The 57,215-nt window shown below is 56.3% G+C and carries 60 protein-coding genes (1 of these 60 cut by a window edge); 50 read left to right on the top strand and 10 right to left on the bottom strand.

Annotated elements, in window-relative coordinates; translation table 11 throughout:
* Positions 1-626 precede the first annotated feature (626 nt).
* The 45 genes from DW088_RS05350 to eno all read left to right on the top strand — a co-directional run bounded on the left by DW088_RS05350 (position 627) and on the right by eno (position 38,022).
* Complete coding sequence (locus DW088_RS05350) at positions 627-1,529, top strand: substrate-binding domain-containing protein (protein WP_118360023.1); 903 nt, start codon at positions 627-629, stop codon at positions 1,527-1,529.
* A 66-nt stretch (positions 1,530-1,595) separates the two neighbouring features.
* Entirely contained in the window at positions 1,596-2,462 is an 867-nt protein-coding gene (gene pstC / locus DW088_RS05345) for a phosphate ABC transporter permease subunit PstC (RefSeq protein ID WP_118284621.1), read from the top strand.
* On the top strand, positions 2,459-3,340 hold the full coding sequence (gene pstA, locus DW088_RS05340) for a phosphate ABC transporter permease PstA (RefSeq protein WP_118360022.1): 882 nt from the start codon (positions 2,459-2,461) through the stop codon (positions 3,338-3,340). The genes pstC and pstA overlap by 4 nt, the downstream gene beginning before the upstream one ends.
* Positions 3,341-3,353: 13 nt before the next feature.
* Positions 3,354-4,106, top strand: coding sequence for a phosphate ABC transporter ATP-binding protein PstB (gene pstB / locus DW088_RS05335; protein ID WP_118360021.1), 753 nt, complete (start codon positions 3,354-3,356; stop codon positions 4,104-4,106).
* Positions 4,106-4,774, top strand: coding sequence for a phosphate signaling complex protein PhoU (gene phoU / locus DW088_RS05330; protein WP_116704734.1), 669 nt, complete (start codon positions 4,106-4,108; stop codon positions 4,772-4,774). The genes pstB and phoU overlap by 1 nt, the downstream gene beginning before the upstream one ends.
* Positions 4,775-4,794: 20 nt before the next feature.
* Positions 4,795-5,478: a winged helix-turn-helix domain-containing protein gene (locus DW088_RS05325; RefSeq protein WP_118360020.1), complete on the top strand. Its 684-nt coding sequence runs from the start codon at positions 4,795-4,797 to the stop codon at positions 5,476-5,478.
* Positions 5,475-7,124 carry a sensor histidine kinase gene (locus DW088_RS05320; RefSeq protein ID WP_118360019.1) on the top strand — a complete coding sequence of 550 codons (1,650 nt, stop codon included), beginning with the start codon at positions 5,475-5,477 and terminating at the stop codon, positions 7,122-7,124. Before DW088_RS05325 ends, DW088_RS05320 begins: the two co-directional genes overlap by 4 nt.
* A gap of 1,164 nt (positions 7,125-8,288) precedes the next feature.
* The gene (gene rpsH / locus DW088_RS05315) at positions 8,289-8,687 is read left to right on the top strand and encodes a 30S ribosomal protein S8 (protein WP_110435396.1); all 399 of its coding nucleotides are present in this window, start codon (positions 8,289-8,291) and stop codon (positions 8,685-8,687) included.
* Between the two features lie 14 nt (positions 8,688-8,701).
* Complete coding sequence (gene rplF, locus DW088_RS05310) at positions 8,702-9,247, top strand: 50S ribosomal protein L6 (protein WP_117489841.1); 546 nt, start codon at positions 8,702-8,704, stop codon at positions 9,245-9,247.
* Positions 9,248-9,268: 21 nt separating this feature from the next.
* The gene (gene rplR, locus DW088_RS05305; RefSeq protein ID WP_110435394.1) at positions 9,269-9,628 is read left to right on the top strand and encodes a 50S ribosomal protein L18; all 360 of its coding nucleotides are present in this window, start codon (positions 9,269-9,271) and stop codon (positions 9,626-9,628) included.
* Positions 9,629-9,645: 17 nt separating this feature from the next.
* Positions 9,646-10,149, top strand: coding sequence for a 30S ribosomal protein S5 (rpsE, locus tag DW088_RS05300; protein ID WP_054326956.1), 504 nt, complete (start codon positions 9,646-9,648; stop codon positions 10,147-10,149).
* Between the two features lie 17 nt (positions 10,150-10,166).
* On the top strand, positions 10,167-10,349 hold the full coding sequence (gene rpmD, locus DW088_RS05295; protein ID WP_110435393.1) for a 50S ribosomal protein L30: 183 nt from the start codon (positions 10,167-10,169) through the stop codon (positions 10,347-10,349).
* A gap of 3 nt (positions 10,350-10,352) precedes the next feature.
* On the top strand, positions 10,353-10,793 hold the full coding sequence (gene rplO, locus DW088_RS05290; RefSeq protein WP_110435392.1) for a 50S ribosomal protein L15: 441 nt from the start codon (positions 10,353-10,355) through the stop codon (positions 10,791-10,793).
* Between the two features lies 1 nt (position 10,794).
* Positions 10,795-12,096 (top strand): preprotein translocase subunit SecY, encoded by a 1,302-nt coding sequence (gene secY, locus DW088_RS05285; RefSeq protein ID WP_118360018.1) that lies wholly within the window; start codon positions 10,795-10,797, stop codon positions 12,094-12,096.
* A 19-nt stretch (positions 12,097-12,115) separates the two neighbouring features.
* Positions 12,116-12,745: an adenylate kinase gene (locus DW088_RS05280; RefSeq protein ID WP_118360017.1), complete on the top strand. Its 630-nt coding sequence runs from the start codon at positions 12,116-12,118 to the stop codon at positions 12,743-12,745.
* Between the two features lies 1 nt (position 12,746).
* Positions 12,747-13,511 (top strand): type I methionyl aminopeptidase, encoded by a 765-nt coding sequence (gene map / locus DW088_RS05275; protein ID WP_110435389.1) that lies wholly within the window; start codon positions 12,747-12,749, stop codon positions 13,509-13,511.
* Positions 13,511-13,789, top strand: coding sequence for a KOW domain-containing RNA-binding protein (locus tag DW088_RS05270; protein WP_110435388.1), 279 nt, complete (start codon positions 13,511-13,513; stop codon positions 13,787-13,789). The genes map and DW088_RS05270 overlap by 1 nt, the downstream gene beginning before the upstream one ends.
* A 19-nt stretch (positions 13,790-13,808) precedes the next feature.
* Positions 13,809-14,027, top strand: a complete 219-nt coding sequence (gene infA / locus DW088_RS05265; RefSeq protein WP_110435387.1) for a translation initiation factor IF-1 — start codon at positions 13,809-13,811, stop codon at positions 14,025-14,027.
* A 103-nt stretch (positions 14,028-14,130) separates the two neighbouring features.
* Positions 14,131-14,244 carry a 50S ribosomal protein L36 gene (gene rpmJ / locus DW088_RS05260; protein ID WP_031472205.1) on the top strand — a complete coding sequence of 38 codons (114 nt, stop codon included), beginning with the start codon at positions 14,131-14,133 and terminating at the stop codon, positions 14,242-14,244.
* Positions 14,245-14,561: 317 nt separating this feature from the next.
* Entirely contained in the window at positions 14,562-14,930 is a 369-nt protein-coding gene (gene rpsM, locus DW088_RS05255; protein ID WP_031472203.1) for a 30S ribosomal protein S13, read from the top strand.
* 16 nt (positions 14,931-14,946) lie between these two features.
* On the top strand, positions 14,947-15,351 hold the full coding sequence (rpsK, locus tag DW088_RS05250; RefSeq protein ID WP_031472201.1) for a 30S ribosomal protein S11: 405 nt from the start codon (positions 14,947-14,949) through the stop codon (positions 15,349-15,351).
* An 18-nt stretch (positions 15,352-15,369) separates the two neighbouring features.
* Complete coding sequence (rpsD, locus tag DW088_RS05245) at positions 15,370-15,963, top strand: 30S ribosomal protein S4 (protein WP_110435386.1); 594 nt, start codon at positions 15,370-15,372, stop codon at positions 15,961-15,963.
* 84 nt (positions 15,964-16,047) lie between these two features.
* Positions 16,048-16,995: a DNA-directed RNA polymerase subunit alpha gene (locus DW088_RS05240; protein WP_110435385.1), complete on the top strand. Its 948-nt coding sequence runs from the start codon at positions 16,048-16,050 to the stop codon at positions 16,993-16,995.
* Between the two features lie 179 nt (positions 16,996-17,174).
* Positions 17,175-17,519 carry a 50S ribosomal protein L17 gene (gene rplQ / locus DW088_RS05235; RefSeq protein ID WP_110435384.1) on the top strand — a complete coding sequence of 115 codons (345 nt, stop codon included), beginning with the start codon at positions 17,175-17,177 and terminating at the stop codon, positions 17,517-17,519.
* Positions 17,520-17,704: 185 nt separating this feature from the next.
* Positions 17,705-18,088, top strand: coding sequence for a DUF2500 domain-containing protein (locus DW088_RS05230; RefSeq protein WP_442861173.1), 384 nt, complete (start codon positions 17,705-17,707; stop codon positions 18,086-18,088).
* Positions 18,089-18,239: 151 nt separating this feature from the next.
* On the top strand, positions 18,240-18,419 hold the full coding sequence (locus DW088_RS05225) for a hypothetical protein (RefSeq protein WP_118360016.1): 180 nt from the start codon (positions 18,240-18,242) through the stop codon (positions 18,417-18,419).
* 123 nt (positions 18,420-18,542) lie between these two features.
* Positions 18,543-19,244 carry a copper amine oxidase N-terminal domain-containing protein gene (locus tag DW088_RS05220; protein ID WP_118360015.1) on the top strand — a complete coding sequence of 234 codons (702 nt, stop codon included), beginning with the start codon at positions 18,543-18,545 and terminating at the stop codon, positions 19,242-19,244.
* A gap of 30 nt (positions 19,245-19,274) precedes the next feature.
* Positions 19,275-19,448: a hypothetical protein gene (locus DW088_RS15825; protein WP_158574615.1), complete on the top strand. Its 174-nt coding sequence runs from the start codon at positions 19,275-19,277 to the stop codon at positions 19,446-19,448.
* Between the two features lie 199 nt (positions 19,449-19,647).
* Positions 19,648-20,112 (top strand): ribosome maturation factor RimP, encoded by a 465-nt coding sequence (gene rimP, locus DW088_RS05215; protein ID WP_242988106.1) that lies wholly within the window; start codon positions 19,648-19,650, stop codon positions 20,110-20,112.
* A 21-nt stretch (positions 20,113-20,133) separates the two neighbouring features.
* Positions 20,134-21,198, top strand: coding sequence for a transcription termination factor NusA (gene nusA, locus DW088_RS05210; RefSeq protein WP_110435381.1), 1,065 nt, complete (start codon positions 20,134-20,136; stop codon positions 21,196-21,198).
* Between the two features lie 22 nt (positions 21,199-21,220).
* Positions 21,221-21,502: an RNase P modulator RnpM gene (rnpM, locus tag DW088_RS05205; protein ID WP_118360014.1), complete on the top strand. Its 282-nt coding sequence runs from the start codon at positions 21,221-21,223 to the stop codon at positions 21,500-21,502.
* Positions 21,492-22,358: a ribosomal L7Ae/L30e/S12e/Gadd45 family protein gene (locus DW088_RS05200; RefSeq protein ID WP_118360013.1), complete on the top strand. Its 867-nt coding sequence runs from the start codon at positions 21,492-21,494 to the stop codon at positions 22,356-22,358. The genes rnpM and DW088_RS05200 overlap by 11 nt, the downstream gene beginning before the upstream one ends.
* A gap of 210 nt (positions 22,359-22,568) precedes the next feature.
* On the top strand, positions 22,569-24,878 hold the full coding sequence (infB, locus tag DW088_RS05195; protein WP_117489859.1) for a translation initiation factor IF-2: 2,310 nt from the start codon (positions 22,569-22,571) through the stop codon (positions 24,876-24,878).
* 321 nt (positions 24,879-25,199) lie between these two features.
* A complete protein-coding gene (gene rbfA, locus DW088_RS05190) occupies positions 25,200-25,571 on the top strand; it encodes a 30S ribosome-binding factor RbfA (RefSeq protein ID WP_117555081.1) in 372 nt (123 codons plus the stop codon).
* Positions 25,568-26,527, top strand: coding sequence for a DHH family phosphoesterase (locus tag DW088_RS05185; protein ID WP_118360012.1), 960 nt, complete (start codon positions 25,568-25,570; stop codon positions 26,525-26,527). Before rbfA ends, DW088_RS05185 begins: the two co-directional genes overlap by 4 nt.
* Positions 26,514-27,431, top strand: a complete 918-nt coding sequence (gene truB, locus DW088_RS05180; protein WP_118360011.1) for a tRNA pseudouridine(55) synthase TruB — start codon at positions 26,514-26,516, stop codon at positions 27,429-27,431. Before DW088_RS05185 ends, truB begins: the two co-directional genes overlap by 14 nt.
* A gap of 152 nt (positions 27,432-27,583) precedes the next feature.
* Positions 27,584-28,489 (top strand): riboflavin biosynthesis protein RibF, encoded by a 906-nt coding sequence (gene ribF / locus DW088_RS05175; RefSeq protein WP_118360010.1) that lies wholly within the window; start codon positions 27,584-27,586, stop codon positions 28,487-28,489.
* A gap of 853 nt (positions 28,490-29,342) precedes the next feature.
* Positions 29,343-29,909 carry an RNA polymerase sigma factor gene (locus DW088_RS05170; RefSeq protein WP_118360009.1) on the top strand — a complete coding sequence of 189 codons (567 nt, stop codon included), beginning with the start codon at positions 29,343-29,345 and terminating at the stop codon, positions 29,907-29,909.
* A complete protein-coding gene (locus DW088_RS05165; protein WP_118360008.1) occupies positions 29,830-30,750 on the top strand; it encodes a hypothetical protein in 921 nt (306 codons plus the stop codon). Before DW088_RS05170 ends, DW088_RS05165 begins: the two co-directional genes overlap by 80 nt.
* Positions 30,751-30,927: 177 nt before the next feature.
* Positions 30,928-31,413 carry a tRNA (uridine(34)/cytosine(34)/5-carboxymethylaminomethyluridine(34)-2'-O)-methyltransferase TrmL gene (gene trmL, locus DW088_RS05160; protein WP_118284636.1) on the top strand — a complete coding sequence of 162 codons (486 nt, stop codon included), beginning with the start codon at positions 30,928-30,930 and terminating at the stop codon, positions 31,411-31,413.
* A gap of 11 nt (positions 31,414-31,424) precedes the next feature.
* Positions 31,425-32,303, top strand: a complete 879-nt coding sequence (locus DW088_RS05155) for a DegV family protein (RefSeq protein WP_118360007.1) — start codon at positions 31,425-31,427, stop codon at positions 32,301-32,303.
* 224 nt (positions 32,304-32,527) lie between these two features.
* Complete coding sequence (locus DW088_RS05150; protein WP_118360006.1) at positions 32,528-33,718, top strand: phosphoglycerate kinase; 1,191 nt, start codon at positions 32,528-32,530, stop codon at positions 33,716-33,718.
* Between the two features lie 112 nt (positions 33,719-33,830).
* On the top strand, positions 33,831-34,601 hold the full coding sequence (gene tpiA / locus DW088_RS05145) for a triose-phosphate isomerase (protein WP_110435367.1): 771 nt from the start codon (positions 33,831-33,833) through the stop codon (positions 34,599-34,601).
* Positions 34,602-34,717: 116 nt separating this feature from the next.
* Positions 34,718-36,451, top strand: a complete 1,734-nt coding sequence (gene gpmI, locus DW088_RS05140; protein WP_279217331.1) for a 2,3-bisphosphoglycerate-independent phosphoglycerate mutase — start codon at positions 34,718-34,720, stop codon at positions 36,449-36,451.
* Positions 36,452-36,702: 251 nt separating this feature from the next.
* Entirely contained in the window at positions 36,703-38,022 is a 1,320-nt protein-coding gene (eno, locus tag DW088_RS05135) for a phosphopyruvate hydratase (RefSeq protein WP_117489732.1), read from the top strand.
* 286 nt (positions 38,023-38,308) lie between these two features.
* Here the strand turns inward: eno and DW088_RS05130 are convergent, their stop codons facing one another.
* From DW088_RS05130 to DW088_RS05090, 9 genes are all read right to left on the bottom strand, one after another.
* On the bottom strand, positions 38,309-39,355 hold the full coding sequence (locus DW088_RS05130; protein ID WP_118360005.1) for a hypothetical protein: 1,047 nt from the start codon (positions 39,353-39,355) through the stop codon (positions 38,309-38,311).
* A gap of 16 nt (positions 39,356-39,371) precedes the next feature.
* Positions 39,372-41,192 carry a hypothetical protein gene (locus tag DW088_RS05125; RefSeq protein ID WP_118360004.1) on the bottom strand — a complete coding sequence of 607 codons (1,821 nt, stop codon included), beginning with the start codon at positions 41,190-41,192 and terminating at the stop codon, positions 39,372-39,374.
* The gene (locus DW088_RS05120; protein WP_118360003.1) at positions 41,192-41,560 is read right to left on the bottom strand and encodes a hypothetical protein; all 369 of its coding nucleotides are present in this window, start codon (positions 41,558-41,560) and stop codon (positions 41,192-41,194) included. Before DW088_RS05120 ends, DW088_RS05125 begins: the two co-directional genes overlap by 1 nt.
* A 112-nt stretch (positions 41,561-41,672) precedes the next feature.
* Entirely contained in the window at positions 41,673-42,704 is a 1,032-nt protein-coding gene (locus tag DW088_RS05115; protein WP_117751069.1) for an FN3 associated domain-containing protein, read from the bottom strand.
* 48 nt (positions 42,705-42,752) lie between these two features.
* Positions 42,753-43,244: a hypothetical protein gene (locus DW088_RS05110; RefSeq protein WP_118360002.1), complete on the bottom strand. Its 492-nt coding sequence runs from the start codon at positions 43,242-43,244 to the stop codon at positions 42,753-42,755.
* Entirely contained in the window at positions 43,219-44,778 is a 1,560-nt protein-coding gene (locus DW088_RS05105; RefSeq protein ID WP_118360000.1) for a hypothetical protein, read from the bottom strand. Before DW088_RS05105 ends, DW088_RS05110 begins: the two co-directional genes overlap by 26 nt.
* On the bottom strand, positions 44,768-44,959 hold the full coding sequence (locus tag DW088_RS05100) for a hypothetical protein (RefSeq protein ID WP_118359998.1): 192 nt from the start codon (positions 44,957-44,959) through the stop codon (positions 44,768-44,770). Before DW088_RS05100 ends, DW088_RS05105 begins: the two co-directional genes overlap by 11 nt.
* Positions 44,960-44,974: 15 nt before the next feature.
* The gene (locus tag DW088_RS05095; protein ID WP_118359996.1) at positions 44,975-46,249 is read right to left on the bottom strand and encodes a phage terminase large subunit; all 1,275 of its coding nucleotides are present in this window, start codon (positions 46,247-46,249) and stop codon (positions 44,975-44,977) included.
* A 20-nt stretch (positions 46,250-46,269) separates the two neighbouring features.
* A complete protein-coding gene (locus DW088_RS05090; RefSeq protein ID WP_118359994.1) occupies positions 46,270-46,482 on the bottom strand; it encodes a hypothetical protein in 213 nt (70 codons plus the stop codon).
* Between the two features lie 163 nt (positions 46,483-46,645).
* On the opposite strand from DW088_RS05090, the gene DW088_RS05085 reads away from it, so the two are divergent.
* The 5 genes from DW088_RS05085 to ppdK all read left to right on the top strand — a co-directional run bounded on the left by DW088_RS05085 (position 46,646) and on the right by ppdK (position 55,462).
* A complete protein-coding gene (locus DW088_RS05085) occupies positions 46,646-47,467 on the top strand; it encodes a Cof-type HAD-IIB family hydrolase (RefSeq protein ID WP_118359992.1) in 822 nt (273 codons plus the stop codon).
* A 150-nt stretch (positions 47,468-47,617) separates the two neighbouring features.
* Entirely contained in the window at positions 47,618-50,182 is a 2,565-nt protein-coding gene (locus tag DW088_RS05080; RefSeq protein ID WP_118359990.1) for a DNA translocase FtsK, read from the top strand.
* A gap of 90 nt (positions 50,183-50,272) precedes the next feature.
* A complete protein-coding gene (locus tag DW088_RS05075; protein WP_118359988.1) occupies positions 50,273-50,767 on the top strand; it encodes a flavin reductase family protein in 495 nt (164 codons plus the stop codon).
* 124 nt (positions 50,768-50,891) lie between these two features.
* Positions 50,892-52,526 carry a trypsin-like peptidase domain-containing protein gene (locus DW088_RS05070; RefSeq protein ID WP_158574614.1) on the top strand — a complete coding sequence of 545 codons (1,635 nt, stop codon included), beginning with the start codon at positions 50,892-50,894 and terminating at the stop codon, positions 52,524-52,526.
* Positions 52,527-52,828: 302 nt separating this feature from the next.
* Entirely contained in the window at positions 52,829-55,462 is a 2,634-nt protein-coding gene (gene ppdK / locus DW088_RS05065) for a pyruvate, phosphate dikinase (protein WP_118359984.1), read from the top strand.
* 159 nt (positions 55,463-55,621) lie between these two features.
* Here the strand turns inward: ppdK and DW088_RS05060 are convergent, their stop codons facing one another.
* Positions 55,622-57,215 carry the 3' portion of a 1-deoxy-D-xylulose-5-phosphate synthase gene (locus tag DW088_RS05060; RefSeq protein ID WP_118359982.1) on the bottom strand. 161 nt of this gene lie beyond the right edge of the window, so the window shows 1,594 of its 1,755 coding nt (coding positions 162-1,755); its start codon lies beyond the right edge, outside the window; the stop codon is at positions 55,622-55,624.

Raw genomic sequence — 57,215 nt, 5'->3', positions numbered from 1 at the left:
AGCACAGTGTGCTCCCATGCCGAAATCTATACGCAGTGCCGGATACCGTTCTGCTACACATACGGGCTACTCTGCGCAGGCGCGGCATGACCGTGCCGCGCAATTCGTGAGCGCGTTATAATAGACAGGGTCTGCGAGGATAAATTGTACCAAACGTCTAAATTCGCAGGTGCCGTGCGTTACAACGTGCCAAAGAGTTGCGCGGCACTGCTATGCCGCGCCTGCTTAGATGAAATCACATGTGTAGCAGTATGGTATCTGACCCTGCGAACAGGTTGAGAAAGACACGGAAGAAAAAATCCTCTGCCGTTCCCCTATTTCGCAGCGGTCACATGTCGGCAATCTGCGCCAGACTATTTAACAAGGGAAAGGTAGGAGTCCAAAGAGGAAGGAAAACCGCAGGTTGTCCTTCCTTTTTGCCCCCGCGGCGGGCGCCGTACTCTCCTGCGCTCCGCAGAGCGCAACTCCCGCTGAATCGCAGGCGAAAATCCGTATTTAACAAAGATTTTACCAGAAAAAACACACTTTACTTAAACTTAACGAACTCTCGCTTTTGCATTTTACAAAACTTCCGTAAGATAATCTTGTAACAAAAAACGAAGACGAATGTAAAAGGAGAACAAATTATGAAAAAGAGCATTTCCATGCTTCTGGCAGCACTGATGCTGACCGGTGCACTGAGCGGCTGCGGCGGCAGCTCCTCTTCCGATTCTTCGGATTCCCAGGCAAGCGGTAATGACAGCGGCGTATCCGGTGCGATCACCGTTATCTCCCGTGAGGATGGTTCCGGTACGCGCGGCGCGTTCATCGAACTGACTGGTGTAGAGGAGAAGAACGACGCAGGCGAGAAGATCGACAATACCACCGCGGATGCCGAGATCGCCAACAAGACCGATGTTGTACTGACCAGCGTAGCAGGCAACGAGAAGGCTATCGGCTACATTTCCCTCGGTGCGCTGAACGACACCGTAAAGGCTGTCAAGGTAGACGGCGCAGAAGCTACCGTAGATAACGTAAAGGCAGGCACCTACAAGCTGTCCCGTCCGTTCAATATTGCAACCAAGGGCGAGCCGACCGGCGTAGCCAAGGATTTCATCAACTTCATCCTCTCCAAGGAAGGTCAGGCTGTTGTAACCAATAACAAGTACATCGCTGTTGACGACAATGCAGCAGCCTTTACTTCCGACGGTTCCTCCGGTCAGATCGCAGTTGGCGGTTCCTCCTCGGTATCCCCGGTTATGGAGAAGCTGATCGAGGCGTACAAGGCTGTAAACCCGAACGCAAGCATCGACCTGCAGACCTCTGACTCCACCTCCGGCATGACCGGCACGATGGACGGCACCTTTGCCATCGGCATGGCATCCCGCGAGCTGAAGGACGACGAGGCTGCACAGCTGACCGGCACCGCCATCGCACTTGACGGCATCGCAGTAGTTGTAAACCCGGCAAACACCGTTGACGACCTGTCTATGGATCAGATCAAGGGTATCTATGTCGGCGACATCACCGACTGGAGCGACCTCGCGTAAGCGAATCCACAGACTGATAAAACAGGGCGAAGCGATTCGCCCTGTGCCTGTATAGGAGATAGATTTATGAAAAACCTTCGGGAAAACCTGATGCACATGGTATTTTTTCTCTGTGCGCTGACCTCCATCTTTGCGGTGGTGCTCATCTGTATTTTCCTGTTTGCGAACGGTGTGCCTGCCATGAAGGAGATTGGCCTGCTGGATTTCCTCACAGGCGCGAAGTGGAAGCCGGGCAACGACATTTACGGCATCCTGCCGATGATCCTCGGCAGCCTGTACATCACCGCCGGTGCGATCGTTATCGGCGTGCCGATCGGTCTGCTGACGGCGGTATTCATGGCATTCTACTGTCCGAAAAAGCTGTACGGTCTGCTCAAGCCGTGCACCGAGCTGCTGGCCGGTATTCCGTCTATCGTATACGGCTTCTTCGGCATGGTCATTATCGTACCGGCAGTCCGTGCGGTGGCAGGCGTGTTCGGTGCGGATATCTCCGGCTCGTCCATTCTGGCGGCGTCCATCCTGCTCGGCATTATGATTCTGCCGACCATCATCGGCGTGTCCGAAGCGGCGCTGCGTGCGGTTCCGATGAGCTACTACGAGGGCGCCGTCGCCATGGGCGCACGGCATGAGCGTGCCATATTCACGGTTATGGTACCGGCTGCCAAGTCCGGCGTGCTGGCTGGCATCGTGCTCGGTATCGGCCGCGCCATCGGCGAGACCATGGCGGTTATCATGGTAGCGGGCAACCAGCCGCGACTGACCGGCAGTATGCTCAAGGGCATCCGCACCATGACGGCAAACATCGTGCTTGAGATGGGCTACGCCACCGGCCTGCACCGTGAGGCGCTTATTGCGACCGGCGTTGTGCTGTTCGTATTCATTCTGCTCATCAATCTGGCATTCTCGGTTCTCAAAAGGAGGAAGGAAGCATGACAAGAGAAGCTGTCTCTGCTGCAAAACCGGCAGTGCGCGTACAGGCAAAGACCGGAAAGGTGCACGGCGCCGCATCTGCGGCTGCGCTTAAGGGTCTGGTGTACGGTGCGGCTGTGCTGACCTTTGCGGTGCTGCTGTTCCTGCTCGGCTATATTCTGGTGACGGGCATTCCGCATCTCAAGCCGTCGCTGTTCCAGTGGAATTATACCTCTGAGAACGTCTCGATGATGCCTGCCATCCTCACTACGGTTGAAACGACCGCGCTGGCACTGCTGCTGGCCGTGCCGCTCGGCCTGTTCACCGCCGTGTACCTGAATGAGTACGCCAAGCGCGGCAACAAGCTGGTAAACGTCATCCGAATCACGACCGAGACGCTTTCCGGCATTCCGTCCATTGTGTACGGCCTGTTCGGCATGCTGTTCTTCGTCACCAGGCTGCACTGGGGATACTCGCTGCTGGCCGGTGCGATGACGCTGGCGATCATGATCCTGCCGCTCATCATGCGTACCGCTGAGGAAGCACTGATAGCAGTTCCGGATTCTTACCGCGAAGGCTCGTTCGGTCTGGGCGCCGGACGTCTGCGCACGGTATTCCGCATTGTGCTGCCTGCTGCGGGTCCCGGCATCCTGTCCGGTGTTATCCTCGGCATCGGCCGCATCGTCGGTGAGACCGCGGCGCTCATCTTTACCGCAGGCACCATGGCACAGATTCCCGGCCTGTTCCAGTCCGGCCGTACGCTGGCTATCCACATGTATGTGCTCTCGGGTGAGGCGCTGCACATGAACGAGGCAAATGCTACCGCAGTCGTTCTGCTGCTGGTGGTCCTGCTGATGAATACGCTTTCCGCTCTGGCAGCGAAAAAGCTGACCAAGAAGTAAATGGAGAATGAACATGGAAAATAAGATCGAAATTCACAATATGAATCTGCATTACGGCGATTTTCACGCCCTGCACGATATCAATCTGGATATCAAGGAGAATGAGATCACCGCATTCATCGGACCGTCCGGCTGCGGCAAGTCTACGCTGCTGCGTTCGCTCAACCGCATGAACGATCTGGTGGAAAACTGCCGTATCACGGGCGATATCATGCTTGACGGTCAGGATATCTACAGGAACTGTGACGTCAATCTGCTGCGCCGCCGTGTCGGCATGGTATTCCAGAAGCCGAATCCGTTCCCGATGTCGATTTATGACAACATCGCCTATGGTCCGCGCACGCACGGCATCAAGAGCCGTGTGCAGCTTGACGAGATCGTCGAGACTTCGCTCAAGCGTGCCGCTATCTGGGAGGAGACCAAGGATAACCTCAAAAAATCCGCGCTGTCCATGTCCGGCGGTCAGCAGCAGCGTATCTGCATCGCGCGTGCGCTTGCCGCAGACCCGGAGGTGCTGCTGATGGACGAGCCGACCTCTGCGCTTGATCCGATCTCCACCGCGAAGATCGAGGACCTTGTGCTCGAGCTCAAAAAGGATTATACTATCGTTATGGTAACGCATAATATGCAGCAGGCCACCCGTGTTTCGGATACGACCGCGTTCTTCCTGCTTGGCGACATGATTGAAGTGGATGACACCGAAAAGCTGTTCTCCATGCCGTCGGACAAGCGCACGGAAGACTACATTACGGGGAGGTTCGGCTAATGAGAAACCGTTTTGACAATCAGCTTGCGGAGATGAACAATGAGCTGATCTCGATGGGAGCACTATGCGAAAACGCAATCGCCAGTGCGGTAAAGGCTCTGCTTGAGGGCGATATCAAGCTGGCGGCGGCCGCCATCCGCATCGATCAGGAGATCGACCGCAAGGAACGCGAAATTGAGTCCATGTGCCTCAAGCTGCTGCTGCAGCAGCAGCCGGTGGCAAGCGATCTGCGTCTGATCTCCTCCGTGCTGAAAATGATCACGGATATCGAGCGTATCGGTGATCAGGCAAGCGATATTGCGGAGATTGTAACGTATCTGTCCGGTGCGTGCGGTCACAACACGCATATAGACCAGATGGCGCAGGCAACCATTAAAATGGTGACCGACAGCCTGGACGCGTTTGTCCGCCGTGACCTGACCCTTGCATGGAGCGTTATTGAATATGATGACGTGGTAGACCGCCTGTTTGACGAGTGCAAGAGCGACCTCATCGCGGAGATCGCGCAGAACCCGGAGGACGGCGAGCGCGTACTCGATGTGCTGATGATCGCCAAGTATCTGGAGCGTATCGGCGACCACGCGACCAATATTGCCGAATGGGTGGAGTTTTCCATCACCGGCTCGCATAAAAGTGCAATGCACGGCGCGGAAGCGGCGGCACGCTGACAGAAATCGGAGTGTAATATATGATATACTGTGTGGAAGATGATGCGGGTATCCGCGAACTGGTGGTGTATACACTGCGCAACACCGGTTTTGAGGCTGACGGCTTCGAGGACGGTGCGGCGCTGACCGCTGCTCTGAAAAAATGCAAGCCGCAGCTGATTCTGCTGGATATCATGCTGCCCGGCGAGGACGGCATCACTATTCTGCGTCGTCTGCGCGCAGCGCCGGATACGGCGAGGGTTCCGGTCATTCTGCTGACTGCGAAAAACACGGAGTACGACAAGGTAGTCGGTCTGGACACCGGTGCGGATGATTACATTCCCAAGCCGTTCGGCATGATGGAGCTGATCGCGCGCATTCGTGCGGTCCTGCGCCGCACCGAGGATATGCAGGACAAGGATGAGCCGCGTCCGCTGGTAGCCGGCGGCATCTGTGTGGATGAGCGTGCTCACACCGTATTCGTTAACGGGCAGGAGGTGCAGCTGACACTCAAGGAGTATCAGCTGCTGTGCCTGCTGATGAAAAACCGCGGTGCCGTGCTCACGCGCGATGTGCTGCTCGAGAATATCTGGGGCTATAATAATGAAAGCGAAACCCGCACGGTCGATGTGCATATCCGCACGCTGCGGCAAAAGCTGGGCGCGGACGGTGCGCTGATCGAGACTGTCCGCGGTGTCGGCTACCGCATGGGAGAGCACACATGAGAAAGCGCGTATTCGGCAGCATTTTTCTCACGTCGCTTGTCACGCTGCTGCTGACGACCGGGCTGCTGCTGCTGGCAGTTCACGCCGGTCTGACCAATGACATGCGGCGGCGGCTGGTGACGGAGAGCAGCTACCTGTCTGCGGTGGATAATATCCGGGAGAAGCTGGAGAAGTTCGGCTCGGTATATGCCGACCGTTTGACGCTGGTCGCGCAGGACGGCACGGTGCTGTACGACAACCGCACGAATGCCTCCGAGATGGAGAACCACGCCGTCCGTCCGGAGATTGCGGCGGCAGAGCAGAACGGCACGGGCGAGGACAACCGTCTGTCCGAAACCTTCGCTGAGCAGACGTTTTATTACGCGGTCCGTCTGAAAAACGGCGATATTCTGCGCATTTCCGCAACTGCGGACAGCGTGTTCGGCGCACTGTCGAATGCGTCACCGTGGATTGTGCTGATCATCCTGCTGACGCTGCTGGTTGCAGCTGTGCTGGCAGGCTGGCTGACCGGTCTGTTCCTCAAGCCGATCGAAGCGCTCGACCTGCATGATCCGATGAAGGGCGATGCCTATGACGAGCTGTCGCCGCTGCTGCACCGTATGGACAAGCAGAACCGCAAAATTCAGGCGCAGATGGACGAGCTGCAGCGCCGCCAGGCTGAGTTTGACGACATTACGGCCCGTATGGACGAAGGTCTGGTGCTGTTTTCCGGCAAGGGCATGATTCTGTTCGCCAATCACGCTGCGCGGGCGCTGTTTCCGCATGACAGTGCGGAAGGCAGCTATCTGACGCTGTGCCGCGATGCGAATTACATTCAGGTGGTCGAGCAGGCGCTCGACGGCAAAGGCGCGCACGGAAAACTCGAGCGGAACGGCCGCATTTATGAACTTACGGCAAGCTCGGTGGAGGAGAACAGCGCATGGCACGCGGCCGTGCTGCTGATCGTGGATATTACCGAGCGCGAGCGTGCCGAGCAGCAGCGGCAGGAATTTACCGCCAACGTGTCGCACGAGCTGAAAACGCCGCTGACCAGCATCATGGGCTACGCGGAGATCATCGCGGGCGGCATTGCCAAGCCGGAGGACGTGGCGCCGTTTGCGGGCAAGATCCGCACGGAAGCGCAGCGGCTGCTGGCGCTCATCGAGGATATCATTCACCTGTCCCGGCTGGATGAAGGCGGAGAAACGGTGGTCTTTGAGCCGGTGGAGCTGTCCGCACTCTGTGATACTGTGCGCGACCGCCTGCAGAGCAAGGCAGCAGGCAAGGGCATCGCGCTGCGCATCGAGGGAGAACCGGCTGCGGTTTCCGGTCAGCGCCGCACGCTTGAGCAGATGATCTTCAATCTAACGGATAACGCTATCAATTATAATAAGCCGCAGGGCAGTGTGACGCTTGTGACCGGCACAGAGAACGGCCGGCCGTTCGTGCAGGTGGCGGATACCGGCATCGGTATCGCGCCGGCGGACCAGCAGCGCGTGTTTGAGCGGTTCTACCGCGTGGATAAGAGCCACAGCAAGATGACCGGCGGCACCGGACTGGGGCTTTCGATTGTCAAGCATGGTGCGGCGCTGCATCATGCGGAGGTTGAGCTGAAGAGTGCGCTCGGCGAGGGGACTTGCATTACTTTGCGGTTTCCTAAAGAATAAGCTGCGCTCTGCGGAGCGCGGGAGACTGCCGCATCCGCGGCGGGGACAAAGAGGAAGGGACACCTGCGGTTTCCCTTCCTCTTTGAACTCCTGCCTTTCCCTTGTTAGATAGCCCGGCGAAAATCGGAGAGCGGCGACCGCTTCGAAAATAAGAGTACGGCAGAGAATTTTTTCTTCCGTGTCTTTCTCAACCGATTCGCAGTGTCAGATAACGTACTGCTACACATACGGTTAAATCTACGCAGGCGCAACATGACCGTGTTGCGCAATTCGTTAATCTGGAGTTTGCGCACGGCACCTACGGATTAGGCGTTTGGTACAAGTTATTTTCGCAGGCCATGTCTGTAACAACGCGCTCACGAATTGTGCGGCACGGTTATCCCCCAGGGGACCCTCTCTTGCCCTGCGGGCAATTCACCTTGTGTCGCGCCCAGCGTAGAGTAGCCGGTCTGTGTAGCAGAATGGTATCTGACACTGCGGATATGCGGATACATGGCGCACGAAGTGCGACCATGCGGAAGAAAAGATCCTCTGCCGTTCCTTTATAGTCTCAGCTCTGCAAATTTCGCCGTGCTAAATAGGAAGAAGGATGATTCACAAGAAGGAGGGAACCTTGGTTCTCTCCTTCTTGTGCCCCTGCCGGGCAGGCAAGTTCCGTTCGCCTCGCAGGCGAAATCACCTCAAAAAAGAAAATCTCAAAAAAATTAAGAATTTTTGAAAAAACACTTGCGCGATACACCCGGTGTAGTGTATACTAATTACAGTTGCGCAAATGCGTAACCGAATTGCCGCGCAAAGGAGTTTCTCCCGCGCACGCCCATTGGCCATTAACCGGATTTTCCCGGCGTGGTCCCTGGTGCGGTCCAAAAACGGCCGACCTGCCGTTATACCGGGTAATCAAGCAATTTGACTGCAAAACAGGCTAAAACTGCGTAAAAATCAGCACTTTTTCCGATTGCAGCCATTGGTTTCTCGTGCTATAATTAACGCTGGTCTGGTTGAGTACTGGACCGGCGATTTTTTATCCCCGCCGCTGTCCGTGGAAGGGCCACGAACAGTGTAAAGAAAAGTGGAGGGCAAACAGACAAATCAGAACCGGATTAACCCACCGGCGCTCGATTGCTGCACTACCCCCAAACTTCTTATATTAAAGGAGAGCATTTTATGCAGATCACTGATCCTATCGCGGATATGCTGACTCGTATCCGCAACGCTGGCAATGCTCGTCATGCCAGTGTGGATGTACCCGCATCCAAGATGAAGAAGGCTATTGCCCAGATCCTGCTCGATGAAGGCTACATCAAGTCTTTCGAGGTTGTAGAGGGCAACACCCAGGGCATTATCCGCATCGCACTGAAGTACGTTGATAACCGCCAGAAGGCTATCACCGGCATCAAGCGTGTGTCCAAGCCGGGCCTGCGTGTATACGCTGGCGCACAGGAGCTGCCGAAGGTACTCCGCGGCCTTGGTATTGCCATCGTTTCCACTTCCAGAGGCGTCATGACCGACAAGAAGGCTCGCGAGCTGAACGTCGGCGGTGAAGTTCTCGCATTTGTATGGTAAGGGAGGTATAAACAATGTCTCGTATTGGTAGAATGCCGATTGCCATCCCGGCCGGCGTTGAAGTCAAGATTGACGGCAGCGTTGTTACCGTGAAGGGCGCTAAGGCAACCCTTACCCGCGAATTTCATCCGAACATGACCATCGCGGTAGAGGGCAACGAAATCCTCGTAACCCGTCCGAACGACGACAAGCACAACCGCGCACTGCACGGCCTCACCCGCAGCCTGGTTCACAACATGGTTGTTGGTGTTACCGATGGCTTCAAGAAGGAGCTGAGCGTTCAGGGCGTTGGTTACCGTGTCGCTAAGCAGGGCAAGGATCTGGTTATGAACCTCGGTTACTCGCATCAGGTTACCATGAGCGAGGTGGAGGGCATCACGATCGACGTTCCGAACCCGAACACGATCATCATCTCCGGTCCTGACAAGCAGAAGGTTGGCCAGTTTGCAGCGGAAGTCCGCGAGAAGCGTCCGCCGGAACCCTATAAGGGCAAGGGCATTCGCTACGCTGATGAGTATGTCCGCCGCAAGGAAGGCAAGACCGGCGCTAAGAAGAAGTAAGGAAAGGAGAGGCGAAAATAAATGGTTTCGAAGAAGGATTCCAACAAGGCGCGCCTTCAGCGCCACAAGCGCGTACGCGCTAAGATCAGCGGCACCGCTGAGCGTCCCCGTCTGGACGTATTCCGTTCTGCAAAGAACATCTATGCACAGGTTATTGACGATGTAGCCGGTGTAACCCTCGTATCCGCCTCGACTGCAGAGAAGAGCTTTACCGAGTACGGCGGCAACAAGGAAGCAGCCAAGAAGATTGGTCAGATCGTTGCCGAGCGCTGCAAGGCTAAGGGCATTGAGACTGTCGTGTTTGACCGCGGCGGCTATGTGTTCCACGGCCGCGTGAAGGAGCTCGCAGATGGCGCCCGTGAGGGCGGCCTGCAGTTTTAATCGGGAGGAGGTAAAACATGGCTCAGTTTAACAGAAACGATAAGCGTGAGGACGAGTTCTCCGAGAACGTTGTAGCGCTCAACCGCGTTGCCAAGACCGTTAAGGGCGGCCGAATCTTCAAGTTCGCAGCTCTGGTCGTTGTAGGCGACGGCAAGGGTACCGTTGGTTTCGGCCTCGGTAAGGCTTCCGAGGTTCCGGACGCTATCCGCAAGGGCATCGAGGACGCCAAGAAGAACCTCGTTAAGATTTCTCTGAAGGGCACCACCATCCCGCACGAGGTTATCGGCGAGTTCGGTGCAGGCCGCGTTCTGCTCAAGCCTGCTGCTCCCGGTACCGGCGTTATCGCCGGCGGCGCTGTTCGTGCAGTAGTTGAGGCTGCCGGCATCAAGGACATCCGTACCAAGTGCCTGCGTTCCAACAACCCGCAGAACGTTGTTACCGCAACGATGGAAGGCCTGAAGAGCCTGCGCGACGCAGCTCAGGTAGCTGCTGTACGCGGCAAAGCCGTAGAAGAACTGTAAGAAAGGGGTAACTGACAATGGCTAACATGAAGATTACCCTGAAAAAGAGCCTGGCTGGTCGCTTGGAGAAGCACATCGCAACGGCTCATTCTTTGGGGCTTAAGAAGATCAATGACGTAACCGTTCAGCCGGACAACGCGCAGACGCGCGGCAAGGTAAAGCAGATCGGTTACCTGCTCGAAATCGTAGAGGAGGCGTAACCCATGAAGCTGCATGAATTGACGCCTGCCGCAGGCGCTACCAAGCCGGCATACCGTAAGGGCCGCGGCGCTGGTTCCGGCAATGGCAAGACCGCAGGTCGCGGTCACAAGGGCCAGTGGGCCCGTTCCGGCGGCGGTGTCCGTCCGGGCTTTGAAGGCGGCCAGATGCCTCTGGCACGTCGTCTGCCGAAGCGTGGTTTCCACAACATTTTCGGCACCACTTACGCACCGGTCAATGTTTCCGCACTGGAGAAGTTTGAAGACGGCGCTGAGGTAACTGCAGAGATCCTCTGCAATGCCGGCATCGTTAAGAATGCTCTCGACGGCATCAAGATCCTCGGCACCGGCACGCTGACCAAGAAGCTGACCGTTAAGGCAGCTGCTTTCTCGGCTTCCGCAAAGGAGAAGATCGAAGCCGCAGGCGGAAAGGCCGAGGTGGTTTAAGGTGTTTCAAACCCTTAAAAACGCCTGGTCTATGCCCGAACTGCGCAAGAAGATGCTGTACACTCTGTTCATCATCCTGATCTTCCGCTTTGGTTCGTGCATTCCGGTTCCGTTTATTGATACCGCGCTCCTGTCTCAGTACTTTGAGCAGGCATCGGTGAACGGTTCGATGCTTGGTTATCTGGATATGTTCACCGGCGGTGGTCTGTCTCGTGCGACCATCTTCGCAATGTCCATCACCCCGTATATCAACGCATCCATCATCCTTCAGCTGCTGACTGTTGCCATCCCCACTCTTGAGCGTATGGTAAAGGACGGCGGCGAGGAAGGCCGTGAGAAGATCGCAAGCTGGACCCGTTACCTCGGCGTTCTGCTTGGTCTGCTCCAGGGTCTGTCCTACTACGCACTGCTTCGCAACGGTTTCGGCGGCCAGACCATGCTGTCCAACACCGGCGCGCTTGCAGCCGTAACCATTATCGTAACTTTCACCGCAGGCACCGCGCTGATCATGTGGATGGGCGAGCATATCACCCAGAAGGGTATCGGCAACGGCATTTCGATCATCCTGTTCGCAGGTATCGTTTCCCGCGGTCCGTCGCTCATGCGTACGCTGGTTAACCTGTTCCAGACCGGCACGAGCGGCATCGTTTCCGGCATTGCAATGATTATCGTCGGTCTTGCGATCGTTGTATTCATCGTTTATATGTCGAATGCAGAGCGCCGCATCCCGGTTCAGTACGCAAAGCGCGTAGTTGGCCGCAAGATGTACGGCGGTCAGTCCACCCACCTGCCGATCAAGGTCAATGCGTCCGGCGTTATGCCGATCATCTTCGCATCGTCCATCCTGTCCCTGCCGCAGACCATTTCGATGTTCTGGCACCCAGAGAGCGGCTCGGTTGGTGCGCATATTCTTAACCTGTTCTCTCAGACCAGCGTGTTCTACATTGTACTGTACGCACTGCTGATCCTCGCATTTGCATACTTCTATGCATCCATCCAGTTCAACCCGATCGAGATTGCCAACAACCTGAAGAAGAACGGCGGCTTCATCCCGGGCTTCCGTCCCGGCAAGCCGACCAGCGACTTCATCACCAAGGCACTCGGCAAGGTCACCTTCGTTGGTGCGCTGTTCCTCGCTGTTGTAGCACTGCTCCCGCTGATCGTAGGCGCAGTAAACTCCAGCCTGAGCAACGTAGCACTGGGCGGCACCTCGGTTATCATCGTAGTAGGCGTTGCGCTTGATACGGTGAAGCAGATGGAAGCACAGATGCTGATGCGTCATCATAAGGGATTCCTGGAATAATTCTGGAGGCTGTGTTCAAATGAATTTAATTCTGCTGGGCGCTCCGGGCGCCGGTAAGGGCACGCTTGCTTCTTACCTGATCGAGCAGATGGGTGTACCGAGCATTTCCACCGGTAACATCCTGCGCGAAGCGATTAAGAACAATACTCCGCTCGGCCAGTCCGCTAAGGAGTATATGGATGCCGGCAAGCTGGTACCCGATGAAGTGGTTATCGGCATGCTGAAGGAGCGTATCGCTAAGCGCGACTGCAAGAGCGGTTTCATCCTCGACGGTTTTCCGCGTACGATTCCGCAGGCGGAAGCACTCGACGAGATTGCTCGCATCGACTGCGCTCTGTCCCTTGAGGTTGCAGACGACGTCATCGAAAAGCGCATGACCGGCCGCCGTGTCTGCCTGCGTTGCGGTGCAACCTATCACGTTGAGGCAAATCCGCCGCGCGTGAAGGACGTTTGCGACATCTGCGGCGATAAGCTGGTCATCCGCAGCGATGATCAGGCTGAGGTCGTTCGTCATCGTCTTGAAACCTACCATGAGCAGACCGAGCCGCTCAAGGGCTACTATGAAGCCCAGGGCAAGCTCAAGAGCATCGATGGTGCTCAGGGCATCACCGCTACCGAAAAGTTTGCAGTAGAGGCACTGGGTCTGTAATATGATTCATATCAAGACGGAAAAAGAGCTTGAAAAAATGCGTGTTGCCGGCCGCCTTACCGCTATTGCGCGTAAGGCGGCGGCAGACGCCGTAAAGCCGGGTGTTACCACCTGGGAGATCGACCGCATCGTCCGCAAGACGATTGAGGATGCCGGCGCCAAGCCGTCCTTCCTCGGCTACGGCGGCTTCCCTGGCAGCGCCTGCGTATCGCTGAATGACCAGGTCATCCACGGTATTCCTTCCAAGCACGCAGTTGTCAAGGAAGGCGATATCGTTAAGGTTGATGTTGGTGCATACATCGGCGGTTTCCACGGCGACTGCGCCTGCACGGTTCCGTGCGGTGAAGTAAGCGAAGAGGCGAAAAAGCTGATCGCTGTAACACGTCAGAGCTTCTTTGAAGGCATTAAATTTGCCCGTGAGGGCTACCGCGTATCGGATATCGGCGCAGCCGTTCAGGCTTACGTCGAGGCCAACGGCTTTTCTGTCGTGCGCGACTACGTCGGTCACGGCGTAGGCGCTGCGCTGCATGAGAGCCCGGAGGTTCCGAACTACGGCAAACCGGGCCACGGCATTCGCCTGCAGCGCGGTATGGTCATCGCGGTAGAGCCGATGGTCAATGTGGGTGTTTACACGGTCAAGGTCCTGCCGGATGGCTGGACGGTTAAGACCAGGGACGGCAAGCTGTCCGCTCACTACGAAAACACCATCGCTATTACGGATGGAGAGCCGGAGATTCTTACGAATATCGACGGCGAAGTGCTGTAATGGCAGAGATTCGTACCGCCGACATTGTGCTGTCGCTGACCGGAAGGGACAGAGGACAGCTGATGCTGGTCGTCGCAGAGGAGGGGGATTTTCTTCTGCTGGCGAACGGACGTGCGCGCCGGGCCGAAAACCCGAAGCGCAAGCGCCGCAAGCATGTGAGCCTGCAGGGCCCATGCGACGAGCGCACACGGCTCAAGCTGCAAAGCGAAAGCCGGCTGACAAACAGCGAGATCCGCAAGGCGCTCGCCCTCTGGACAGGGGACGAGAACGCAAATTGACCGAGGAGGATAAACCACAATGGCAAAAGATGATGTGATTGAGCTCGAGGGTACCGTCGTAGAGGCGCTGCCCAATGCAATGTTTCAGGTAGAGCTTCCCAACGGCCATAAGATTCTGGCGCATATCTCGGGCAAGCTCCGCATGAACTTTATCCGCATTCTTCCCGGCGACAAGGTCACCGTTCAGATGTCGCCTTACGACCTGACCCGCGGTCGTATCACTTGGCGTTCCAAGTAAGATAAAAAGCGGGCGGAGGTACGCATGTGACCTGCGCGCCAGTGGTCGCCGGACAGGTTTCCGGTGTCCCATCCCACCAAAAATTTGATGGAGGTAAAATAACATGAAGGTAAGACCGTCTGTAAAGCCGATCTGCGAGAAGTGCAAGATCATTCGCCGTAAGGGCAAGGTTATGGTTATCTGCCAGAACCCGAAGCACAAGCAGAAGCAGGGCTAAGAGCACCTGACGGTGCTTATAGGGACTTTCAAAAAGTCCCTATATACAAAAACAAGTTCCTGACGAAACTTGTTTTTGATACCCGAACGACGCGATCCAAGATCGCTGAGTCAAGGTATAAAAAGTACGGGCAAAGCTCGCACTTTTTATGGAAACTGCAAGCAGTTTCCGAATAAATGCGCACCCAGGGGTGCGGATCATGGTTTACGCGAGCACGACAAGCACGCACGGCGAGTGCGGCGCTGCAGGAGCGGAGGCGGCTCCTATACTGTGTTTGCAAACACGCCTCAGTGTGTAACTATGGAGGTTATAATAGTATGGCACGTATTGCCGGTGTTGACCTTCCCCGCGAGAAGCGCGTGGAGATCGGCCTGACCTACGTTTTCGGCATTGGCCGCAAAACGTCCAACGAGATCCTTGCTAAGACCGGTATCAATCCGGATACCCGCGTTAAGGACCTGACCGAAGAAGAGGCTGCTAAGCTGCGTGAAGTCATCGAGCGCGACTACAACGTCGAGGGTGACCTGCGCCGTGAGATCGGCCTGAATATCAAGCGTCTGGTTGAGATTGGCTGCTACCGCGGCCTGCGCCATCGCCGCGGCCTGCCGGTTCGCGGTCAGCGCACCAAGACCAATGCTCGTACCCGCAAGGGCCCGAAGAAGACCATTGCGAACAAGAAGAAGTAAGGAGGGGAACGTATAAATGGCTAAGGTACAGAAGAAGGGCGCTGCGACCCGTACTCGTCGTCGTGAGCGCAAGAACATTGAAAAGGGCGCGGCACATATCCGTTCCTCTTTCAACAACACGATCGTTACCATTACCGACCTGAACGGTAACGCTATTTCCTGGGCTTCCTCCGGCGAAATGGGCTTCCGCGGTTCGCGTAAGTCCACTCCGTTCGCTGCTCAGACTGCGGCTGAAACCGCTGCTGCTGCTGCAATGGAGCACGGTCTGAAGACTGTTGAAGTATACGTTAAGGGCCCGGGTTCCGGCCGTGAGGCTGCAATCCGTGCACTGCAGGCCGCTGGCCTCGAGGTTACCATGATCAAGGACGTAACCCCGATCCCGCACAACGGCTGCCGTCCGCCCAAGCGTCGTCGAGTTTAATAGAGGAGGAACCAATAAATGGCTAAGAATACCCAGCCCGTTCTCAAGCGCTGCAAGACGCTTGGTCTTTCCCCTGCGGTACTTGGTTACTCCAAGTCCACGAAGCGTCAGCCCAAGCAGAGCCGCCGCAAGCAGTCCGAGTACGGCATGCAGCTGAACGAAAAGCAGAAGGTAAAATTCATCTACGGCGTACTCGAGAAGCAGTTCCATGCTTACTACGAGAAGGCTGAGCGCAAGCAGGGCATCACCGGTGAGATCCTGCTGCAGGAGCTCGAGCGCCGTCTGGACAACGTAGTTTTCCGCATGGGCTTTGCTAACACCCGCCGTGAGGCTCGTCAGCTGGTTAACCATGCACACTTCACCGTAAACGGCAAGCGCGTTAACATTCCGTCTTACCAGGTTAAGCCGGGCGACGTAGTTGCAGTTTCCGAGAAGTCCCGTTCTACCACCAAGTTCAAGTCTCTGCTGGAAGAGAACGGCAAGAAGGCTTGCCCGAAGTGGATCGAGAAGGCTAACGATTCCTTCGAGGGCAAGATCGTTGCGATGCCTGCACGTGACGACATCGACTATGATGTTGCCGAGCACCTCATCGTCGAGCTGTACTCGAAATAATAGACCCTCGCTTTTGGAACAGGCGCGGCGTCTGCTTCGCCTGTTCTATCTTAAGTTTCCAACCAACGTGAAGGAGGGTACCACATGATCGAAATCGAAAAACCGCGTATTGACTGTGAACAGCTCGCGGAGGACGGTTCCTACGGCAAGTTTGTCGTAGAGCCTCTTGAGCGCGGCTACGGCACCACGCTGGGCAACTCTCTGCGCCGCATCCTGCTGTCGTCTCTGCCTGGCACGGCAGCGTCCAGCATCAAGATCGCTGGTGTGCAGCACGAGTTTTCTACGATTCCGGGCGTTAAGGAAGACGTTACCGAAATCGTGCTGAATGTTAAGGGCATTATTGCCAAGCTGCATTGTGATGGTCCCAAGACGGTCTACATCGAGGCCGCCGGCGAGGGCGAGGTCAAGGCTGGCGATATCCACGCAGACGGCGAGGTTGAGATCCTCAACCCGGATCTGCACATCGCTACCCTGATGAGCGACGCGCGTCTGTCCATGGAGATCACGATGACTTCCGGCCGCGGCTATGTTCCGGCTGAGAAGAACAAGCAGCATCAGACCTCCATCGGCGTCATTCCGGTGGATTCGATCTACACGCCGGTTTACAAGGTAAACTACACGGTTGAAAACACCCGTGTACGCGACCTGACCGACTATGACAAGCTGACGCTCGAGGTATGGACCGATGCAACCATCAACGCACGCGACGCGGTTTCGCTCGGTGCAAAGGTTCTGCGTGACCACCTCGATCTGTTCGTAGACCTGTCCGAGGAAATCGGCTCCAAGTCCACCGTTGTTGAAAAGGCTGAAGCGCAGCACGATAAGGTGCTTGAAATGACCATTGAGGAGCTTGACTTCTCCGTGCGTTCGTTCAACTGCCTCAAGCGCGCAGGCATCAACACGGTTGAGGACCTCATCAACACCTCCGAGGAGGACATGATGAAGGTTCGTAACCTGGGCCGCAAGTCCCTGGAAGAGGTTATCGGCAAGCTGGAGGCAATGGGTCTCCACCTCGCCAAGTCCGAAGAATAATCTGCGTCTTTCCGCCCGCAGCTTCGTCAGAAGCACGATTGCGTACCTTTGTACGCGGCACGCGCTTCTTCCTTGCTGTGAACGAAAATACTTGATTATTTCAAAGAGGAATTACTTGAACTGTTGCGGCGGTACGATTACCGCGCCGCCGCTTTACTTTAATTTGGAGGTAAACTCACATGGCTAACAATCGCAAGCTCGGCCGTGCTACGGATCACCGTATGGCTATGCTGCGTGCGCTGGTAACCTACCTGCTGGAGAACGGCAAGGTTGAGACCACGCTCGCTCGTGCCAAGGAAGTAGGCCCGCTGACTGAGAAGATGATCACCCTGGGCAAGAAGAACACCCTGGCATCCCGCCGTCAGGCTATGGCTTTCGTAACCAAGGAAGCTGTTGTTGCTAAGCTGTTCTCTGAGATCGCTCCGGAGTACGCTAACCGCAACGGTGGCTACACCCGCATCATCAAGACCGGCCCGCGTCGTGGCGACGCAGCTGAAATGGCGATCATCGAGCTGGTTAAGTAAGTTAAATTTTAACTTCTGACGACTCGATCTGTTCCAAAACAGAAAAATGATCCTAAAAAGGTTATCCAGTAGCGTGCTTATTGGATAACCTTTTTCTTTTTGCCTTTTTGGAATACCTATGATACTATGTAGGTAGAACGTAAATTGTTTGATCGAAAATTGGAACGCCGAAGGAGGGCCGGAAGATGTTTGCAATGCAGATGTTTGATATATTGAGTTTCATCGTCCCCATCATGTTTATTGTCGTATTTGGCATCATCATTTTTTCAATCATACAGGGGATAAGCACATGGCATAAGAACAATAATTCGCCCAGATTGACCGTACCGGCGGTGATCGTTGCAAAGCGGACAGATGTATCACATCACCAGCATGCCAATGCAGGCGACATGAGCGGAGCACACGGCTTCCACACAACGTCGAGCACGACTTATTATGTCACGTTTCAGGTGGAAAGCGGGGACCGGATGGAGTTCCATGTTTCCGGCTCGGAATATGGTATGCTTGCAGAGGGTGATACCGGCAGACTGACCTTTCAGGGGACGCGGTATCTGTCGTTTGAGCGATAGTTTTTATTCGAGAGGGGCTTGCGTATGCCGGAAAATATTCAAATAATCTGTTTGGTGCGGCTGTCTGCGGTCTGCTGATCGGTGTGGAGCGGCGAGAAAAAATGCAGGTGACCGAGCCTGCGGTCGGTCTGACAGACGGAAAGGCGACCTTGTGCGTCTGTACGACTGGCTGGAGCAGAAAAAAATCATCGTGCGAGAGATCAATCTCAAGCGGCAGGAAGGCAGTTCGGTAAAAATCGTGCTGTACATTGCCATGCCGCGGCATTTCGATAAAGCGGATTTCCTGCGGCTGCAGGAGGACATTCCGGGTGTGCAGTCGGTTGAGATATAAACGGAATAGAAAAGCCGTTCGGCAGAAATGCCGGACGGCTTTTGTGCTGATTGGATAATATAGCATTGAAATACAAGGAATTGTTTGGTATACTGTAACAAACAAATAAAGGGAGGTCACAATATGAAAAAGAGAATCCCCGCAATCATCCTGATGTTTGCCCTGTTCCTGACCACATCATATGCGGCAAACACCTATCGCAAGACGATCACCGTCACGTCCGGCGTCAATGTGGAATTCAACAACGAAGCAATCGACATGACAGACGCCAACGGCAAAGCGGTCGAGGCGTTTATCTACAACGGCACGACCTATGTGCCGATTCGTGCGGTGTCCAATGCGTTCGGCGCGGATATCGGTTATGACCGCAATACGCAGACGATTTCGATTTATGATGATTTCTCTGAAGTATGTGCAGTTGCACATGAAATGAGTAGTATTCTTTCTGATTATTATAGTATTGTACTAATGGAACTGACAGGTGTGGCGAATGAAAACGCTGCAAATAGTATGAAAGATGCTGTTGCAGAATTGGATACACGTATTGATAACATGTATGATACATTCATATATCTTAATTCGGAAGATGGCAGTAATACGAATTTTAACCTTTTGAGTGAGCCAATTAACAAATATCATACTGCTATTCTGTCTTGCCTTACAGCTACACAGTCATACGAGACATTTGTTGGTAATCAGAATAGTTATAATGCTAACAAGTTCATTGATAATTTTCATGTTGTAGTTGATGACTATGCGGCAGCACAAACAGCGATTTCTGATGTGTTTGAAGAATATTCGCTGTGGAGAGATTTAGGTTTCTAAAGCGATTATTGATGAAAGGAGATAGAGATCATGTACCTAAAAGCAGCCGCACTCACTATATTAGGCTGGTTTATTGGCCTGCTGCTGGATGCAAACATCGACTTCGGTGACCCAATGGGTTTCCTCAGTCTGCGCATCCTGTTTCCCATCTTGGCCATGGGACTGTGCATCCTGCATGAGCTGAGACACGGCAGCAGCCGCTAATCTGCAAAATTTGCGGCTCACACGCCTAAATTTGTGCATTTTCACGGTAAAAACGGATATTTTTATTGCAAAAACGCTTGCAATGTACGGCAATGCGTGATATACTATCAGTGTAAGATGATAAGTAACCGTAAGGAGTGGCCAAGTGCCACTCCTTACGCTTTGCTCGGAGAAAATTTTTCAGTAAGGAGGGACGGCTTTGCAGGCAAAGCAGATCGTAGCCCGCGTAGAGGAACTGGTAAAGCCTTTGTGTGAACAGGCTGGTGTTTCCCTGTGGGATGTGGAGTTTGAAAAAGAGGGCGGACAGTACATGCTGACCGTCACCGTGGATCGTCCGGAAGGCGTTAATATCGACCAGTGCGAGCAGGTTTCGCGCGCACTCGATCCCATGCTGGATGAAAAGGAATTTGACGATATGCCGTCCTACACGCTGTGTGTTTCCTCGGCCGGTATGTCGCGCCGCCTCAAGCGCCCGGAGCATTTCCAGGCGTTCATGGGTCAGACCGTCGAAGTCGGCTTCTACAAGCCGATGAACGGTATGAAGCAGATCGAGGGCACACTCGCCGGCTATGACAACGGCGCTGTAACGCTGGAAGTGAACGGCGAGACCACTGTATACGAACCCAAAGACATTGCCGCAGTTCGACTGGCGGTAGAGATATAAGAAGGAGCTGAGTTGGAAAAAATGGTTAACGCAGAATTTTTTGACGCGCTGGAACAGCTGGAAAAGGAAAAAGGCATTCCGGTAGACTATATGCTCGACCGTGTAGGTCAGGCGCTGATCACCGCCTACAAGCGCGATAACGACGGCATGACCGACAATGTTTACGTTGAGCCGGATCGCGACAAGAAGACCATTCACATGTTTGTCCGCAAGACGGTTGTCAAGGCGGAGGACCTGTACGAGCCGTACGAGGAGATCACCCTCGAGGAGGCTGCCGAGTACAAGAATAACCCGATGGTAGGCGATATCATTGATATCGACATCCCGACCAAGTCCTTCGGCCGCATTGCGGCCCAGACTGCAAAGCAGGTTATCATTCAGGGCATCCGCGAGGCAGAGCGCGGCATGGTTATCTCCGAGTTCGAGAGCAAGGAACACGAGATCCTCAACGGCGTGGTTGCCCGCATTGATCCGCGCTCCGGCACCGCTTATCTGGATGTTGTTTCCGGCGGTGAGAAGAGCGAGGCTGTTCTGGCCGCTTCCGAGCAGGTGCGCGGTGAGGTTCTGACCGAGGGTCAGCGCCTGAAGGTTTATCTCATCGAGGTCCGCCGCGGCACCCGCGGCCCGCAGGTCGTTGTTTCCCGCACCCATCCGGGTCTGGTTAAGCGTCTGTTTGAGCTGGAGGTGCCGGAAATCCACTCCGGTATCGTCGAGGTCAAGTCCATCGCGCGTGAGGCAGGCAACCGCACCAAGATCGCTGTTGTTTCTCACGATGAGAACGTGGATCCGATCGGCGCATGCGTTGGTACCCGCGGTGCGCGTGTTGCCAACATCACCGGCGAGCTGAACGGCGAGAAGATCGACATCATCAAGTGGAACGAGGATATGGCGCAGTTCGTTTCTGCGGCACTCGCTCCGGCTGATGTTATCAATGCCACCATGCAGGCGGACAACAAGTCCTGCCGCGTCATCGTTCCGGACGATCAGCTGTCCCTCGCCATCGGCAAGGAAGGCCAGAACGCGCGTCTGGCTGCCAAGCTGACCGGCTGCAAGATCGATATCGCTCCTGAGTCTCAGGGCGAATAAGCAAGCGGAGGTGCGGCAGAATATGGTACAGAAGAAGATTCCCATGCGGCAGTGCCTCGGCTGCCGTGAAATGTTCCCGAAACGGGAGCTGATCCGCGTGGTGCGTTCGCCGGAAGGCGAGCTTTCGCTGGATTTCAAGGGCAAGGCACCCGGCCGCGGCGCATACCTGTGCGGCAAGCCGGAATGTCTGAAAAAGGCCCGCAAGAGCCGTGCGATCGAGCGTGCGCTCAGTGTAGAGGTGCCCGATTCGGTTTACGACCAGCTTGAGCAGCAGATGGAACAGGAGGGTGCAAATGGCAACTGATCCGGTTCTGAGAATGCTCGGTCTGGCACGCCGTGCCGGCAAGCTGGCCTACGGCGACGAGTTGGTGCGAGAGGCGTGCTTTGACCACAAGACCCGATGTGTGTTCATTGCGGGTGACGCAGGCGCAAATGCAGCGAAAAAGGCCGCATTTTACGCCGATAAGGCCAATGTTCCGTGCGTGACGCTGCCGCACGGCAAGCTGGAACTCGGCAGCGCGATCGGCAAGGCAGGCTGCGCGATGTGCGCGGTAGCGGACATCGGTATGGCGGCAGCAGCCGTAAATAAGCTGGCGGAGCAGGATCCTGCATACGCCGAAGTGGCGCAGCAGCTTAGCGAAAAAAACGCAAAGATCCAGTCCCGCAGGGGCGTCAAAAAGCATAAGGATAAGGCGGAAAAGACCGAGGAAGCGCCGGTCAAGACCGAAAAATCGGCAGAGGAGAAGCCCAAGCGCACCTACCGTAAGCCGTCCGGCGAGAAGCGCCCGTTCCGCAAGGACGGCGAATACCGTCCGTATCGCAAGAACGACGGCGAGAAGCGCCCGTTCCGCAAGGACGGTGAATATCGTCCGTATCGCAAGAATGACGGCGAGAAGCGCCCGTTCCGCAAGGAAGGCGACCGTCCGTATCGCAAGAATGACGGCGAGAAGCGTCCGTTCCGCAAGGACGGCGACCGTCCGTATCGCAAGAACGACGGCGAGAAGCGTCCGTTCCGCAAAGACGGCGAATACCGTCCGTATCGTAAGAACGACGGTGAGAAGCGCCCATTCCGTAAGGACGGCGACCGTCCGTTCCGTAAAAGCAGCACAGGCAAGCCGAGCTTCAACAGCGGCAAGCGCAGCTTCCGCAATAAAACGTAATTTCCCGCGCCGCAGCGCGCATTCCAATAGCAAAGCATAGCTTTGCATCAAATGTGCGAGCTTTGCCCGTGCATTTGATACCAGAGCGGAGAAAAGTTTTGACACAGGAGGAACTTTTCGCAGCTTTGGGCGTATCCGAACGCAGTTCGGTACGTCCTCTCTCGTTCAAAACCGTGGTTTTGAACGAAGAAATAAAGGAGGTTATTGCCCATGGCATTAGACAATAAATATCGGGTACACGAGGTCGCTAAGGACTTCGGCGTATCCACCAAGGAGATCACCGAAATCCTGACGAAGTATCGCTCTGCACCGAAGAATCACATGCAGGTGCTTGACGATACCGACCTGTCGGTCATTTTCGAGTATCTCACCCAGCATAATCAAGTAAGTGACATGGAAGGTACGCTGAACGCACAGGGCGCATCCCGCAAGAAGCCGGAGCAGTCCAAGGCGGAAACCAAACAGCAGACCGAGTCCAAGAGAGAGGAGCCTATCGTGCAGCAGCAGCCGACACAGAGCAAGGTAAAGCAGGTTCACCGCATTGATACCCGCGGCACCGGCGATGTAAACCTTGCAAAATATGATGATCATGTAGATAAGCTGGTTGACGCAAAGGCCGAGCGAATGGAGTCCAAGGGCAGCAAGAAGCAGAAGCTGACCAAGAAGTCCGACCAGCGCTCCAAGCCGTTCGGCAACAAGCGCCGTCAGGAGGAGCAGGAGAAGATGCGCCGCCTGCAGCGCCAGCAGCAGATGGCAGCACTTAAGAAGATTCCGGTTAAGGTAATGATTCCGGAGGAGATTTCCGTCGGTGAACTGGCTTCCCGTATGAAGCGCACCGCAGCGGATGTTATCAAGGGCCTTATCAAGCTGGGCGTTATGGCGTCCATCTCTGAGGTGATCGACTACGATACCGCAGCCATCGTTGCAGAGGAAATGGGCTGCAAGGTGGAGAAGGAAGTACACGTTACCATCGAGGAGCAGCTGTTCGACGAGCACGAGGACAAGGAAGAGGAGCTGCAGCCGCGCGATCCGGTCGTTGTTGTTATGGGTCACGTTGACCACGGCAAGACCTCTCTGCTCGACGCGATCCGCAAGACCAAGGTCATCGAGGGCGAGGCCGGCGGCATTACCCAGCACATCGGCGCATACCGCGTTAAGATTGGCGGCAAGCCGATCACCTTCCTCGATACCCCGGGTCACGCTGCGTTTACCTCCATGCGTGCACGCGGTGCGCAGGTAACCGATATCGCCATTCTGGTCGTAGCAGCCGATGACGGCGTTATGCCGCAGACCATCGAGGCGATCAACCACGCCAAGGCAGCAAACGTGCCGATCATTGTTGCCGTAAATAAGATCGACAAGCAGGGTGCAAACCCGGATCGTGTGCTCCAGCAGCTGACCGAGTACGAACTGGTACCGGAGGAATGGGGCGGTCAGACCATCGTCTGCAACATCTCCGCAAAGTTCGGTCAGGGCATTGACAACCTGCTCGAAATGGTACTGCTGACCGCTGAAATGGCTGACCTCAAGGCAAACCCGAACCGTAAGGCACACGGTACCGTTATCGAGGCAAAGCTGGATAAGGGCCGCGGTCCGGTTGCAACCCTTCTGGTACAGAACGGCACCCTGCATGCAGGCGATACCGTTATCGCGGGCACCTCTGTCGGCCGCGTTCGCGCAATGACCAACGACGACGGCAAGAAGATTGAGTCCGCAGGCCCGTCCGTTCCGGTCGAGATCATCGGTCTGGCTGAGGTTCCGGGTGCAGGCGACATCTTTGACGCCGTAGACGACGAGAAGATGGCTCGTGAGCTGGTTGAGCAGCGCAAGGACAAGGAGAAGGAAGAGCGCAACAAGCTGTTCCACAAGGTAACGCTCGATAACCTGTTCGATTCCATCCAGCAGGGCGAGATGAAGGAGCTGAATATCATCGTCAAGGCAGACGTTCAGGGCTCTGTCGAGGCGGTTCGTTCCTCTCTCGAGAAGCTGACCAACGAAGAGGTTCGCGTGCGCGTTATCCACGGTGCCGTTGGCGCCATCAACGAGTCCGACGTTATGCTGGCTGCTGCTTCCGGCGCGATCATTGTTGGCTTTAACGTTCGTCCGGACCGCACCGCTACCGACTCCGCTGCACAGCAGGGCGTTGATATGCGTATGTACCGCGTTATTTATGATGCCATCGAGGAGATGGAGCAGGCCATGAAGGGCATGCTCGAGCCGAAGTTCAAGGAAGTTGTTCTCGGCCACGCAGAGGTTCGTCAGGTGTTCAAGATCACCGGCGCAGGCGCGGTTGCAGGCTGCTATGTACAGGACGGCAAGATTCAGCGTAACGCTGAGGTTCGCGTAGTCCGTGACGGCATCGTATTCCACGAGGGCCACCTGAATACCCTCAAGCGCTTCAAGGACGATGTGAAGGAAGTTGCAACCTCTTATGAGTGCGGCATGAGCATCGAGAACTACAATGATATCAAGGAAGGCGATATCATTGAGTGCTTTGTTATGGAAGAAGTGAAGCGCTAAAACACTTTATAGGGGGGATTCCATCCCCCCTATATACGAAAAAAGTTCCCGAGGAAACTTTTTTCGATACCCCCCTCTCGTTTGCACGGCAAACGAGGTTCCGGACACTTGTCCGGAAGCAGTAGTATAAAAGTCCGGCGGAGCTGGACTTTTATGGGGAATTGAATCACGCACTGTGGTGCGTGTGAAAATGCGCGATAGCGCATTTTCCTATACGACCGGAGGGAATGTGCAGAGTGGAAATAGAGAATCATTCTCCATTTTCCATTCTCAATTCTCCATTATTTAACCAATCCTCACGAAGGAGGTTTGATTTGTAAAATGTCTACTCGAATTGATCGTATTTCCGAAGAAGTGATGAAGGCTCTGGCGGAGGCGATGCGCTCTGTCAAGGACCCGCGTGTACAGGAGGCTATGGTTTCCGTGGTACACTGCGATGTTACCAACGATCTGCGCTATGCGAAGTGCTATATTTCCGTACTCGGCAGTGAGCAGCAGACCAGGGACGTGATGAAGGGCCTGAAGTCCGCTGCAGGCTGGCTGCGCCGCGAGGTTGGCCACAAGGTACAGCTGCGCTATGCGCCGGAGCTGGTATTTGAACTGGATCAGTCCATCACCCACGGTGCACACATCTCCGAGGTGCTGCACGAGCTGAAAAATGAAGGCAAGCTGGGAGAGGAGGACGCAGAATGATCGTTGACGTTGCTGGCGCTGCTGCTGCGCTGCAGGCAGCGGACGACATTCTCATCCTGACTCACCGCAGACCGGACGGCGACACGGCAGGCTGTGCCGGTGCGCTCTGCCGCGGTCTGCAGCAGATTGGCAAACGCGCATATATTCTGGAAAATCCGGAGATCACCAGGCGTTATGCGCCGCTGATCGTGCCGTATTATCCGCCGGAGGATTTCGTTCCGGCGTATGTGGTTTCGACTGATATCGCTGAGGAGAAGCTGTTTCCGGACACGGCGGAGCCGTATAAGGGCAAGGTCGATTTGGTCATTGACCATCACGGCTCGAACGACGGCTTCGGCAAAAAAAACCTCATCCGGCCGGATGCAGGCGGCTGTGCCGAGGTGCTGTACGATGTGCTGACCGCGCTCGGCGTTAAGTTCACATCCGACATTGCAGAGTGCATTTATATCGGTGTTTCGACCGATACCGGCTGCTTTAAGTTCTCGAATACGACCGCGCATTCGCATGCGGTAGCGGCGGCCTGCCTGACTGCCGGTATCGACGGCGGTGAGATCAACCGCGTGCTGTTTGAGACCAAATCGCGTCCGCGGTTTGAGATGGAGCGCATTGTATTTGATACGATGGAGTTCCACGAGAACGGTGCGATCGCGGTTGCCGCGCTCTGGCGCAGGGATATCGACCATGCAGGCGCGGATATGGACGATCTGGACTCGATTGCATCGCTCACGCGCCAGATTGAGGGCGTACAGATCGGCATCACGCTGACCGAGAAGCCGGACGGTACGGTTCGCGTTTCCGTCCGCACCACCAAGGAGATGGACGCGGCTGCTATCTGCAAGAAGGTCGGCGGCGGCGGTCATGTCCGTGCGGCAGGTGCAAGCTTCACCTGCGGCATGGCGGAAGCCAAGGCTGCTATGCTGAAGGCGGCAGAGGAGCAGTTTCATGCAGCAAAGTGACCTGAACGGCATCCTGCTGATGAACAAGCCGCAGGGCTTTACCTCACATGACGTGGTAGCCAAGCTGCGCGGCATTCTGCATACGCGCAGGATCGGTCACGGCGGCACACTGGACCCGATGGCGACCGGTGTTCTGCCGGTATTTGTCGGCGGTGCGACCAAGGCGGCAGATTTTGCCGCAGCGCAGGATAAGGAATACGTTGCCGGGTTTACGCTCGGCTACTGCACAGATACGCAGGATGTCACCGGCGAAATGCTCCAGACCAGCGAACGCTACGCCGCGGAATACGCAGTAAAGCAGATGGTACGGCGCTTTGTCGGCCCACAGCAGCAGGTACCGCCCATGTATTCGGCGGTCAAGGTGAACGGCCAGAAGCTGTACGATCTGGCCCGCAAGGGCAGGGAAGTCGAGCGTCCGGCACGCGATATCATTGTGCACGAAATGGACCTGCTCGACTTCGATGAGAATGCCCAGAAGGGCACGCTGCGGTGTAAGGTCAGCAAGGGCACCTACGTCCGCACACTGGTCAATGACCTTGGCGAAAAGCTGGGCACGCTGGCCGTGCTGCACAGTCTGGAGCGTACCCGTTCGGGCGCGTATGAGCTGGCGCAGTGCCATACCTTTGCCGAGTGTGAGCAGGCGATGGCAGAGGGTACCATGCAGCAGCTTCTGCTGCCAACCGACAGCCTGTTTACCGATAGACCCGCCGTTTCGCTCACCGACGAGGGCGCAGAGCGCATTGCGAGAGGTGCAGTTGTGTTTCCGCGCCAGACCGACGGTCTGCCGGAGACCGCAGATACCATCTGCCGTGTGTACCATCAGGATAAATTCCTCATGCTCGGTCAGGTGAGAGAGCTGGATAAGGGCGGTTTAGGTCTGTTTGTATACAAAAACTTTCGATAAGTTTTTGCATACAAACAGAAATGGAGAATTGAAAATGGAAAATGGATAATGAAGGTATCGCGCCTTGCGCGATGATTTAATAAGCGCAAAGCGCCGCATTCATTCTCAATTCTCAATTTTCAATTATCAATTTTTTTCAGGGGGATTCCCTTATGATAGAAGTTACAAAGCCGCGTGCCATCGCGCTCGGCTACTTTGACGGTGTGCATCTGGGCCATCGGGCGCTCATGCAGCGTGCGGTCGAGCGTGCCAAGCAAATCGGCGGCACGAGTGCGGTTTTCACGTTTGATGTGCATCCGGATTCGGTTGTCATGGGCCGTCAGGTGCCGCTGCTGACCGCAAATGCATATCGCACCGAGGAGATCAAAAAGCTCGGCGGTGTGGACGAGGTTATTTTCGGCCATTTTGACCATGAAATGCAGCACATGGACTGGCGCGATTTTATCCACAAGCTGCTCATCGGTCGCTTCAATGCGGGCTGGATCATCTCGGGCCGCAATAACCGTTTCGGCTATAAGGGGCAGGGTAACGCAGAAGGCATGGCTATCGAGTGCGAAAAGGCCGGCATCGGCTATGACTGCATCGAGGATGTCAAGATTGACGGCATTGTGGTGTCCTCCACCTATATTCGTCAGCTGATTTCGCAGGGCGATATGGAAGGTGCGGCTAAGTTTCTCGGTCATCCGTATACGGTTTCCGGTATTGTGGAGCATGGACGGCGTGTCGGCACAAGCGTGCTGCAGGTGCCGACGGTCAATCTGCGTCTGCCGACCGAAATGGCGATGCCGCCGTACGGCGTGTACGCAACCCGCGTTCTGGTGGACGGACAGAGCTATATCGCAGCGACCAATATCGGTGTAAAGCCGACATTTTTAGACGGCGGTGCACCGACCATCGAGCCGCATCTGCTCGACTTTGCGGGCGATCTGTACGGCAAGATGATCCATGTGGAGCTGCATAAGTTCCTGCGTCCGGAAATGCAGTTTGAATCGGTGGAGGCGCTCAAGACCGCCATCGAGGAGAATGTGCAGCAGACCAGAGACTTTTTCGCGGAATGAGAAAAGGCGATATCGCGGTTGAACGCGGTATCGCCTTTTGCGTTATGCAGAATGGAAAATTGACGTAACAATTTCATTTGTTCATTATAAAGTGGTGCAAATCGGATAGACGTCGGTGTGAGGGCACCCCGACCTATGGATACGAGTGTAAATGATACCGATAAATAAAATTCACAGGTACCGTCCGTACTAACGTGTAAATGAGTTGCGTGACATGGGTATTCCCAGGGGACCCTCTCTTGCCTTTCGGGCAATTCACCTTGTGCCGCGCCCTGAGGAGATTTAACCGTATGTGTAGTAGAAAGGTATCTGACACTGCGAATAGGTTCAGAAAGATACGGTAGAAAAAATCCTCTGCCGTTCTCCTTTTCGAAGCGGTCGCCGCTCTCTGATTTTCGCCAGACTGTCAATAAAGGAAGCTGGAGTCAAGAGGATGGAAACCTTGGTGTCCATCCTTTTGTCCTCACGAAGTGAAAAAGGGCGGAAAAAAGCCGCCTGATGAATCAGACGGCGATTTTCCCTCAAAGAGCAGGTAAAGAGTAAAGAAAGAAAAAAGAAAAAAAGAGAGCAAATAAAATATAAAAACCAATGTGGTTGTTGGTTATTGTCGATTTGTTGTGTTCCTTAGAACAATTATTATTATAGTCGTTTTAGATAAAAATGCAATAGATTTTTTGTTTAATGTTCCAGAGAAAATGCGAAAGTTTTTGTGCATATATCACAAGAATAACCTCTGTAAATTGTAGGTAAACACAAAGCAAAGGGAAAATAAGCCGAAATCTCAAAAAATCCGGCGGCAGTGGGAACGATTTGCCGCTGCAAAACGTGTTGGTGGTGAAAGGAGGAGAGAGCAATGCAGACAACACTCAGGTCGGACGCATTTCTGCAGCAGGCGATGGACACCTGCGGCGACGCGGTCTACCGCTTAGCTTTGTGCAGACTGAACAGCCGCGCGGACGCAGAGGACGTCTATCAGGAAGTCTTTCTCCGGCTGCTGCGGGACGACACCGATTTCCGCGACACCGAGCACCTGAAAGCATGGCTGCTGCGCGTAACGCTCAGCCGGTGCGCCGATCTTCGCCGGTCGGCGTGGTTTAAGCGCACCGCACCGATGGAAGCTGCCGCGGATGCTGCCGCTCCGGAACCGGAAAGCAGCAGCGAGCTGTGGCAGGCGGTACACGCACTGCCGGACGATCAGCGAATCGCGGTGTGGCTGCACTATGTGGAGGGCTACCGCACAGAGGAGATCGCGGAAATGGTCGGCTGCCGTCCGGCAACGGTACGCACGCGGCTGCATCGCGCAAGAAAGCAATTAAAGCTGGATTTGGAGGGATCTTACGATGAAGAACAACTGGAACGAACTGAAGGACATCAAGGCTCCGCAGGAGCTCAAGGAGCGCACGCTGGCAGCAGCTCGTGAAGCGCGTAAGCTGACGAACGAACCGCTGCATGCGGTGCCGCGCCATCCGTGGGGAATGGCAAAGCGCCTTCTGGCGGCAGCCTGCGCGTTCGGTATTGTGCTGGGCGGTACGGCGGTTTATCGCACGCATAATGGCACCGCGCAGACCGGCAGTGCAGTCGTAGCGGATGCCATCAGTCACACATTCGGCTTTGCAGCCTATGCTGCCGATACCGGCGAGCTGCGTCAGCCGAAGGACAGCAAAATCGTGTTCGATACCGGCAGCGGCGCAGACGATCCGGAAAAGGGTTTCTACTCCGGCTGTCTGTTCAAAGTCACCGGTGAGGATATCAAGACCGTATCCGCAACCATTGACAAGGGCGCAGTCTACCGCACGAAAACCGTCAAGGATACATCGGCCGACCGAGACGAGTGGGTGCGCTCGATGCATCAGGGCACGAACCCCGAACTCGACGGCGCAGACCGGATCATGGTCTGGGGCAGTGACGAGATGCATATGTACGCCGACCTGTGCTGGAAGCTGGACAACGGCTTCACCGACGAGTACGACCCGGACGCCGGCTACGGTCTGTGGCTGCCCAGCCAGCCGGAAACTACGGACGATGATCTGCAGGATTCGTGGCACGCGGCCGTGGACGGCTTTGAGGGCGCAAAGCTGACCGTTACCATCACCTTTACTGACGGCTCGGAGCAGACCCGCTCGATGACGCTGCACACCGGCAAGCTGGGCGTGGAATACAAGGACGATACGTCCGGTCCGAGCCTTACCGGCGAAGTGCTGACCGATGAGCAGGCCGCAGCGGAAGGCTATATCTATGGCGTCTATGCGGATATTGAGTAATTGAAGATATGTGCCATTCATCCAAAATCATCAGAAAATTAGCATAGTGCATGAAAATTTCCTCTGAATCTTGTGTTCAGAGGAAACTTTTTTGCGAAAAAAATGGGAATATACCTTGAAAAATACGGTGTTATCGCATAAAATAGAAGAAGTTTAGTTCGTAAATGAGGCGAAAGTATGCTCAACATTGTTTTGGTCGAGCCGGAGATCCCGCAGAACACCGGCAACATTGCCCGCACCTGTGCGGCGACAGGCTGTGTGCTGCATCTGGTCGAGCCGCTCGGCTTTGCTATCGACGATAAGCGCATGAAGCGGGCCGGTCTGGATTACTGGCATCTGCTCGATGTGCGTATGTATAAAAATCTGGATGAATTTTTTGAGAAAAATCCGGACGGCCGCTACTTCTATGCGACAACAAAGGCGCCGCACGCCTATCATGAGGTGGAATACCGCGACGGCGACTACCTGATGTTCGGCAAAGAGACCCGCGGTCTGCCGGAAGCGCTGCTCATCGAGCACCCGGAACGCTGCGTCCGCATTCCCATGAGAGAGGGCGCGCGCAGCCTTAATCTGTCTAACTCGGTCGCTGTTATTGTGTTTGAGGCACTGCGGCAGACCGGCTTTGAAAATCTGAGACTTGCGGGACCGTTTCCGCAGGCATAAAGGAGTAAAGCATGGAAAAGATTCATATTTTGACCGATTCCTCGTCGGATATCCCACACGAGCTGGTGGAAGCCCACGGAATCGAGATCGTTCCGATCATGCTGACGCATGAGGGACGCAGCTTCCGCGAATATTACGACATCACATCCGAGGACTACTGCAGGCTGCTCGAGACCAGCAGCGAGATTCCCGGCACGGCCATGACTACGCCGACTGTATTCCTCGAGTCCTACAACCGTGCATTTGAGCGCGGCTGCACGCATCTGCTGGCAGTGCTCATCAACGGCGGCGGCTCGGGTACCTATCAGGCGGCCTGCCTTGCAAAATCCATGTTTGAGGAGGAGCAGGGCGAGGGCAAAATGACCATCGAGGTCATTGACTCCAAGACCTACACCTACATTTACGGACACATTGTTGTCAAGGCTGCCGAAATGCGCGAGCAGGGCGAGAGCTTCGACGCGATCGTCAGCGTGGTAAAGAGCCGTCTTAACCGCGTGGAAGCCTACCTCGGCGTGTACAGCCTCAAGTTCCTCAAGAAGTCCGGCCGTATTTCGGGCGGCGCGGCTTTCGTGGGTGAGGCGCTCGGTCTCAAGCCCATCAGCCATGTGTATGACGGTGCGGTAAAGGTGTGTGACAAGGTGCGCGGTGAGAAGGCACTCGTTGCCGGAATGAGCAAAAAAGTCTCCGCCCGTGTGGTGCAGCCGGATAAGCAGACGGCTATCCTGCTCTACGGCGATGTACCCGCCGAGCGTCTGGATGAAATGGAAAAGCGTCTGCGTACCGAAATTGGATTCCGCGATGTGGAACGCGTAGTGATCGGTCCCTCGGTTCTGACAAATACTGGTCCGCTGGCGATGGCTGTAGCGTATTATGGAACGCCGCGGGATTGATGCAAAAATTGTGAATGTTGTTTAATATTTCGCAACTTTTTGGCGAAAAACGCAAAAATCCTCTAAAAGCGAGTTGGAATGTGATGATTTTCACAATTTTGCTTGCGAATGACACGAATTACGAGTATAATTCTGTATTGGAAACGGAATTATTGTAGTAATAACAACCGTGCTTTTGTTCCTTATCGTAACTTTATAATACATCTTAAAGGAGAGGGATATTTATGCAGTATAACAAGAAGAGCGTTGAGGATATCGACGTATCCGGCAAGAAGGTAATTGCCCGCTGCGATTTTAACGTACCGCAGGACGAGAACGGCAACATCACCGACGACAAGCGCATCCGTGCTTCGCTGGAGACCATCAACTACCTGCTGGATCACAACGCTGCTGTAATCCTGTGCTCGCACCTCGGCCGTCCGAAGGGCGAAGTAAACATGAAGTATTCGCTGGCTCCGGTCGCTAAGCGCCTGAGCGAGCTGCTTGGCAAGGAAGTCAAGCTGGCAAAGGACGTTGTAGGCGAGGACGCTAAGAAGCTGGCCGCTGAGGTTAAGCCGGGCGAGGTCGTTCTGCTTGAGAATGTTCGCTTTGAAAAGGGCGAGACCAAGAACGACGCTGCGCTGGCAAAGGCTATGGCTGACATGGCTGACATTTACGTCAACGACGCATTCGGCACCGCACACCGTGCACACGCTTCCACCGCAGGCATCGCAGATTACCTGCCGGCTGTATGCGGCTTCCTGATCAAGAAGGAAATCTCCATCATGGGCAAGGCTCTGAGCGACCCGGCTCGTCCGTTCGTTGCAATCCTGGGCGGCGCTAAGGTTTCCGACAAGATCGGCGTTATCGAGAACCTGATCGACAAGTGCGACACCATCATCATCGGCGGCGGCATGGCCTACACCTTCTCCAAGGCAAAGGGCGGCGAGATCGGCACCTCTCTCTGTGAGGAAGACAAGATCGAGCTGGCACTCGGCCTGCTCAAGAAGGCTGCTGACAAGGGCGTTAAGCTGCTCCTGCCGGTTGATACCGTTTGTGCAGATCACTTCGGCGCGGACGCTGCTCCGGTCGTATACGAGGCTGGCAAGATCCCGGCTGACATGATGGGCATGGACATCGGCCCGAAGACCGTAGAGCTGTTCTCCGAGGCTGTTAAGGACGCAGGCACCGTTGTTTGGAACGGTCCGATGGGCGTATTCGAGTTTGACACCTTCGCAGTCGGCACCAAGGCTGTTGCCAAGGCAATCGCTGAGAGCAAGGCTGTTTCCATCATCGGCGGCGGCGACTCCGCAGCTGCTGTTGAGAAGCTGGGCTTTGCTGACAAGATGACCCACATCTCCACCGGCGGCGGTGCTTCTCTGGAGTTCCTCGAGGGTCTGGAGCTGCCGGGCATCGCATGCCTGCAGGACAAGTAAGTCCATTAGGAACGCTTTATATCGGAGCGCGTTCTGTTGAGCGCTCCGTATAAATACATAAAGATTTAAGACGGAAATGTCCGTCCGAATGTTTGAAAGGGGTAAAACCAACATGAATCGCAGATATCGTAAGACCATTATCGCCGGCAACTGGAAGATGAACAAGACTCCGGCAGAGGCAAAGGCTCTGATCGAAGAGATGAAGCCGCTCCTGTCCAAGACCAAGTGGTGCGAGATGGTTCTTTGCGTACCGTTTACCGATATTCAGGCTGCTGTAAAGGCTGCTAAGGGCTCCAAGATTGCAATCGGCGCTGAGAACATGCACTTCGAGAAGTCCGGCGCTTTCACCGGCGAGATCTCCGCTGACATGCTCAAGGAGCTGGGCGTTAAGTACGTTATCATCGGCCACTCCGAGCGCCGTCAGTACTTCAACGAGACCGACGAGGCTTGCGGCAAGAAGGTTCAGGTCGCTCTTGAGAACGGTCTGCGCCCGATCCTGTGCGTAGGCGAGTCTCTGACCGAGCGCGAGCAGGACGTTACCATGGAAGTTATCCGCAAGCAGATCAAGATCGCTCTGCAGAACGTAGCTGTTGAGGACATCAAGAAGGTCGTTATCGCTTACGAGCCGATCTGGGCAATCGGTACCGGCAAGACCGCTACCGCAGAGCAGGCTAACGAGGTTTGCTCCGCTATCCGTGACTGCCTGCGCGAGAAGTACGGCGCACGCGCTGCACGCGGCATCACCATCCAGTACGGCGGTTCTATGAACGCGAAGAACGCTTCCGAGCTGCTGGCTCAGCCGGACGTTGACGGCGGCCTGATCGGCGGTGCCTCCCTGAAGAGCGCTGACTTCGCTACCATCGTAGAAGCAGCTAACCAGTAAGATAAGGATACGGGAAAGGGAAACGCTCCCTCACCGTTTTGCGGAGGGGGACATGGTGCATATCGTGTCCCCTTTTATTCTCTTATCGTTCGCTTCTGTAAAGGAGTTTTATCAGTATGAAAAAAACCACTATGCCGGGCATGCCGGAGGTAGAGGTAGTCGAGATCAAGACTTCCGCACCGGTTAATGTTCTGGCAGATCCGGCTCCTGCAAAAAAGCCGGCGGCAAAGCGTAATCGCAAGACCGCTGCTAAGACTGCCGAGGAGAAAAAGCCGGCAGCAAAGCGCGGCCGCAAGCCCAAGGCAGCCACCGCTGCTGCCAAGAAGGCAGAGGGCCCGAAGAAGCCGACCGCTCTGATCATCATGGACGGCTTCGGCCACCGCGAGGAGACCAAGGGCAACGCCATCGAGGCTGCTAAAAAGCCGAATCTCGATAAGATTTTCGCAGAGAACCCGCTCACCTATATCGGTGCATCCGGTCTGGACGTTGGTCTGCCGGACGGCCAGATGGGCAACTCCGAGGTTGGCCACACCAACATCGGTGCAGGCCGCATTGTATATCAGGAGCTGACCCGCATCACCAAGGCTATCCAGGACGGCGATTTCTTCGAGAATCCGGCTCTGATGAGTGCTATCAACCAGTGCAAGTGGTTCGATTCCACCCTGCACATTTTCGGTCTGCTGTCTGACGGCGGTGTGCATTCCCACATTGACCACATGTTTGCGCTGCTTGAGCTGGCACGCCGCAATGGTCTGCGCAAGGTTTGCTTCCACTGCTTCATGGACGGCCGCGACACGCCGCCGCAGTCCGGTATCGAGTATATCGACCGCCTGCAGGCCAAGATCGACGCTGTCGAGGTCGGCTGCATCGCAACCGTATCCGGCCGTTACTATGCAATGGACCGTGATAACCGCTGGGATCGTGTGCAGAAGGCGTACAACGCCATTGCACTCGGCGAGGGCGAGCACGCTGCTACCGCACACGAGGCCATGGAGCAGTCCTACGCAAACGGCGTAACCGACGAGTTCGTTGTTCCGGTTATCGTTACCGAGGGCGCGACCGTCAAGGACGACGACGCGATCATCTTCGCAAACTTCCGTCCCGACCGTGCACGTGAGATCACCCGTGCATTCGTTGATCCGGAGTTCACCGGCTTTGAGCGCGTACAGCCTAAGATTCACTACGTCTGCATGACGCAGTACGATGCTACTATTCCGGGCGTGGAAATCGCCTTCAAGTCGCAGAGCCTGAAGAACACGTTCGGTGAATATATCTCCGATCTGGGTATGACCCAGCTCCGCATTGCCGAGACCGAGAAGTACGCACACGTTACGTTCTTCTTCAACGGCGGCGTTGAGAAGGAGTACCCGGGCGAGGATCGTGCTCTGATCCCGTCCCCGAAGGTTGCAACTTATGATCTCCAGCCGGAGATGAGCGAGCCTGCCGTTACCGAGGAGTGCGTAAAGCGCATCCTGTCCGGCAAGTACGACGTTGTTATCCTCAACTTCGCAAACTGCGATATGGTAGGTCACACCGGCGTATTCGAGGCTGCAGTCAAGGCTATCGAGGCTACCGATGACGGCGTAGGCAAGGTCGTTGACGCCATCCTCAAGATGGGCGGCCAGTGCCTGATTACCGCCGACCACGGCAACGTCGATCAGATGCTTGATGCCGATGGTGTTACTCCGTTCACCGCACATTCCACTAACCCGGTGCCGCTCGTAATGGTCGGTCACGAGGGCAAGCTGGCAGAAGGCGGCGTACTGGCTGATCTGGTTCCCACCATGCTGGATATGATGGGTCTCAAGCAGCCGGAGGAGATGACGGGTCACAGTCTGCTTGTTAAGTAAGTCTCCAAGGGGGACGTTGTCCCCCTTAGATACCGAAAAAGTTCCCAAGGAAACTTTTTCGGATATTCCCCTCATCTTTGCACGGCAAAGACGGTTCGGGACACGTGTCCCGAAGCAGTGGTATAAAAGTCCGGCAGAGCTGGACTTTTATGGGGAATTTTATCGCCGCGTGCGCGCGGCGCAGCAAAAATGTGATTTTTGCTGTTTCGTTAGCCAACCATTTTATTTTATAATAAGAAGGAGAAAGAATTATGAAGGGCTACATTGAAATTGTTGATGTAATCGGCCGCGAAGTTATGGACTCCCGCGGCAACCCGACCGTTGAGGTTGAGGTTTACGTTGAGGGCGACACCGGCGCATACATGGGCCGCGCTGCTGTTCCGTCCGGTGCTTCCACCGGTATCTTCGAGGCTTGCGAGCTGCGTGACGGCGACAAGTCCCGCTACAACGGCAAGGGCGTACTCAAGGCTGTTGACGCTGTAAACGGCGAGATCGCTGAGGTTGTTATCGGCATGAACGCTCTCGACCAGCAGGCAATCGACAAGGCTATGATCGAGGCTGACGGCACCCCGAACAAGACCAAGTTCGGCGCAAACGCTATCCTCGGCGTATCCCTGGCTGTTGCCAAGGCTGCTGCAGAGGCTCTGAGCCTGCCGCTGTACAACTACATCGGCGGCTGCAACGCTAAGACCCTGCCGATGCCGATGATGAACATCCTGAACGGCGGCGCACACGCTACCAACAACGTTGAGATTCAGGAATTCATGATCATGCCGGTTTCCGCTCCGTCCTTCCGCGAGGCTCTGCGCCGCTGTGCAGAGGTATTCCATCAGCTGAAGACCACCCTGAAGGAGAACGGCACTCCGGCAGCAGGTGTAGGCGATGAGGGCGGCTACGCTCCGAACCTGAAGAAGGACGAGGACGCTCTGAAGGTTATCGTTCAGGCAATCGAAGAAGCTGGTTACAAGCCGGGCGAGGACTTCATGATCGCGATCGACGCTGCTTCCTCCGAGTGGTGGAACGACGAGGAGAAGTGCTATATCCAGCCGAAGTCCGGCAAGAAGCTGACTCAGCAGCAGCTGGTTAAGATGTGGAAGAACTTCGCTGAGAAGTACCCGATCATCTCCCTCGAGGACGGCATGGCAGAGGAAGATTGGGAAGGCTGGGCTATGCTGACCAAGACTCTGGGCGACAAGATCCAGCTGGTTGGTGACGACCTGTTCGTAACCAACACCGCTCGTCTGTCCAAGGGCATCGAGCTGGGCGTTGCTAACTCCATCCTGATCAAGGTTAACCAGATCGGCTCCCTGACCGAGACCCTGGACGCTATCCAGATGGCTAACCGCGCAGGCTACACCGCAGTTGTATCCCACCGTTCCGGCGAGACCGAGGACGCAACCATCGCTGATATCGCTGTTGCACTGAACGCTGGCCAGATCAAGACCGGTGCTCCGTCTCGTACCGACCGCGTTGCAAAATACAACCAGCTGCTCCGCATCGAGGAAGAGCTGGGCGAGGACGTTGCACAGTTCCTGGGCAAGAAGGCTTTCTTCAACCTGAAGAACAAGTAAGTCTCCGTCCTTACCGATACTGCAATATGAGAAAACCGCACGCTTTTGCGTGCGGTTTTTTATAGCAATTTCTTGCGAATATATAGTAAATTCTTGCGCTTGAGTTGACGGACGGACAAACCTGTGCTATCATATATGCAATAGCATAGCGAATTCTCTGTGCTGAAACAGAGAATCTGGCTTTTTGGATAAAATTGCTCACATTTTCATTTCTTTATCATAAATCACCTCTGTGCCTTGTGCGCAGAGGTGATTTATTTTTTCGAACAGACACGGCTTGAAAAAATCAGCCGCCGTAGCCGTTCTTCCATCGCTGCAGCGCGAGCGCTGCGTTCTTGTAGCTGACATCGGCGGTCGGTGTTCCGGCGGGCACACCGAGGATAGCCGCGTCACTCTGACGAACGTATCCGCTGGTTTTCCAGCGCTCAAGCGCCTGCTCGTAGGCACGGGTCTGTGCATTCGCGGCCGCACTGCTGACATTCAGCTGATAATTGCGCCAGTTCAGCGTCGGCGTGCCGTTCAGGAAGCCGGTCAGACCGGCTACAGACAAGCCGTAATCGCGGTCGGCGTTAAACTGGCTCAGTGCCGCCTGCGCCTGCTGGAGCGCCGCATTTTCCGATGCGGTATAGTAGCTGTTCTCGGCGGCTGCGGTCTGTTCATCGGCAGCATTCTGCGCTGCCGCACGCGCGGACAGACGCGCCTGCCCAAGCGAATTCAGGTCGCTGCGGTACCGGTTGTCCACCGCAATGCGGCTGGTCTCCGCCATGCCGCTGGTGGCTGCCTGCCCGCGTGCGCCCATGTTAAGTCCGAGCGCCGCCAGCTTTTCCTCGTTGTTCACCGCGGACTGTCGGGCATTGATATCGGTCTGACGCATACCGGCGGCGTAGTCGTTCTCGATGGACGCGAGATTGCTCTCGAGCTGTTTTGCAATGCGGCTGCGGGCGGTCTCAAATCGCTTGAAACGGGCATTTTCCGCCGCATCATACAGGCTGCTGACACGGTTTGCACCGGTTGTTGTGCTTGAAACCGAGTACGGACGGTAGGTGCCGTTCCACGTCGAAACCGCGTCGTTGGACGCAACCTTGCCGCCGAGACCGAGCGAGTCGATCTTGTTCTGGCGTTCGCTCAGCAGCTGCTGGCGTTTCGCTGAATCAGTCGTGCCGGCGATCGCCGCCGAGTAGTCAAAATTGTCGCGGTAGCCATTGGAATTGAGCGTGCCGGAGGACTTGCTCGACGTCGATTTGCTTGCCGCCGTCTTAGTCGAAGTGGACTTGGATGCGGTTGACTTTATCGTTGATGTTCGGCGTGTGGAAGTTGATTTGATGATTGCCAAAGGGGAATCCTCCTTTCTAAATTACGGTCTGACCCTGTGTCCAGCGGATGGTGAGCGCGAGCAGACCAAACGGCTCATCCGGCCGGTCGTTGCCGATGCGCACGGCAAACAGCGGACTGCGGTGCTGCTTCCAGCGGGTACGGTACGTCACCGCACCCGGAATGCACCGGAAGGAGAACCGCGAAAAATCCAGTGTGCGGAAGGAAAACAGGTCCATATTGCGGGAAAGCGCAAGCTGGACACCGTTTTCGTTCTCGTACTTCACGGTCGCGCCCGAGCGGGAATGCGGCATGAGCGTCGGAATCACGTCCCGCACGGTCTTGAAGCGGCTCCAGTCGGATAAGGGCATGGTAGGCGTGCGCCAGTACGCGGCAATCGCCGCCGTGTCATCAAGATAGGCGTGCTCCTCCTCGCTTTTGGCAAAGCGGCACAGCCGACCGTCTGCCGTGCCGAACCACAGATGACCGTTCAGCACCGCCAGACACTGTGCAGGCACGTTCACCCAGAAAAACCACGCCGGATCGCCGTTTTCCTCGGTCAGAGAGCCGTCCGCGACATAAATGTGTCCGTTCACTGCCAGATAATATTTGCCCTCGAATACCACCGCACAGGCGCTTTGGAGGTCGGTCTCCTGCGATAATTTCGGCACAATGGCATCGGATACCGAGCGGATCGTCCGCTGTTCGGCAACGGCGGTGCCGTACACGCCCTGCACACCTCTTGCCGAGAGATACAGCGGCAGGTCGTTCAGCACGGCGAAGCAGCGGCTCGAAATCGCGCCTTCACCTTGCGCACCCTGCTTGAGAGGATACAGCGCAGAACCGTCATCCGCCATCATGTAGGTGCGCAGATAGCTGGTCGCCTCTTGTGCGCCGCCGGACTTGACCACGACCTGACTTTCGTACTGCTTGAGATAGCCGACGATCGCAGATGCGTCCGTGCCCATGCGAGTGTAGCCGGTGTCCGGAAAGTAGGTCGGGTCGTATAGGCCGCTCTGCCAGTCGCAGTCCGGCTCGTCCGGGTTGCCGGAGAGGAACACGCGCGTGTCGTTTTTGCCGCCGTACAGACCGGCAAAGCGGCATTTGTTGATCTTGTCCGCATGCCCGCTGACGGTTTTGGCAAACGCGATGGACACATTCGCCAGTCCGTTTCCGTTTGCCGGAGCAGCGGCCAGCGTTACCAGACCGGTCGAGCGGTTTACCGCCGAAACGGTAACCGCCGAGCCGTTCACCTCAGCCGTGACAGCTGTCTCGTCGAGGCCGGTCGCGTCCACCTTGAACTGGGTCGCCGTGCCGTCCCCGATAAAGGTGTTGATGCGCTTAGGCGTCAAGAGATTTACCGCCTCGTAGCTGGTGCCGCCGCCGGTCGGCGCCGCAGAGATGGTCGTGGTCGGCACATAGGCGGTGCCGGATACCGGAACGGCTTCCCAGACCGTGTTTTTGCTGCTTTTGCGCACCGCACGATAGGTTTTGCCGTCCATCAGGTAGAGTACACCCTTCACCGTGAACGACTGGGAAAACGCCTCGTTCATGTCCGCGCACAGCTCGGTCTGCGTGCCGTCCGGTGTCCGAAAATACAGCTTTGCACCTGCGTGAACGGCACAGCCAATGCCATCCGGCATAGCGAATAACCCATAGATGGGGGCGTTAAACTGCGCCTGTGTGCGCCATCCGGTGCGCTTTACCAGAAAATCGTTCTGGTCGCAGATCATGTTCTGCATATCCGGCGAGCGGGAGAGAGACACCTTGGTCGGATGCGTGCGGCAGTCGATGCCGCCGAACCGGCTGACCACAGTCTGCTGCTCGGTCTCCGGATAGGGGAATTCGTAGCTTCGCATTAAATCATCTCCTGCACGGCGGTAAACTGCGCGGGACAGTGACTCAGCAGGCGTTCGCTGTATTCGGTTGCCGCCCAGTTGAACTTGGCCTTGTCGTCATCCGCGACAAGCAGCGCCGCCAGTCCGTACGGAAAACATTCGCGCGCCAGCCAGTCACCGGCGGGCAGTTCCTCGGTCAGCGTCGTCATGCGCGGCGGCACAAGCAGCACGTCTTTGCCGTCAGACGCACGTTCCGCGTTCATCTCGCGCAGGCTGTTCGCTAACAGTTGGTTGAGCGCACCGAGCGCAAACTGCTCGTAATACACACCGCTGTCCGGCGTTTCGGATAAAATATTCAGCGCTGCACGAAAGCATTCGGTTCCGGTCATAGGATTACCTCCTTTGTGATGGGTTCATTGGATACAGTGAGAAGTTAGGAGAAGGAGTGAGGAGTAAACGAAGAAAAACTCCTATCTCCTCACTCCTAACGCCTATCTGAATTTAGCCTTCCGCTACCTCGGACGGATACGCGCCGGACTGCACACAGTATGCGCGGATCTTGCAGCCGGTTTCAGGCGTCAGCACGGTGCCGGCAACATAATCCTTAGCGGAATCCGAGTAGCGCGGATCCGAGCCGTCCAGGGTGTAGCGCACCTTGCCGAACGCGGTGATCTTGCCCTGGCTGATGGTCGGTGCGCTCGAGCGGCAGTCCTCATCGACCAGTGCATATACGCCGCCGCACTTTGCGCCGAGCACATACGCGTCGTAGTAGTGACGGCCCTCGATCAGCGCACCGGACACGCCGACCGGGTCCTCATGCACCTTGGCATCCGCAATCTTGTACGGCATGAGCACGGCATCCTTGTGTGCAACGAGGAAGTACACGTCCTCCGGCAGATAGCTCTTGGGAACGCGGACGACATTCATGCCGAATACCTCGCCGCACACGCCCTTGGCGATGGACTGACGCGCCAGCACATCCACGCCTGCAAACTCGTCCGAAGTGCACACCAGCTTGTACATTTCGCTCGTCAGATACAGATAGCGGTTGTCGTCCGGCACGAGCGCGTCATCGAGCGCCTGAGAAGCGTCCGCGATCTTGCTGATGATATTCGCCTTGGTCGGCTTTGCACTTTCCACAATGCTGCCCGCCATGGTGACAAAGCGCTTGAATGCGTACTTGTCTGCCGCCGGCGTGGACTTCTCGTTCAGCTGCAGGCGCAGCATGTCGGCGGCGTTCTTGACCAGATTCTGATCGAGGTTGTTGCCCTTGTCGATGGTCAGGGTAAACGCCTTGTCCTGCGTCATGGTCAGTTCCTGCACCACGTCCTGCATTTCGGTCACATCGCCGTAGCGCTTGAGACCGCCGTCACGGTCGTAATCGACCTCCTCCACCGTGATCGGGGTGTAAACCTTGAGCGTTTTCACGCCGGTCAGGTCATACGTCTCCGCGGTCTTGCCCTTGATGAAGGACGCACGGGTGAATACCTCCGCAATCTGGTCGGAATACTTGCTTGCGAGATTGATAGCCATAAAAATTTACCTCCTATATAAATGTTAAATCGTGAAGTGATGAGAGTGTTACTTGCCGAGCAAAGCGAGGGTGACCGGATCTGCTCCCGTGGGTTCCCCGTCCGACTGCGCCGGACCGACCGCCGCACGGCGGTTCTTCTGGTTCATCTCGAGGGCGGCGAGTTCGTCTCTCAGCTCGGCAATCTCCCACTTGCGGTACGCGGACACGAGCGAGCCTTCCTGCTGCGCCCACTCCCATACCTGCTGCGGAATGTCCTCGGGACGGACATCGGGATATTCCTCGACGAATGCGGCGTAGATCTGGCCGTTCGGCATGGCGTTTGCCGCACGATTACGGCGGATGTAGGCGTTGCGCTTGGAAAGGCCCTGTGCGGCTGCGTCGATCAGCTCCTCGAGCGTCAGTTCGACGATATCGCCGTCCACCTCGACCGGATAGGTCTGCGCATTTTCCTGCGGCTGGATTTCCGCCGCCTGCTCCTGTGCGAACGGATTGATCGCCGTTTCCTGCTCGGGATTAGGATTCATTGCTGTTTTCTGCATTACTGTTTGCCTCCTTTTGCTGCTGTCGCTGTACGCGGAGCGCGTGCAGCAGGTCGTGTTTGCCGCGTACCTGATAATCCGGTACGTTTTCCAGATATACGAGCGGGTCAGAAATAACGCCGCTCTCCAGCAGATGATCGTTTGTCATCGTCTGCATGGTTTCGGACCAGTAGCTTGCCGCGCCGACATCCACCTGCAGGCGCATGTCCTGTCCGGCGAGTGCGGAGAAGTCGAACGTGCATTTTTCGGGTTCGTCGCCGTCCTCGTTCGGCAGAACGAGCGTGCGCACGCCGTAGTGCGCGCCCATCAGATCGAGAAACACGCGCGCCCAGTCCTCAGTGAAGCGGTAGAACTCCATTTTGGTCAGCTCGAGCGGCGCCGCCGTAGCGTTCTGCACCGCGATAATTGCCGAGGTGTTGTCCGGATTGACCGTGCCGAGTGCGGCTTCGCTTGCGCCCATGAGTTCCGCGGTATCGGTCATCATTTGCTTGAGCAGCTGCAGCACCTGCGCCGAGATATCCGGTGCACGGAACGCCGCCGCGATGGCGTCGTTCGGGTTGCCGCGCATGCCGATTGCCTTGCCGACGTCATTCGACCAGCCGTTCGGGAATCGCGTCATGTCGTACACGATCTTAGGGAACGCCACCTGCTTGATGCACTGGACGTACATCGAGTACAGCTTGTTGATGGCAATCTGGTTCGGAATGGCCTCGGTCAGCGGACTTTCGCCGTGGCACGAGCCGCGCACGCGGTTCCAACACAGATGCGTCACCGGATACAGCCGATAGGGGAGCACCTTTTCGCGCATTACGACCGCGTTTCGCGTGGTCTTGCAGAAGGCAATGCCGTTCTCGGTCCTGCGCATGTGCAGCAGTACAGTCACGCGGTCACTGTCGCTCGAGGTACGGTAACGGTGGTACTCGCCCACATCATCCGGTCGAATGGCTTCCGCGTCACTCGCGGAGATGCCGTTGGCACGCGCTTCCTGCCGCACCTCATCTGCATCGCGCCGCATGGCAATGATAATGTACGGCTGGCGCTGTACCTCATCGCAGGCGGCGTTGCCGAAGCAGATGTTCGTGGAATCGATCAGCTCCACCGCAATATCGCCCTTGACCGCCTGACCGGTCTCAAGCGCCGGATCAAAGTGCATGTAGAAGCAAGCATCACCGTCCACACAGGCGTTTTTCAGCAGCGGGCGGCCGAGCGCCTTGACACCCGAACGCTCGATCGCGGATGCAAACGCACGCTCGAGCACATGCGCGGTCTGCCGACCGTCCTTGTCCATGTCGAACGGCTGGGCGCGTACCGCCACATCGTCGGAGACCAGCATGGACACAAACAGGTTGACACAGCGGCGCAGCACGTTGAAGATCAGCGGGTCGAGCGACTGCACGCGCAGTCCCTCCCACTGCCTGCCGAGGTAAAATGCCTCGTTGCGCCGCACACGGTCGTATAAACCGATTGAGCGCTTGTAGTCGCGGTCGCGCTCATATTTCTTCCAGATTGCTGTCGGTGACGGATCAAATTTCATCGTTGTCCTCCTCTCGTCCGTAGTTCATCAGCGCCGCCAGATCGCGGCTGAGCGTATCCTCCGGCGTAGATTCTGCCGTGTGCTCCTTCGGCAAACGCCGCGGCAGAACCACACCGCCGGAGATGACTGCACCGGTCAGGACCAGCACCGCCGCAGACAGCGTGTAACATAAAATTTCCATAATGCCTCCTTTCAGTCAAAACCTGAGAAATTCTCCTACTTCGCAGTCATACGCCGACTGCGGCATAGCCTTAACCGGCTCATAAATGGTCGCGGCGTACCCGCGGAGCGCATCCGGCGCATGGGTCAGCTCGTGCGGCGTGTTCGCTGTGTCGGACGGATTGCGTTTGTCGTGCTGCAGCGCAGGCAGCGTGCGGATCAGATTGCGGCAGGTGTCGAAAATCGTCAGTCTGGGACGAACGGCGCCGTCCGTATCCTTGCGCGGCATGAGCAGCTCGTGCAGCGCCAGCCATCCGGCGACACGTTCATTGCTGCTTTTGACAAAATCCAGTCCGCTGTCCGCGAACAGCTCTACCGCGCTTCTGCCGGTTTCCTGCCGTCGGTTCCACAGATCGGGCGGCGCGAGACGGCAGTCAATGCGTTCTCCGGCCGTCTCACAGGCAAGCATCTGCGCCGCTGCATCCGAAATGATGAGTCCAGGACGGTAGAGTTCGCGGTAGACCACGCTGTGTCCGTCCGGACTTTGCGCGATCCAAAGCGCTGCCAGCATGTCCAGACCGTAGTCAATGGTCAGGCAGCGCCGCCAGTCATGCGGGATGGCATACGGCTTTACAATATGCAGGTCGCGCGAAAATTCGCTGAAATACTGTCCCTCGTTCAGTTCCCACACGCCGTCGAGCAGTGCTTTCCGGTCGGCAGGAGAGAGCAGCTTCAGGCGTTTCTCGTAGCCTGCATCCGCCTTGCGGAGAAACGGGTTATCGCCCAGTCTTGCGGGCAGAAACAGCCGCGTGCCGCCGTCGAACTCGCGCACGGTGTCCGGCGGCATGGAGTCGATAAACCGGCTCTTGACCCACTGGTGACCGACACCGCCGGGATTGGTCGTCGCCTTGACCTGCTTGGGGAATCCGTTCGTGCCGCGGATACGCGACAGCAGATAGGTGAACTGGCTTTCGGTGAAATGTGTCAGCTCATCGAACCGGATGACATCGTATTCCGCGCTCTGGTATCTGGTCACGTCGCTTTCCGCGTCGCAGTACCCGAATTCCAGCGCCGAACCGTTTGCAAAATCCCACCGGTGCTCACTCACCTTGTACTTTGCAATGCACTGCGGATACAGCCGCAAAGCCGCCGGTACAAGCGAGCGCTCCAGCTCCGGCATGGTCCGTCGCAGCATGAGCTGCCGCGAACCCGGATAGCACACCGCAAACCGCAAAGCATCGAGCAGCTGGCCGTGGCTTTTGCCGCCGCCTGCCGCGCCGCCGAACAGTGTTTCGAGCGTGTCCGACTGCATGAACGCCGCCTGCCGCCGTGTTACGGGGAATTCGTATCGTCTACGATCCGAAACACGATCTCCACCGGCTGGACTTCGGTCTGCTCGCCGCCCAGCATTACGCCTTTGCCGACCGTCCGGTCGAGAATTTCCTTGATCGCGCTGAGCCGGCTGTTCGCGGGCGCTTCCGCATCGTCTGCGATGTCGTACAGCATGCGGATCAGCCGATCCGGCTTTTCGTTTTCTCTGCACATGGCCTCACCTCCTTTCGATGAGCCATAGAATAGGAGCAAAATCCGAATTTGTCAAGAACAAATGTTCGATTTTTTATTTGCTTGCAATTTTTGCCCAGCTGCGGTATGCTGAATAAGATGGAAAATATGCGGCGCAGCAGCGCCAGTATCAGGAGGAAAGAAGATGAAAAAAATCGACCTTATCGCGCTCGATTTAGACGGAACCGCGCTCGATCCGCAGAATCAGGTCTCTCCGGCGACCGCCGATGCCGTGCGCCGTGCCCGCGAGAGCGGTATTCATGTTGTGGTCTCCACCGGACGAATCTGCGGTGAGGCACGCGACTTTGCACTCATGCTCGGCACGGATGACCAGATGGTCACCTCGGGCGGCGCTACGCTGTCGAGCGTGTCGCAGGAGCGCTGCACCATGCGTATGTCCATGCCGTGGGAAGCTGCCGTGCGTGCGTCTGCCGTGGTGGAGCGCATCGGCATGATCACGATGGTGTATGTAGGGGAGACGTTGCTCATTACTCCGTATGATGATATCGAATTTGGTAAGTATAAGTCGAATGAAGGTTATTTAAGCTCAAAAAAAGTTGTGCCGTCTGTCGCGGAATATATTGCCACAAACCATATTTCGGTCGATAAAATGTTCATCCGCAGCCAGGACCCGGTCATGCTCGTGCGCGCCCGTGCGCAGCTGGAACAGATCCCGGGTATCCGCGTGATGAGCAGCGCGGCTGACAACCTCGAGGTCATCACGCCGGCCGCGGACAAGGGCGTTGCTCTCGGCATGCTGTGCCGCGAGCTGGGCACCGACCTCGACCACGCCGCGGCCATCGGCGACAGCGAAAACGACCTTGAAATGCTGAACGCCGTGGCCCTCCCGATTGCGATGGGAAACGCGAGCGCAGCCGTTAAAAATTTGTGCCTGCGCGAGACGCTCACCAACGCCCAGGACGGCGTAGCAGCCGCCATCGACCGCATCATCGCAGAGAACGGCTAAACGAGCAGACCGGCCGCTGTTTTCCGGAAAAACAGTGGTAAAAATCGGATTTCTATGCTATAATATACTTGCAGAGTATCCGCAGAAAGCGGAAAAACGGCGCAGAACGCCGTCAGATTGAATCACAAAGAAAGTTGAAGGATAGAAGTTTTGGCTGCAAGGAAAACCACAACTAAAAAATCGACGAAAAGCGCGCCCAAGGGCAAGCGTGCGGCACAGCCGCAGCCGGAGGAACTCGGTCCGATCCTGTCCCGTCCGGTCTGGGGCGCAATCTGGGGCATTGTCGGTCTGCTGTGTCTGTTGTCGATCCTGCCGATCGACGGCGTGCTGCTCAAGTGGCTGCACCGCGGCATCGGTGCGCTCATCGGCAAGGGCGCGTATGTCATGCCGTTTGCGCTGATCGGCATCGCCGTGCTGCTGTTTGCGCGTCCCAAGGGTCCTGTGCGTCTGCGCGGAACGTGTATCGCGCTCATGCCGCTGCTGATCGGCAGTATCATTCACGCCTTTTCGTGTGCAAATGAGTACGACCTGTCCATGAGCACGCTCAGCGGTCTGCTCTCTACCGGCATGGAAAGCTCGTCCGGCGGTCTGCTGGGCGGCGGTCTGTACATCCTGCTCGAGTGGGCGCTCTCGTCCATCGGCGCACTGCTCATCCTGCTGGTGCTGTTCATCGTGTCGCTGTTGGTGGCCTGCCGGATTACGCCGCAGGCGCTGTACGATATGATCCGACCGCCCGAGTATGAATACGAGGACGAGGAAGAACGTGAGCGCTATGAAGCGCCGGTTCAGCTGCCGAACATCCACGAAGCGGCAGCTGCGCATGCACAGCGCCGAGAGGAACGCCGCGCGCACCGTAAATCTGACTTTGACATCCCGATTGACACTGACCCGCCCGGAGAGGATAAGCCGGGCGAGGAACTGATCGACCCGCGAAAGCGCAAGGGCAAGGCCATCGCACCGGACGAATATCTGCGCTCACTGCGTGATAACGTGAAGAAAAAGGCCGGAAGCATTATGGATCTGGTTGAAAACAAGCAGCCGGAGGAAGAAACGGCGCATGTTTCCGAGCCGGAGCCCGAGCATGAGGCGGCTCCCGCACCGGCATCCAAGCCGAAAAAAACCGAGAACATCTCGGAAATCGAGCAGGCGGCCATGAACGAGCAGATCGACGAGAGCCAGAAGGCCCCCGCGCCGGTGTACGACTACCCGCCGATCGACCTGCTGACGCAGGGCAAGCACGCTTCGGTAGCCGGTGCGGAGACCGAGCTGCGCGAAAGCTCGGCGTGCCTGCTCGATACGCTCGACTCGTTCAACATCGAGGCACAGATCATCGGCATTGTCCGCGGACCGTCGGTCACCCGCTTTGAGCTGACCATCCCGCGCGGCATCAAAATCTCGCGCATCACCGCACTGGCGGACGACATTGCACTGTCGCTCGGCGCGGCAAACGTGCGTATCGCGCCCATTCCGGATAAGGTCGCGGTCGGCATCGAGGTGCCGAACAAAACCGTCAATACGGTCTTTATCCGCGAGTGTATCGGCTCGCCTGCGTTTGCCAACGCGAAAAGCCGCCTGTCCTTTGCCGTCGGCAAGGACATCACCGGCAAGCCGGTCATCGGTGATATTGCCAAGATGCCGCATATGCTCATCGCCGGTACGACCGGCTCCGGTAAGTCGGTGTGCATCAACTCCATGCTGATCTCGCTGCTCTACAAGTCCACGCCGGAGGAGGTCCGCCTGATCATGGTGGACCCGAAGATGGTCGAGCTGGGCAACTATAACGGCATTCCGCACCTGCTGATTCCGGTCGTTACCGATCCGAAAAAGGCCGCCGGTGCGCTCAACTGGGCAGTCGGTGAGATGGAACGCCGCTACAAGCTGTTCGCAGACCATCAGGTGCGCAATCTGGTCGGCTATAACGACCTCATGCGTTCCGAAAAGGCCAAAGCCGAGCAGACCGAGGACGGTCATCCCGAGCAGTATCAGGTGCTGCCGCAGATCGTCATCGTTATCGACGAGCTGGCTGACCTGATGATGGTCGCCGCCAAGGAAGTCGAGAACTCCATCTGCCGTATCGCACAGAAGGCACGAGCCGCAGGCATGCACCTTGTTGTAGCAACGCAGCGTCCGTCGGCTGACGTTATCACCGGTATTATGAAGGCAAATATCCCGTCGCGTATCGCGTTTGCGGTAGCCAGTCAGATCGAGTCGCGTATCATTCTGGACACGACCGGCGCAGAAAAGCTGATCGGCAAGGGTGATATGCTGTATGCGCCGCTCGGTGAGGGCAAGCCGACCCGTGTACAGGGCTGCTTCATCTCCAACGAGGAGATCGAAGCTGTTATTGCCCGCATCAAGGAGACCAGCACCGCCGAGTACAGCGAGGAAATCCTTGAGCACATCGAGCAGCAGGCCGAGCAGGTGGGCAATAACAAGGGCGGCAGCAGCGGCACGAACGATTTGGGCGACGATGAGGATGAACTCATCGAGGAAGCCATCGAGGTCATCATGGACTGCCGTCAGGCATCCACATCCATGCTGCAGCGCCGTCTGAAGCTGGGCTATTCGCGTGCCGCGCGTATCATCGACCAGATCGAGGACCGCGGTATCATCGGCCCGTCCGAAGGCTCCAAGCCGCGCCAGATCCTCATCTCGCGTGAGGACTGGCAGGAGATGAAACTGCGCCGCACAATGCCGCTCGACAAGCAGCAGTAATGGAAAATGAACGCTATCTTTGTGCCGTTCTATAATTCTCCATTCTCCATTTTCAATTTGCTAAACAAATCTCTTAGGAGGTAATATATCATGAAGAAGATCAACATTGCCGAAAAGACTTTCAATCCGTTCGACCTGATCGGTCAGAAGTGGATGCTGATTTCCGCAGGCACCGAGGACAAGTGGAACACCATGACTGCAAGCTGGGGCGCCGTAGGCGTTATGTGGGGCAAGCCGAGTGCGACCTGCTATATCCGCAAGAGCCGCTTCACCAAGGAGTTTGTAGATGCGGGCGAGTATTTCACCCTGACCGTGCTCAAGGACGGCAACCGTGATGCGCTGAACAAGATGGGCTCCAAGTCCGGCCGTGACATGGATAAGATGCATGAGAGCGGCCTGACGCCGGTATTCGTCGAGGGTCAGCCGACCTTCGAGGAGGCCGAGTTGGTACTCATCTGCCGCAAGCGCGGTGTGACCGACATCGCACCGGACGATATGGCTCAGGAAGTGCAGGACAAGTGGTACGGCGATCACGACTACCACACCATGTATATCGGCGAGATCGTAGCCGCTTACGAGAACTGATTTCACAGAAAATTCACCAATTCCTCACGGTTTTAGTGTATCATCAAGAAAGAAGTACAGGGTCGCTCTGCGGCCCTGTATCCCAATCCACAAACCCACGCCTCAAAAGGGAGGAATGCAATTCGTGAAAAAACGATTGCTCAGTCTGATCACAGCGGCTGCGCTGATGGTCGGCATGCTGCCTGCGGCTTTTGCGGGCTATGAAAACTTTACCTCGAAAACAACGTATCCTGCCGGACAGTTCACCGACGTGCCCTCAACCGAGTGGTACGCGCAGAATGTTCAGGCGGCGTATGAATACAAGCTGGTGGATGGCGTAAACGCGACCCAGTTCAAGCCGAACAGCAACCTGACGATTGCTCAGGCAATCAAACTGGCGGCTTGCCTACATAGTATATATGTTAAAGGCAGTGCGGATTTTGACAAAGTCCGTCCATGGTATCAGCCGTATGTGACGTATGCATTGGAAAATGGTATTATTAACACGACTTATGTGAATTACGATCAGCCGGCGACCCGAGCACAGTTTGCGTCCATCTTTGCAAACGCGCTGCCGGAGGACGCTCTGACCGCGATTAACGACATTGCGGACGGTGCGATTGCGGACGTGGAAATGTCGGCAGGCTATGCCGCTGATGTGTACCGTCTGTACCGCGCAGGCGTGCTCACGGGCAGCAACAACGCGCACGATTTCAAGCCGAACACCAATATTCGCCGCAGCGAAGTCGCGGCTATCGTCACCCGTATGGCAAAGCCGGATCTGCGGCAGAGCTTCACCATCGAAGCACATGTCGGCATGACGGCGGACGAGGTGTTCAGCGCCTGTGTACCGGCGATTTTCAAGCTGTACGCCTACGATTACAAGAACAACATCCTCGGCATCGGCAGCGGCGTTGTGCTCAGCGCACGCGGCGACGCGGTGACCTGCGGACACCTTGTCAACGGTGTTTACCGCCTTGTGGCCGAGATGTACGACGGCACCAAGCGTGAGGTCACGATCTACAACTTTGACGCGGACGCGGACATCGCGCATATCCGTGTCGTCGGCAGCACGCTGCCGTACCTCGGTGTTACCACCGAGGTCGAGAAAGGCGACACGGTCTACGCGCTCGGTTACCCGGGCGGCGGCGCCGCAACGGTTACGACCGGCAAGGTGACCGACTCGGAAAACGACGATTACCTTGCACCGATGATCGAAAGCACGGCGCAGGTCATCAGCGGCAATTCCGGCGGTGCGCTCATCAACGATGAGGGCAAGGTTGTCGGCATTACAGTCAGCAGCCATTCCGGCGGCGTACCGTCTTACTCGGTGCCGATCCGCTACCTGAACAACCTGATCGGAGACGGTACGGCGTACTCTCCCGGCGAGTATAACCGCAACCACAAGCCGGATGCGTCGCGCTGCTACAGCAAGCACTATCCGGTGCCGGATTTCGGCACGGTGACCGGTGTCACACTGCTTGGCACCATCCGGGAGGGCACCACGACCACCTACTACTACGACAGGGGAGAGGTAGAAGCCGGCGATAAGATTCTGCTCCGCTACTATGCCGCACTGGGTGAAAACACCTTCTACCAGTTCACCGGCGGCTCGTTCACCTCGTCCTCGACGTATCCGTATTCGGTCAAGCTCTACGAGACCAGCTACGACGGCATCCCTGCGATCAGTGTCGTGGTTTCCAGCAATTCCTTCGCTTCTATCGGCGGTCTGCCTCAGACCGTCGATTTTCTTTTGCAGGAATTTGTGCATTACGCCTAATGAAATGAAAGCTGACGGGCATGAAACGTATTTACGCCCAAAACACCGCAAAAATCGAGAAAAACAGGAAAAGATAAAATAAAAATCGGACAAAGTTTCTGATAAATTAAAAAGATAGATTTTACGCAAACGTTTGAGTTTTGGTTAAAAATACATGATTGGTCAAAATGCACAATATATTCGTGGGAAATCGGTATAATACTACAATGGAATATTTCACCGCTAACGTGCTATAATGTGCTTGCGTGATAAAGAGAATGAGTATTAGAGAGAGCATCAATCGAAACGGAGGAAATACCCAAATGAAAAAGTATGTTTACATGTTCCCGGAGGGCAACGGAAAAATGCGTGAGCTGCTTGGCGGCAAGGGTGCCAATCTGGCTGAAATGACCGGACTGGGCATGCCTGTGCCGCAGGGTTTCACCATCACCACCGAGGCCTGCACCCGTTATTATGAGGACGGCAAGACTATTTATCCGGATATTCAGGATCAGATTCTGGAGTACCTCGATCAGCTTGAAAAGGTTACCGGCAAAACCCTCGGCGATCCCGAGAAGCCGCTGCTCGTATCCGTTCGCTCGGGTGCACGCGCATCCATGCCCGGCATGATGGATACCATCCTTAACCTCGGCATGAACGACGAGATCTGCGAAGCAGTTGCCAAGCTGACCAATAACCCGCGTTTCGCACGCGATTCCTACCGCCGTTTCATTCAGATGTTCTCTGACGTTGTTATGGAGCTGCCTAAGTCCACCTTCGAGCAGTTTATCGACCAGGTAAAGGACAAAAAGGGCGTTAAGATGGATAATGAACTGGACGCGGACGATATGTCCGAGCTGATCGTTCTGTTCAAGGATCACTACAAGAAGTCCCTCGGCGAAGATTTCCCGCAGGACCCGAAGAAGCAGCTGATGGAGGCTGTCCGCGCGGTATTCCGCTCGTGGGATAATCCGCGTGCGAACACCTACCGCCGTATGAACGACATCCCGCACAGCTGGGGCACTGCCGTAAACGTACAGTCCATGGTATTCGGCAATATGGGCGAGACCTCGGGCACCGGCGTAGCCTTCACCCGCAACCCGGCCACCGGCGAAAAGAAGCTGTACGGCGAGTTCCTGATGAATGCACAGGGCGAGGACGTTGTAGCCGGCATCCGCACGCCGCAGCCGATCTCCGCGCTGGCAGATACCATGCCGGAGGTTTATCAGCAGTTTGTTGACATTTCCAGCCGTCTTGAGAAGCATTACGGCGATATGCAGGATATGGAGTTCACCATCGAAAACGGCAAGCTCTACATGCTGCAGACCCGTAACGGCAAGCGCACCGCACAGGCAGCACTCAAGGTAGCGGTTGATCTGGTAGACGAAGGCGTCTGCACCAAGGAGCAGGCGGTTATGAAGGTCGAGGCAAAGCAGCTTGACGCACTTCTGCACCCGACGTTCGATCCGGCAGCTCTCAAGGCAGCTACGCCGATCACCACCGGCCTGCCGGCATCGCCCGGTGCAGCCTGCGGCGCGGTTTACTTCACCGCAGATGCTGCAGCTAAGGCCCACAAAACCGGAATCAAGGCTGTCCTCGTCCGTCAGGAGACCTCTCCGGAGGATATCGACGGCATGGCCGTATCCGAAGGCATCATGACCGCCCGCGGCGGCATGACCTCGCACGCAGCCGTAGTAGCACGCGGCATGGGCACCTGCTGTGTAGCAGGCGTAAACGGCATCAAGGTTTCCGAAGAGGATAAGACCCTGACCTTTGCCGACGGCACGGTAGTGCACGAGGGTGACGTTATTTCGCTCGACGGCTCCACCGGCAATGTATACCTCGGCGAGATCGCAACGCAGGAGGCTGAGCTGACCGGCGACTTCGGCCGCTTCATGGGCTGGGCTGACGAGATTCGCACCCTGCACGTTCGCACCAACGGCGATACCCCGCGTGATGCAACGCAGGCCCGCAAGTTCGGCGCAGAAGGCATCGGCCTCTGCCGTACCGAGCATATGTTCTTCGAGCCGGCCCGCATCAAGGCGGTTCGTGAGATGATTATTTCCGATACGCTCGAGCAGCGCAAGGCGGCTCTGGCCAAGATCCTGCCTATGCAGCGCGGCGACTTTGAGGCAATTTACCGCGCGATGGGCGGCCTGCCGGTAACCATCCGTCTGCTTGACCCGCCGCTCCATGAGTTCCTCCCGCACGAGGATGACGAGATCAAGGAGCTGGCCGATGAGATGGGCGTATCCTTCGACAAGCTCAAGGGCAAGGTAGAAAGCCTGCACGAGTTCAACCCGATGCTGGGTACCCGCGGCTGCCGTCTGGACGTTCTCTATCCGGAGATTGCCGAGATGCAGACCGAGGCTATCGTATCCGCAGCTATCAACGTCTGGAAGGAAGACGACCTGCATATCACGCCGGAGATCATGGTTCCGCTGGTATCCGAGGTCAATGAGCTGCGCTTCGTAAAGAAGGTTATCAAGGCTAAGGCTGACGAGCTGATCGAGCAGTCCGGCCTGAAGATGAAGTATATGGTCGGCACGATGATCGAGACGCCGCGTGCCGCAGTTACCGCAGGCGATGTGGCCAAGGAAGCGGAGTTCTTCTCCTTCGGCACCAACGACCTCACCCAGATGACCTACGGCTTCTCCCGTGATGACGTGGGCCGCATTCTGGAGACTTACTTCGATAAGAAGATCCTCGAGTCCGATCCGTTCGCTCGTCTGGACCAGAACGGCGTAGGCCGCTTGATCCGCTTCGCTGTTGCAGAAGGCAAGCGCACCCGTCCGGACATCAAGCTCGGCATCTGCGGCGAGCACGGCGGCGACCTGTCCTCCGTCGAGTTCTGCCACAATGTTGGTCTGAATTACGTTTCCTGCTCGCCGTTCCGCGTGCCGATCGCACGTCTGGCAGCAGCACAGGCTCGTGTAAAGGAACTTGGACTGGCATAAACCTCCCCAAACTTGACATACAGCACGAAAGGCTTCGGAGCATTGCTCCGAAGCCTTTCGTGTTTTTTCATGCACAAATATGTGCAACAGTGTTTAGAGAATCATAGGGCAACCCGCCCTGCGGAGGAGAGTTACCGAATGCCTAATAGAAAGGGAATCTTACAGAACCTTCTCCACATCCTCCGCAATCTGTTCTGCGGTGAGGTGATTGTCCTTCAGTACCTCGTCTACGTCATAGCGGTCGAGGAACTCCTTCTTGAGACCAAAGTTCAGTACCTTCATGTCAGAGTCGCCGTAGAAACGCGCAATCTTCTCACCGAAGCCGCCGTCGAGTACGCCGTCCTCGAGGGTGATGACCACATCGTGCTCCGCCTTGAGGCTCTCGAGCAGGTCAGTATCCACGCCGGTGATATAGTACGGGTTGATAAGGGTCGGCTGTACGCCGGTCTTTTTCTTGATGAGCGCCGCCGCCTGATCGCCGAGCGGGTAGAACGAACCCAGACCGATCACGGCAACCCGGGCACCCTTCTCCTTAACCTCGTAGGTGTTCAGCCTGCCGAAGTCTTTGGTAACAGCCTTTCCGTCCGAAACCAGTGCGCCGCCCGGCATGCGGATAACGACCGGATGCTCGTTCTGCTCAATGCTCCAGTCGAGCATTGCCAGATATTCTTCCTTGGTAGTCGGCGCCAGATAAACCAGGTTGGGGATGTTCGCCAGCATCGGAATGTCGTACAGACCGAGATGCGTTACATCGTTCATGCCGTAAACCGAGCCCCACGCAACGATAATGGTAGCCGCGTTGCTGTTGATGCACAGGTCCTGCGAAATCTGGTCATAAGCGCGCTGAATGAACGTGCTGTACACGCCGTAGACCGGCTTGCCGCCGTTTGCCGCAATGCCGGACGCCAGTGCAACCGCGTTCTCCTCGGCAATGCCTACGTCGATGAACTGGCTGCCGGCCTTCTTACGCATCTCCTCGGTGAAGCCGAGCACGGTCGGCGTACCCGAGGTGATCATGCACACAGACGGGTCATCCTGTATCTTCTTCATCATAAAGTCGAGCGTAATACTCTCATAGCACTCGCCGCTCATGTCCATCAGCGGCTCGCCGGTCTCCGGATGGAACGGCGCACAGTAGTGCCATGCCTCCCTGTGCTGCTCGGCAGGCGCGTAGCCCTTGCCCTTCTGGGTGACGATGTGCACAATAACCGGCTGCCTGCTGTCCTTGACGGCCTTGAACGCCTCAATGAGCGAAGCAATATCGTTGCCGTCGGCTACAAAGCGGTAATCCAGACCCATCGCGCGGAACAGGTTGCACTCGGCCTTGCCGCCCGTCTCGCGCAGCAGGCGCAGGTTCTGATACAGACCGCCGTGATTCTCCGCGATGGACATATCGTTGTCGTTGACAAGGATGATCAGGTTTCCGTCCAGCTCTGCCGCATAGTTGAGTGCTTCGAGCGCTTCGCCGCCGCTGAGCGAACCGTCGCCGATGATAGCAACCACGTTGCCGTCCTCACCCTTGAGGTCGCGGCCCTTGGCCAGACCGCAGGCCAGACTGACCGAGGTGGAGGTGTGACCGATGGTGAAATGGTCGTGCTCGCTCTCGTGCGGGCTGCTGTAGCCGGAAACGTCGTCGTAGTGCTCCTCGTAGAGAAAGGCGTCCTTGCGTCCGGTCAGCATCTTGTGCGGGTAGGACTGGTGGGAAACATCGAATACAAACTTATCCTTCGGGGACTCGAATACATAGTGCAGT

The sequence above is a fragment of the Butyricicoccus sp. AM05-1 genome (assembly GCF_003474415.1).
Taxonomy (GTDB): Bacteria; Bacillota; Clostridia; order Oscillospirales; family Butyricicoccaceae; genus Agathobaculum; species Agathobaculum butyriciproducens.
The sequence above is the reverse complement of the archived record's forward strand: the minus strand, read 5'-3'. Positions and strand labels throughout refer to the sequence as shown.

Excerpts from the sequence above, each read along its gene's own strand:
- DW088_RS05280 (WP_118360017.1), top strand. The coding sequence starts at position 12,116 with ATGAATTTAATTCTGCTGGGCGCTCCGGGCGCCGGTAAGGGCACGCTT.
- DW088_RS05115 (WP_117751069.1), bottom strand. The coding sequence starts at position 42,704 with ATGGCTATCAATCTCGCAAGCAAGTATTCCGACCAGATTGCGGAGGTA.
- rpmD (WP_110435393.1), top strand. The coding sequence starts at position 10,167 with ATGGCTAACATGAAGATTACCCTGAAAAAGAGCCTGGCTGGTCGCTTG.
- infB (WP_117489859.1), top strand. The coding sequence starts at position 22,569 with ATGGCATTAGACAATAAATATCGGGTACACGAGGTCGCTAAGGACTTC.
- DW088_RS05075 (WP_118359988.1), top strand. The coding sequence starts at position 50,273 with ATGAAGAAGATCAACATTGCCGAAAAGACTTTCAATCCGTTCGACCTG.
- gpmI (WP_279217331.1), top strand. The coding sequence starts at position 34,718 with ATGAAAAAAACCACTATGCCGGGCATGCCGGAGGTAGAGGTAGTCGAG.
- rpsH (WP_110435396.1), top strand. The coding sequence starts at position 8,289 with ATGCAGATCACTGATCCTATCGCGGATATGCTGACTCGTATCCGCAAC.
- tpiA (WP_110435367.1), top strand. The coding sequence starts at position 33,831 with ATGAATCGCAGATATCGTAAGACCATTATCGCCGGCAACTGGAAGATG.
- rbfA (WP_117555081.1), top strand. The coding sequence starts at position 25,200 with ATGTCTACTCGAATTGATCGTATTTCCGAAGAAGTGATGAAGGCTCTG.
- rpsM (WP_031472203.1), top strand. The coding sequence starts at position 14,562 with ATGGCACGTATTGCCGGTGTTGACCTTCCCCGCGAGAAGCGCGTGGAG.
- DW088_RS05270 (WP_110435388.1), top strand. The coding sequence starts at position 13,511 with ATGGCAGAGATTCGTACCGCCGACATTGTGCTGTCGCTGACCGGAAGG.
- DW088_RS05220 (WP_118360015.1), top strand. The coding sequence starts at position 18,543 with ATGAAAAAGAGAATCCCCGCAATCATCCTGATGTTTGCCCTGTTCCTG.
- pstA (WP_118360022.1), top strand. The coding sequence starts at position 2,459 with ATGACAAGAGAAGCTGTCTCTGCTGCAAAACCGGCAGTGCGCGTACAG.
- rpsE (WP_054326956.1), top strand. The coding sequence starts at position 9,646 with ATGGCTCAGTTTAACAGAAACGATAAGCGTGAGGACGAGTTCTCCGAG.
- DW088_RS05090 (WP_118359994.1), bottom strand. The coding sequence starts at position 46,482 with ATGTGCAGAGAAAACGAAAAGCCGGATCGGCTGATCCGCATGCTGTAC.
- rpsD (WP_110435386.1), top strand. The coding sequence starts at position 15,370 with ATGGCTAAGAATACCCAGCCCGTTCTCAAGCGCTGCAAGACGCTTGGT.
- map (WP_110435389.1), top strand. The coding sequence starts at position 12,747 with ATGATTCATATCAAGACGGAAAAAGAGCTTGAAAAAATGCGTGTTGCC.
- rpmJ (WP_031472205.1), top strand. The coding sequence starts at position 14,131 with ATGAAGGTAAGACCGTCTGTAAAGCCGATCTGCGAGAAGTGCAAGATC.
- eno (WP_117489732.1), top strand. The coding sequence starts at position 36,703 with ATGAAGGGCTACATTGAAATTGTTGATGTAATCGGCCGCGAAGTTATG.
- DW088_RS05165 (WP_118360008.1), top strand. The coding sequence starts at position 29,830 with ATGAAGAACAACTGGAACGAACTGAAGGACATCAAGGCTCCGCAGGAG.
- rplR (WP_110435394.1), top strand. The coding sequence starts at position 9,269 with ATGGTTTCGAAGAAGGATTCCAACAAGGCGCGCCTTCAGCGCCACAAG.
- infA (WP_110435387.1), top strand. The coding sequence starts at position 13,809 with ATGGCAAAAGATGATGTGATTGAGCTCGAGGGTACCGTCGTAGAGGCG.
- DW088_RS05155 (WP_118360007.1), top strand. The coding sequence starts at position 31,425 with ATGGAAAAGATTCATATTTTGACCGATTCCTCGTCGGATATCCCACAC.
- phoU (WP_116704734.1), top strand. The coding sequence starts at position 4,106 with ATGAGAAACCGTTTTGACAATCAGCTTGCGGAGATGAACAATGAGCTG.
- DW088_RS05240 (WP_110435385.1), top strand. The coding sequence starts at position 16,048 with ATGATCGAAATCGAAAAACCGCGTATTGACTGTGAACAGCTCGCGGAG.
- DW088_RS05150 (WP_118360006.1), top strand. The coding sequence starts at position 32,528 with ATGCAGTATAACAAGAAGAGCGTTGAGGATATCGACGTATCCGGCAAG.
- DW088_RS05095 (WP_118359996.1), bottom strand. The coding sequence starts at position 46,249 with ATGCAGTCGGACACGCTCGAAACACTGTTCGGCGGCGCGGCAGGCGGC.
- rpsK (WP_031472201.1), top strand. The coding sequence starts at position 14,947 with ATGGCTAAGGTACAGAAGAAGGGCGCTGCGACCCGTACTCGTCGTCGT.
- DW088_RS05200 (WP_118360013.1), top strand. The coding sequence starts at position 21,492 with ATGGCAACTGATCCGGTTCTGAGAATGCTCGGTCTGGCACGCCGTGCC.
- pstB (WP_118360021.1), top strand. The coding sequence starts at position 3,354 with ATGGAAAATAAGATCGAAATTCACAATATGAATCTGCATTACGGCGAT.
- DW088_RS05085 (WP_118359992.1), top strand. The coding sequence starts at position 46,646 with ATGAAAAAAATCGACCTTATCGCGCTCGATTTAGACGGAACCGCGCTC.
- rnpM (WP_118360014.1), top strand. The coding sequence starts at position 21,221 with ATGGTACAGAAGAAGATTCCCATGCGGCAGTGCCTCGGCTGCCGTGAA.
- DW088_RS05320 (WP_118360019.1), top strand. The coding sequence starts at position 5,475 with ATGAGAAAGCGCGTATTCGGCAGCATTTTTCTCACGTCGCTTGTCACG.
- DW088_RS05185 (WP_118360012.1), top strand. The coding sequence starts at position 25,568 with ATGATCGTTGACGTTGCTGGCGCTGCTGCTGCGCTGCAGGCAGCGGAC.
- pstC (WP_118284621.1), top strand. The coding sequence starts at position 1,596 with ATGAAAAACCTTCGGGAAAACCTGATGCACATGGTATTTTTTCTCTGT.
- DW088_RS05325 (WP_118360020.1), top strand. The coding sequence starts at position 4,795 with ATGATATACTGTGTGGAAGATGATGCGGGTATCCGCGAACTGGTGGTG.
- nusA (WP_110435381.1), top strand. The coding sequence starts at position 20,134 with ATGGTTAACGCAGAATTTTTTGACGCGCTGGAACAGCTGGAAAAGGAA.
- DW088_RS05125 (WP_118360004.1), bottom strand. The coding sequence starts at position 41,192 with ATGCGAAGCTACGAATTCCCCTATCCGGAGACCGAGCAGCAGACTGTG.
- DW088_RS05110 (WP_118360002.1), bottom strand. The coding sequence starts at position 43,244 with ATGCAGAAAACAGCAATGAATCCTAATCCCGAGCAGGAAACGGCGATC.
- DW088_RS05105 (WP_118360000.1), bottom strand. The coding sequence starts at position 44,778 with ATGAAATTTGATCCGTCACCGACAGCAATCTGGAAGAAATATGAGCGC.
- rplF (WP_117489841.1), top strand. The coding sequence starts at position 8,702 with ATGTCTCGTATTGGTAGAATGCCGATTGCCATCCCGGCCGGCGTTGAA.
- rplO (WP_110435392.1), top strand. The coding sequence starts at position 10,353 with ATGAAGCTGCATGAATTGACGCCTGCCGCAGGCGCTACCAAGCCGGCA.
- truB (WP_118360011.1), top strand. The coding sequence starts at position 26,514 with ATGCAGCAAAGTGACCTGAACGGCATCCTGCTGATGAACAAGCCGCAG.
- DW088_RS05350 (WP_118360023.1), top strand. The coding sequence starts at position 627 with ATGAAAAAGAGCATTTCCATGCTTCTGGCAGCACTGATGCTGACCGGT.
- DW088_RS05230 (WP_442861173.1), top strand. The coding sequence starts at position 17,705 with ATGTTTGCAATGCAGATGTTTGATATATTGAGTTTCATCGTCCCCATC.
- DW088_RS05100 (WP_118359998.1), bottom strand. The coding sequence starts at position 44,959 with ATGGAAATTTTATGTTACACGCTGTCTGCGGCGGTGCTGGTCCTGACC.
- rplQ (WP_110435384.1), top strand. The coding sequence starts at position 17,175 with ATGGCTAACAATCGCAAGCTCGGCCGTGCTACGGATCACCGTATGGCT.
- DW088_RS05120 (WP_118360003.1), bottom strand. The coding sequence starts at position 41,560 with ATGACCGGAACCGAATGCTTTCGTGCAGCGCTGAATATTTTATCCGAA.
- ppdK (WP_118359984.1), top strand. The coding sequence starts at position 52,829 with ATGAAAAAGTATGTTTACATGTTCCCGGAGGGCAACGGAAAAATGCGT.
- DW088_RS05170 (WP_118360009.1), top strand. The coding sequence starts at position 29,343 with ATGCAGACAACACTCAGGTCGGACGCATTTCTGCAGCAGGCGATGGAC.
- DW088_RS15825 (WP_158574615.1), top strand. The coding sequence starts at position 19,275 with ATGTACCTAAAAGCAGCCGCACTCACTATATTAGGCTGGTTTATTGGC.
- trmL (WP_118284636.1), top strand. The coding sequence starts at position 30,928 with ATGCTCAACATTGTTTTGGTCGAGCCGGAGATCCCGCAGAACACCGGC.
- ribF (WP_118360010.1), top strand. The coding sequence starts at position 27,584 with ATGATAGAAGTTACAAAGCCGCGTGCCATCGCGCTCGGCTACTTTGAC.